This is a genomic window from Erysipelatoclostridium sp. MSK.23.31 (assembly GCF_019125875.1).
Lineage (GTDB): Bacteria > Bacillota_I > Bacilli_A > Erysipelotrichales > Coprobacillaceae > Thomasclavelia > Thomasclavelia ramosa.
Genome location: NZ_JAHOCB010000001.1, coordinates 230,685 through 284,499, shown reverse-complemented (window position 1 = coordinate 284,499; position 53,815 = coordinate 230,685). Strand labels below are relative to the sequence as shown.

General features: G+C 32.9%; 65 protein-coding genes (1 of these 65 running past the window's edge). 61 read left to right on the top strand and 4 right to left on the bottom strand.

What is annotated here, in order from left to right:
* The first annotated feature begins 110 nt into the window (after positions 1 to 110).
* From KSU54_RS01355 to KSU54_RS01125, 47 genes are all read left to right on the top strand, one after another.
* Complete coding sequence (locus KSU54_RS01355) at positions 111 to 731, top strand: flavodoxin family protein (protein ID WP_003536800.1); 621 nt, start codon at positions 111 to 113, stop codon at positions 729 to 731.
* A gap of 10 nt (positions 732 to 741) precedes the next feature.
* Positions 742 to 1,329, top strand: coding sequence for a histidine phosphatase family protein (locus KSU54_RS01350; protein ID WP_003536803.1), 588 nt, complete (start codon positions 742 to 744; stop codon positions 1,327 to 1,329).
* 212 nt (positions 1,330 to 1,541) lie between these two features.
* A complete protein-coding gene (gene rpsJ / locus KSU54_RS01345) occupies positions 1,542 to 1,850 on the top strand; it encodes a 30S ribosomal protein S10 (protein ID WP_003536806.1) in 309 nt (102 codons plus the stop codon).
* Positions 1,851 to 1,871: 21 nt separating this feature from the next.
* A complete protein-coding gene (gene rplC / locus KSU54_RS01340; protein WP_003536808.1) occupies positions 1,872 to 2,600 on the top strand; it encodes a 50S ribosomal protein L3 in 729 nt (242 codons plus the stop codon).
* 21 nt (positions 2,601 to 2,621) lie between these two features.
* Positions 2,622 to 3,245 (top strand): 50S ribosomal protein L4, encoded by a 624-nt coding sequence (gene rplD, locus KSU54_RS01335; protein WP_003536810.1) that lies wholly within the window; start codon positions 2,622 to 2,624, stop codon positions 3,243 to 3,245.
* A complete protein-coding gene (gene rplW / locus KSU54_RS01330; protein ID WP_003536811.1) occupies positions 3,245 to 3,535 on the top strand; it encodes a 50S ribosomal protein L23 in 291 nt (96 codons plus the stop codon). The genes rplD and rplW overlap by 1 nt, the downstream gene beginning before the upstream one ends.
* A 52-nt stretch (positions 3,536 to 3,587) precedes the next feature.
* Positions 3,588 to 4,421 carry a 50S ribosomal protein L2 gene (gene rplB / locus KSU54_RS01325; RefSeq protein WP_003536814.1) on the top strand — a complete coding sequence of 278 codons (834 nt, stop codon included), beginning with the start codon at positions 3,588 to 3,590 and terminating at the stop codon, positions 4,419 to 4,421.
* 18 nt (positions 4,422 to 4,439) lie between these two features.
* On the top strand, positions 4,440 to 4,718 hold the full coding sequence (rpsS, locus tag KSU54_RS01320) for a 30S ribosomal protein S19 (RefSeq protein ID WP_003536816.1): 279 nt from the start codon (positions 4,440 to 4,442) through the stop codon (positions 4,716 to 4,718).
* 19 nt (positions 4,719 to 4,737) lie between these two features.
* Positions 4,738 to 5,070 (top strand): 50S ribosomal protein L22, encoded by a 333-nt coding sequence (gene rplV / locus KSU54_RS01315; protein WP_003536817.1) that lies wholly within the window; start codon positions 4,738 to 4,740, stop codon positions 5,068 to 5,070.
* An 11-nt stretch (positions 5,071 to 5,081) separates the two neighbouring features.
* Positions 5,082 to 5,735, top strand: a complete 654-nt coding sequence (gene rpsC, locus KSU54_RS01310; RefSeq protein ID WP_003536818.1) for a 30S ribosomal protein S3 — start codon at positions 5,082 to 5,084, stop codon at positions 5,733 to 5,735.
* A gap of 2 nt (positions 5,736 to 5,737) precedes the next feature.
* Complete coding sequence (gene rplP, locus KSU54_RS01305) at positions 5,738 to 6,148, top strand: 50S ribosomal protein L16 (protein ID WP_003536819.1); 411 nt, start codon at positions 5,738 to 5,740, stop codon at positions 6,146 to 6,148.
* 2 nt (positions 6,149 to 6,150) lie between these two features.
* The gene (rpmC, locus tag KSU54_RS01300) at positions 6,151 to 6,345 is read left to right on the top strand and encodes a 50S ribosomal protein L29 (protein WP_003536820.1); all 195 of its coding nucleotides are present in this window, start codon (positions 6,151 to 6,153) and stop codon (positions 6,343 to 6,345) included.
* Positions 6,346 to 6,356: 11 nt separating this feature from the next.
* Positions 6,357 to 6,617 (top strand): 30S ribosomal protein S17, encoded by a 261-nt coding sequence (gene rpsQ / locus KSU54_RS01295; RefSeq protein ID WP_003536821.1) that lies wholly within the window; start codon positions 6,357 to 6,359, stop codon positions 6,615 to 6,617.
* Positions 6,618 to 6,651: 34 nt separating this feature from the next.
* Positions 6,652 to 7,020, top strand: a complete 369-nt coding sequence (gene rplN, locus KSU54_RS01290; protein ID WP_003536822.1) for a 50S ribosomal protein L14 — start codon at positions 6,652 to 6,654, stop codon at positions 7,018 to 7,020.
* Positions 7,021 to 7,034: 14 nt separating this feature from the next.
* A complete protein-coding gene (rplX, locus tag KSU54_RS01285; RefSeq protein WP_003536823.1) occupies positions 7,035 to 7,370 on the top strand; it encodes a 50S ribosomal protein L24 in 336 nt (111 codons plus the stop codon).
* 16 nt (positions 7,371 to 7,386) lie between these two features.
* Positions 7,387 to 7,926 (top strand): 50S ribosomal protein L5, encoded by a 540-nt coding sequence (gene rplE, locus KSU54_RS01280; protein ID WP_008793116.1) that lies wholly within the window; start codon positions 7,387 to 7,389, stop codon positions 7,924 to 7,926.
* Between the two features lie 17 nt (positions 7,927 to 7,943).
* Positions 7,944 to 8,129 (top strand): type Z 30S ribosomal protein S14, encoded by a 186-nt coding sequence (locus KSU54_RS01275; RefSeq protein WP_003536834.1) that lies wholly within the window; start codon positions 7,944 to 7,946, stop codon positions 8,127 to 8,129.
* A gap of 34 nt (positions 8,130 to 8,163) precedes the next feature.
* Positions 8,164 to 8,559, top strand: a complete 396-nt coding sequence (gene rpsH, locus KSU54_RS01270) for a 30S ribosomal protein S8 (protein WP_003536835.1) — start codon at positions 8,164 to 8,166, stop codon at positions 8,557 to 8,559.
* A gap of 30 nt (positions 8,560 to 8,589) precedes the next feature.
* Positions 8,590 to 9,135, top strand: coding sequence for a 50S ribosomal protein L6 (gene rplF, locus KSU54_RS01265; protein WP_003536836.1), 546 nt, complete (start codon positions 8,590 to 8,592; stop codon positions 9,133 to 9,135).
* Positions 9,136 to 9,156: 21 nt separating this feature from the next.
* Positions 9,157 to 9,513, top strand: a complete 357-nt coding sequence (gene rplR / locus KSU54_RS01260) for a 50S ribosomal protein L18 (RefSeq protein WP_003536837.1) — start codon at positions 9,157 to 9,159, stop codon at positions 9,511 to 9,513.
* A 12-nt stretch (positions 9,514 to 9,525) separates the two neighbouring features.
* A complete protein-coding gene (gene rpsE, locus KSU54_RS01255) occupies positions 9,526 to 10,089 on the top strand; it encodes a 30S ribosomal protein S5 (RefSeq protein ID WP_003536838.1) in 564 nt (187 codons plus the stop codon).
* A 13-nt stretch (positions 10,090 to 10,102) separates the two neighbouring features.
* The gene (gene rpmD / locus KSU54_RS01250; RefSeq protein WP_003536841.1) at positions 10,103 to 10,285 is read left to right on the top strand and encodes a 50S ribosomal protein L30; all 183 of its coding nucleotides are present in this window, start codon (positions 10,103 to 10,105) and stop codon (positions 10,283 to 10,285) included.
* Positions 10,286 to 10,299: 14 nt separating this feature from the next.
* Complete coding sequence (gene rplO, locus KSU54_RS01245; protein WP_003536843.1) at positions 10,300 to 10,740, top strand: 50S ribosomal protein L15; 441 nt, start codon at positions 10,300 to 10,302, stop codon at positions 10,738 to 10,740.
* 1 nt (position 10,741) lies between these two features.
* Positions 10,742 to 12,043, top strand: coding sequence for a preprotein translocase subunit SecY (secY, locus tag KSU54_RS01240; protein ID WP_003536845.1), 1,302 nt, complete (start codon positions 10,742 to 10,744; stop codon positions 12,041 to 12,043).
* A gap of 23 nt (positions 12,044 to 12,066) precedes the next feature.
* Complete coding sequence (locus tag KSU54_RS01235; protein WP_003536847.1) at positions 12,067 to 12,714, top strand: adenylate kinase; 648 nt, start codon at positions 12,067 to 12,069, stop codon at positions 12,712 to 12,714.
* Positions 12,714 to 13,460 (top strand): type I methionyl aminopeptidase, encoded by a 747-nt coding sequence (map, locus tag KSU54_RS01230; RefSeq protein WP_003536849.1) that lies wholly within the window; start codon positions 12,714 to 12,716, stop codon positions 13,458 to 13,460. The genes KSU54_RS01235 and map overlap by 1 nt, the downstream gene beginning before the upstream one ends.
* 20 nt (positions 13,461 to 13,480) lie before the next feature.
* On the top strand, positions 13,481 to 13,702 hold the full coding sequence (gene infA / locus KSU54_RS01225) for a translation initiation factor IF-1 (RefSeq protein ID WP_003536851.1): 222 nt from the start codon (positions 13,481 to 13,483) through the stop codon (positions 13,700 to 13,702).
* A gap of 31 nt (positions 13,703 to 13,733) precedes the next feature.
* A complete protein-coding gene (gene rpmJ / locus KSU54_RS01220) occupies positions 13,734 to 13,847 on the top strand; it encodes a 50S ribosomal protein L36 (RefSeq protein WP_008793112.1) in 114 nt (37 codons plus the stop codon).
* Between the two features lie 26 nt (positions 13,848 to 13,873).
* Entirely contained in the window at positions 13,874 to 14,239 is a 366-nt protein-coding gene (gene rpsM, locus KSU54_RS01215; protein ID WP_003536853.1) for a 30S ribosomal protein S13, read from the top strand.
* A gap of 19 nt (positions 14,240 to 14,258) precedes the next feature.
* A complete protein-coding gene (rpsK, locus tag KSU54_RS01210; RefSeq protein WP_003536855.1) occupies positions 14,259 to 14,651 on the top strand; it encodes a 30S ribosomal protein S11 in 393 nt (130 codons plus the stop codon).
* Between the two features lie 49 nt (positions 14,652 to 14,700).
* Positions 14,701 to 15,645 (top strand): DNA-directed RNA polymerase subunit alpha, encoded by a 945-nt coding sequence (locus tag KSU54_RS01205; RefSeq protein ID WP_003536857.1) that lies wholly within the window; start codon positions 14,701 to 14,703, stop codon positions 15,643 to 15,645.
* Between the two features lie 32 nt (positions 15,646 to 15,677).
* Positions 15,678 to 16,040, top strand: a complete 363-nt coding sequence (gene rplQ, locus KSU54_RS01200; RefSeq protein ID WP_003536858.1) for a 50S ribosomal protein L17 — start codon at positions 15,678 to 15,680, stop codon at positions 16,038 to 16,040.
* 99 nt (positions 16,041 to 16,139) lie between these two features.
* On the top strand, positions 16,140 to 16,970 hold the full coding sequence (locus tag KSU54_RS01195; protein WP_003536859.1) for an energy-coupling factor transporter ATPase: 831 nt from the start codon (positions 16,140 to 16,142) through the stop codon (positions 16,968 to 16,970).
* Entirely contained in the window at positions 16,946 to 17,797 is an 852-nt protein-coding gene (locus KSU54_RS01190; protein WP_117792567.1) for an energy-coupling factor transporter ATPase, read from the top strand. The genes KSU54_RS01195 and KSU54_RS01190 overlap by 25 nt, the downstream gene beginning before the upstream one ends.
* Positions 17,790 to 18,590: an energy-coupling factor transporter transmembrane component T family protein gene (locus KSU54_RS01185; protein WP_009300670.1), complete on the top strand. Its 801-nt coding sequence runs from the start codon at positions 17,790 to 17,792 to the stop codon at positions 18,588 to 18,590. The genes KSU54_RS01190 and KSU54_RS01185 overlap by 8 nt, the downstream gene beginning before the upstream one ends.
* A complete protein-coding gene (truA, locus tag KSU54_RS01180) occupies positions 18,590 to 19,327 on the top strand; it encodes a tRNA pseudouridine(38-40) synthase TruA (protein WP_008793111.1) in 738 nt (245 codons plus the stop codon). Before KSU54_RS01185 ends, truA begins: the two co-directional genes overlap by 1 nt.
* Entirely contained in the window at positions 19,314 to 20,192 is an 879-nt protein-coding gene (locus KSU54_RS01175; protein WP_003536863.1) for a histidinol-phosphatase, read from the top strand. The genes truA and KSU54_RS01175 overlap by 14 nt, the downstream gene beginning before the upstream one ends.
* 468 nt (positions 20,193 to 20,660) lie before the next feature.
* Complete coding sequence (locus tag KSU54_RS01170) at positions 20,661 to 21,860, top strand: hypothetical protein (protein WP_003536870.1); 1,200 nt, start codon at positions 20,661 to 20,663, stop codon at positions 21,858 to 21,860.
* Positions 21,853 to 22,758 carry an alpha/beta hydrolase gene (locus tag KSU54_RS01165; protein ID WP_008793109.1) on the top strand — a complete coding sequence of 302 codons (906 nt, stop codon included), beginning with the start codon at positions 21,853 to 21,855 and terminating at the stop codon, positions 22,756 to 22,758. The genes KSU54_RS01170 and KSU54_RS01165 overlap by 8 nt, the downstream gene beginning before the upstream one ends.
* A 13-nt stretch (positions 22,759 to 22,771) precedes the next feature.
* Positions 22,772 to 24,991: a diguanylate cyclase domain-containing protein gene (locus tag KSU54_RS01160; protein WP_003536873.1), complete on the top strand. Its 2,220-nt coding sequence runs from the start codon at positions 22,772 to 22,774 to the stop codon at positions 24,989 to 24,991.
* A complete protein-coding gene (locus tag KSU54_RS01155; RefSeq protein ID WP_003536874.1) occupies positions 24,981 to 26,429 on the top strand; it encodes a glycoside hydrolase family 1 protein in 1,449 nt (482 codons plus the stop codon). The genes KSU54_RS01160 and KSU54_RS01155 overlap by 11 nt, the downstream gene beginning before the upstream one ends.
* Positions 26,430 to 26,501: 72 nt before the next feature.
* Positions 26,502 to 27,332 carry a MurR/RpiR family transcriptional regulator gene (locus KSU54_RS01150; RefSeq protein ID WP_003536875.1) on the top strand — a complete coding sequence of 277 codons (831 nt, stop codon included), beginning with the start codon at positions 26,502 to 26,504 and terminating at the stop codon, positions 27,330 to 27,332.
* Positions 27,333 to 27,343: 11 nt separating this feature from the next.
* The gene (locus KSU54_RS01145; protein ID WP_003536876.1) at positions 27,344 to 28,372 is read left to right on the top strand and encodes a threonine aldolase family protein; all 1,029 of its coding nucleotides are present in this window, start codon (positions 27,344 to 27,346) and stop codon (positions 28,370 to 28,372) included.
* A 67-nt stretch (positions 28,373 to 28,439) separates the two neighbouring features.
* Entirely contained in the window at positions 28,440 to 28,715 is a 276-nt protein-coding gene (locus tag KSU54_RS01140) for an HU family DNA-binding protein (protein ID WP_003536877.1), read from the top strand.
* A gap of 12 nt (positions 28,716 to 28,727) precedes the next feature.
* A complete protein-coding gene (locus KSU54_RS01135; protein ID WP_003536878.1) occupies positions 28,728 to 29,141 on the top strand; it encodes an MgtC/SapB family protein in 414 nt (137 codons plus the stop codon).
* A 306-nt stretch (positions 29,142 to 29,447) separates the two neighbouring features.
* On the top strand, positions 29,448 to 30,281 hold the full coding sequence (locus tag KSU54_RS01130; protein WP_008793106.1) for an AraC family transcriptional regulator: 834 nt from the start codon (positions 29,448 to 29,450) through the stop codon (positions 30,279 to 30,281).
* 79 nt (positions 30,282 to 30,360) lie between these two features.
* Positions 30,361 to 33,024: a prolyl oligopeptidase family serine peptidase gene (locus KSU54_RS01125; protein WP_008793105.1), complete on the top strand. Its 2,664-nt coding sequence runs from the start codon at positions 30,361 to 30,363 to the stop codon at positions 33,022 to 33,024.
* Positions 33,025 to 33,048: 24 nt separating this feature from the next.
* Here KSU54_RS01125 and KSU54_RS01120 read toward each other — a convergent pair whose 3' ends face one another.
* A complete protein-coding gene (locus KSU54_RS01120) occupies positions 33,049 to 33,681 on the bottom strand; it encodes a DUF4230 domain-containing protein (RefSeq protein WP_003536892.1) in 633 nt (210 codons plus the stop codon).
* Between the two features lie 70 nt (positions 33,682 to 33,751).
* Positions 33,752 to 34,324, bottom strand: a complete 573-nt coding sequence (locus tag KSU54_RS01115; RefSeq protein ID WP_009300673.1) for a PduL/EutD family phosphate acyltransferase — start codon at positions 34,322 to 34,324, stop codon at positions 33,752 to 33,754.
* Positions 34,325 to 34,626: 302 nt separating this feature from the next.
* Here KSU54_RS01115 and gltB point away from each other — a divergent pair, with 302 nt between their 5' ends.
* Together gltB and KSU54_RS01105 are read left to right on the top strand one after the other, a co-directional pair.
* Entirely contained in the window at positions 34,627 to 39,138 is a 4,512-nt protein-coding gene (gene gltB, locus KSU54_RS01110) for a glutamate synthase large subunit (protein ID WP_003536894.1), read from the top strand.
* 2 nt (positions 39,139 to 39,140) lie between these two features.
* A complete protein-coding gene (locus KSU54_RS01105; RefSeq protein ID WP_003536895.1) occupies positions 39,141 to 40,622 on the top strand; it encodes a glutamate synthase subunit beta in 1,482 nt (493 codons plus the stop codon).
* Between the two features lie 55 nt (positions 40,623 to 40,677).
* Here KSU54_RS01105 and KSU54_RS01100 read toward each other — a convergent pair whose 3' ends face one another.
* A complete protein-coding gene (locus KSU54_RS01100; RefSeq protein WP_003536896.1) occupies positions 40,678 to 41,190 on the bottom strand; it encodes a ferritin in 513 nt (170 codons plus the stop codon).
* Between the two features lie 71 nt (positions 41,191 to 41,261).
* Entirely contained in the window at positions 41,262 to 41,792 is a 531-nt protein-coding gene (locus KSU54_RS01095) for a hypothetical protein (protein WP_003536897.1), read from the bottom strand.
* Between the two features lie 172 nt (positions 41,793 to 41,964).
* Between KSU54_RS01095 and cdaA the strand changes: the two genes are divergently transcribed.
* The 12 genes from cdaA to KSU54_RS01035 form a co-directional block, all read left to right on the top strand.
* A complete protein-coding gene (cdaA, locus tag KSU54_RS01090) occupies positions 41,965 to 42,792 on the top strand; it encodes a diadenylate cyclase CdaA (RefSeq protein ID WP_003536898.1) in 828 nt (275 codons plus the stop codon).
* A gap of 1 nt (position 42,793) precedes the next feature.
* On the top strand, positions 42,794 to 44,209 hold the full coding sequence (locus tag KSU54_RS01085) for a CdaR family protein (RefSeq protein WP_040434244.1): 1,416 nt from the start codon (positions 42,794 to 42,796) through the stop codon (positions 44,207 to 44,209).
* A 15-nt stretch (positions 44,210 to 44,224) separates the two neighbouring features.
* The gene (gene glmM, locus KSU54_RS01080) at positions 44,225 to 45,574 is read left to right on the top strand and encodes a phosphoglucosamine mutase (RefSeq protein WP_003536900.1); all 1,350 of its coding nucleotides are present in this window, start codon (positions 44,225 to 44,227) and stop codon (positions 45,572 to 45,574) included.
* A 74-nt stretch (positions 45,575 to 45,648) separates the two neighbouring features.
* Complete coding sequence (locus KSU54_RS01075; RefSeq protein WP_003536901.1) at positions 45,649 to 46,302, top strand: response regulator transcription factor; 654 nt, start codon at positions 45,649 to 45,651, stop codon at positions 46,300 to 46,302.
* Positions 46,302 to 47,639, top strand: a complete 1,338-nt coding sequence (locus KSU54_RS01070; protein ID WP_003536903.1) for a sensor histidine kinase — start codon at positions 46,302 to 46,304, stop codon at positions 47,637 to 47,639. Before KSU54_RS01075 ends, KSU54_RS01070 begins: the two co-directional genes overlap by 1 nt.
* Before the next feature lie 64 nt (positions 47,640 to 47,703).
* The gene (locus tag KSU54_RS01065) at positions 47,704 to 48,585 is read left to right on the top strand and encodes a LysR family transcriptional regulator (RefSeq protein WP_003536905.1); all 882 of its coding nucleotides are present in this window, start codon (positions 47,704 to 47,706) and stop codon (positions 48,583 to 48,585) included.
* Positions 48,586 to 48,675: 90 nt separating this feature from the next.
* A complete protein-coding gene (locus KSU54_RS01060; RefSeq protein WP_022007944.1) occupies positions 48,676 to 49,611 on the top strand; it encodes an NmrA family NAD(P)-binding protein in 936 nt (311 codons plus the stop codon).
* Between the two features lie 162 nt (positions 49,612 to 49,773).
* Positions 49,774 to 50,247, top strand: a complete 474-nt coding sequence (locus KSU54_RS01055; protein ID WP_003536909.1) for an LURP-one-related/scramblase family protein — start codon at positions 49,774 to 49,776, stop codon at positions 50,245 to 50,247.
* A gap of 88 nt (positions 50,248 to 50,335) precedes the next feature.
* Positions 50,336 to 51,697, top strand: coding sequence for an MATE family efflux transporter (locus tag KSU54_RS01050; RefSeq protein WP_003536912.1), 1,362 nt, complete (start codon positions 50,336 to 50,338; stop codon positions 51,695 to 51,697).
* A gap of 127 nt (positions 51,698 to 51,824) precedes the next feature.
* Positions 51,825 to 53,234, top strand: coding sequence for a 6-phospho-beta-glucosidase (locus tag KSU54_RS01045; protein WP_003536914.1), 1,410 nt, complete (start codon positions 51,825 to 51,827; stop codon positions 53,232 to 53,234).
* A 63-nt stretch (positions 53,235 to 53,297) separates the two neighbouring features.
* Positions 53,298 to 53,801, top strand: a complete 504-nt coding sequence (locus KSU54_RS01040) for an accessory gene regulator B family protein (protein WP_003536916.1) — start codon at positions 53,298 to 53,300, stop codon at positions 53,799 to 53,801.
* A protein-coding gene (locus tag KSU54_RS01035; protein ID WP_003536917.1) for a LytR/AlgR family response regulator transcription factor crosses the window boundary here: on the top strand, positions 53,798 to 53,815 show its beginning. The gene runs 648 nt beyond the window's last position; only the first 18 of its 666 coding nucleotides appear in the window; it begins with the start codon at positions 53,798 to 53,800; the stop codon falls past the right edge of the window. The genes KSU54_RS01040 and KSU54_RS01035 overlap by 4 nt, the downstream gene beginning before the upstream one ends.

Here is a 53,815-nt window from a genome sequence, read left to right as displayed (position 1 = left end):
ATAGCAAGCTGCCGGTTTTTTTTTTATTTACGGATACCTCTGCGTATCCTTTTTTCTTTGCAATTATTATAGATTGCGCTATTATATTTATTAAAGATGGAGGATGTGGTATGAAAGTATTATTAATTAATGGAAGTTTTAGAAGAAATGGCTGTACTTTTACAGCTTTGAATGAAGTTGCTAAAGCATTAAATACTAATGGTATTGATACTGAAATATTTCATATTGGAACAAAAGCTATTAGGGGTTGCATGGGATGTGGTGTTTGCCATGAGAAAGGTGAATGTATAGATAACAGTGATGCTGTTAATGAGTGTTTAAAACTATTTGAAGCTGCTGATGGAATTGTGATAGGAAGTCCTGTTCATTATGCAAGCTCTTCTGGAATGATTGCTTCCTTTATGGATCGTCTATTCTATGCTTCAAGATTCGATAAACGTTTTAAAGTTGGTGCCACTGTAGTTAGTTGTCGCCGAGGCGGTGCCAGTGCTACTTTTGATCAATTAAATAAATATTTTACAATCGCTCAAATGCCGATTGTATCTTCGCAATATTGGAATAGCGTACATGGTAATACACCCGAAGAAGTAAAACAAGATTTTGAAGGAATGCAGACAATGAAAGTATTAGGTAATAATATGGCATTCTTACTCAAAAGTATTGCTTTAGGTAAAGAAAAACATGGTTTACCTGATGCAGAACTAAAAATAGCAACTAATTTTATCAGATAGGAGTATTAGAATGACACGAATTTATTTATTACGTCATGGGCAAACTTTATTTAATCAAAAAAATCTAATCCAAGGAAGTTGTGATTCTAAATTAACAGCTAAAGGAATAGCCCAGGCTAAAGCTGTTAAGGAATATTTAGATACAATAAATTTTGCAGCTGTTTATTGTTCAACAAGTGAAAGGACATTGGATACTGCGACATATGCAACTGGTGGAAAATATCCGATCTACCCATGTAAAGAATTCAAAGAAATTGATTTTGGAGTAGTTGAAGGTGAAGATGGTAGTCAGTTATTTAAAGGAATGAAACATGATAATTTTGTATCATTACTGTTAAATGAAGGATGGACTTCTTTAGAAGGAGAAAGCGGTTTTGATTTTACGAAACGAATTTTCACAAAACTAGATGAGATAACTGCTCAATATCCTGACGAGAATATATTAATTGCGACTCACGGGGGCACGATTTTAAATACAGTAGTTAACATTGACCATAATTTTGTTAATATGGATGGTCCAGCTAATTGCTCGATCACCATTATTGATTGTCATGGTGAATATCGAGTGATTGAATATAACTTACAGGTTGCTCAGTAGATTAAAAATAGCATGATTAAATGAAGAAAAATTAATTAAAATAAATGAAAAAAAGCCTTGCAATAGGGGCTTTTTTTTGTTAAAATACTACCGTTGACGTTGCAAAGATGTGCGAGGTTGCTGAAACACCGAAAGGCGTTGTCATGAAACGGCATGTTTCAGGGAATTCGTATTGAGTAAGTCACATCCTATAAGTTGAAAGGAGAAAAATCATGGCAAATAACAAAATTAGAATTAGATTAAAATCATTTGATCACAAAATTCTAGATAACTCAGCAGAAAAAATTATTGGTGCTGCTAAGAAATCTGGAGCTCAAGTAGTAGGTCCTGTACCTCTACCAACTGAAAAAGAAATTTATACAGTATTAAGAGCGGTTCACAAGTATAAAGATTCTCGTGAACAATTTGAAATCAGAACTCACAAACGTTTAATCGACATTGTGAATCCTACACAAGAAACAGTTGACATTCTAACAAGATTAGAATTACCAAGTGGTGTAGACATCGAAATTAAATTATAAGAAAGGTAAAAGGTGTAACTCATGAAAGGAATCTTAGGTCGTAAGATTGGAATGACTCAAGTCTTCACAACTGATGGTTTATTAATCCCAGTAACTGTAGTAGAAGCTGATGCTAACGTTGTATTACAAAAGAAAACAGTTGCTACTGATGGATATGATGCAATCCAAGTTGGATTCGAAGATAAGAGAGAAAAATTAGCTAATAAAGCTGAATTAGGTATTGTGAAAAAAGCTAACACAGCTCCTAAGCGCTTCATTAAAGAATTTCGTTATGACGAAATGATGAGTTATGAAGTTGGAGATAAAATTACTGTTGATAGCTTCGTAGCAGGTGAAGTTGTAGATGTAACTGGAACTTCTAAAGGTAAAGGTTATCAAGGTGTTATTAAAAGACATGGTCAAAGAATCGGTCCTAAAGGACATGGTTCAGGAGCTCATAGAATTGTTGGTTCAATGGGACCAATCGCTCCAAACAGAATTGCTCCAGGTAAAAAATTACCAGGACAAATGGGACATGTAACAAGAACAGTACAAAACTTAGAAGTGGTAGCTGTTGATGTAGAAAATAATTTATTATTAATCAAAGGGTCAGTACCTGGACCTAAAAAAGGATTAGTAATTGTAAAATCTGGAATTAAAGCAGCTGGTAAAGTAAACGAAGCTCATGAATTAGTAGACTTTACACCAGTAGTAGAAGAAACTAAAGAAGCAGATGCAGCAACTGAAACACCAGTTGAAGCAGCTGAATAATTTAGGGAAGGAGGATTCGATATGCTTACAGTTAAAGTATATAACCAAGAAGGTTCTGAAGTAAAAGATTTAGAATTAAATGAAGCTGTATTTGGGATTGAACCAAATAAACAAGCATTATTTGATATGGTCTTATTACAAAGAGCATCATTAAGACAAGGTACTCATAAAGTAAAAAACCGTACTGAAGTTCGTGGTGGTGGTAAAAAACCATGGCGTCAAAAAGGTACTGGTAGAGCTAGACAAGGATCAATCCGTGCACCACAATGGCGTGGAGGAGGAGTTGTATTTGGTCCAACACCTAGAAGTTATAAATTTAAATTAAATCGTAAAGTTAGAAGATTAGCGCTTAAATCAGCACTATCTACTAAAATTAACGATAATGAATTCATGGCTTTAGAAGCTATTAAATTCGACGCTCCAAAAACAAAAGAAATGGTGAAAGTATTAGCAAATTTAGAAGCACCAGTTAAGACATTGATCGTTGTTGACGAAATTTGTCCAAACGTTGCTAGAAGTGCTAACAACATCCCAGGCGTTAAATTATTAGATGCAAAACATGTAAATGTTTATGATATCTTAAACAGCAACAAGTTAATCATGACTGAAGCTGCTATTAAATCTGTTGAGGAGGTACTAGGATAATGGCACACATTACAGATGTATTAAAAAAACCAGTACTTACTGAAAAAACAATGACTCTTCAAGCAAACGAAAACAAATACACGTTTGATGTAGATGTTAATGCAAATAAAGTTGAAATCAAACAAGCTGTTGAAGCAATGTTTGGTGTGAAAGTTGAAAGTGTTAATGTTATGAACGTTAAACCTAAAACTAAGAGAATGGGTAGATACGAAGGTAAAACTAATCGTAGAAGAAAAGCTATCGTTAAATTAGCTGAAGGTAACGAAATCAATTATTTCGGTGAGGAATAATTAACTAAAATATTGGAATACATAATTCCAGATAACTAGGAGGAAACTAAAGATGGCAATTAAAACTTATAAGCCAGTGACGAATGGTCGTCGTAATATGACTTCATTAACTTATGAAGAAATTACAACAAATAAACCTGAGAAATCTTTAGTTGCAAAAGTAAGCAAAAACGGTGGACGTAATAACCAAGGTGTTATTACAACACGTCATCATGGTGGAGGACATAAACGTAAATATCGTATTATTGACTTCAAACGTAATAAAGATGATATCGTTGGAACTGTAGCAACTATCGAATATGATCCAAATAGATCAGCAAACATCGCATTAATTAACTATGCAGATGGTGAAAAAAGATATATTTTAGCTCCAAAAGGATTAGAAGTTGGAAGTAAGATCGTATCTGGTGAAAACGCAGATATTAAAGTAGGAAATGCTTTACCAATGGGAAATATGCCTGAAGGTACTGTAATCCACAATATCGAAATGCAACCTGGTAAAGGTGGACAAATCGCACGTTCTGCTGGTGTGTCTGCTCAGATCTTAGGTAAAGAAGAAAGATATGTAATCGTAAGATTAGCATCTGGTGAAGTACGTAAATTATTAGCTGTATGTAGAGCTACTGTTGGGGTTGTTGGAAACGAAGACCACGGATTAGTTAACTATGGTAAAGCTGGACGTATGAGATGGAAAGGTGTTAAACCTACAGTACGTGGTTCTGTAATGAACCCTAACGATCACCCTCATGGTGGTGGTGAAGGTAGAACTTCTATCGGACGTAAAGCTCCAATGACACCTTGGGGTAAAAAAGCAATGGGTGTTAAAACTAGAAAAAATAAGAAAGCGTCTACTAAATTAATTGTACGTCGCAGAAATTCTAAATAATAAGAGGAGGAAGAAATAATGGCACGTAGTTTAAAAAAGGGACCATTTGTTGATGGACACTTAATGAAAAAAGTTGAAGCATTAAACGCTGCTGGTAAAAAAGAAGTTATCAAAACTTGGTCTAGACGTTCAACAATCTTCCCTCAATTTATTGAGCATACATTTGCAGTGTATAACGGAAGAGAACATATCCCAGTTTATGTAACTGAAGATATGGTCGGTCATAAATTAGGAGAATTCGCTCCAACAAGAACTTATCACGGTCACGGGGCTGATGATAAAAAAGCTGGAAAATAGAGAGAGGAGATTTTAAAACATGGAAGCAAGAGCACAAGCTAAAATGATTCGTGTTTCACCTCAAAAAGCTCGATTAGTCGTTGACTTAGTGAGAGGGAAGCAAGTAAAAGAAGCACTTGGTATGTTAGAATACGTAAATAAAAGTGCAACTCCTGCAATCATTAAAGTTGTAAAATCTGCTGCACAAAACGCTGTTTATAACGAAGGTGCAGAAGCAGAAAAGTTATATATTAAAGAAATCTATGTAGACGAAGGTCCTACATTAAAAAGATTCGCTGCAAGAGCTAAAGGTAGCGGAACAAGAATTTTAAAAAGAACTAGCCACATCACTTGTGTGGTAGAAGAAAGATAGGAGGTCACATTATGGGTCAAAAAGTAAGTCCAATCGGATTACGAGTTGGTGTTAACCGTAATTGGGATTCAAGATGGTATGCTAACGATCAAGATTTCGCAGGTTTATTACATGAAGATATCAAGATTCGTGAATACCTATTAAAAAAACTTAAGACTGCATCTGTAGCTAAAGTTGAAATCGAAAGATCAAAAAATCGTGTTACTATCTTTGTTCACACATCTAGACCAGGAGTTGTAATCGGTAAAGATGGTGAAGCAGTTGATGCATTAAGAAAAGAAGTTAGTAAAATGGTAAAAGATAAACAAGTGTTTATCAATATTGTGGAAATCAAAAACCCTGATGTTGTAGCACAATTAGTTGCTAATAATATTGCGGAACAATTAGAAAATCGTGCTTCTTTTAGAACAGTTCAAAAACGTGCTATCCAAAGAGCAATGAGAGCTGGAGCTAAAGGAATTAAAACAAGTGTTTCAGGACGTTTAGGTGGAGCTGATATGGCTCGTGCTGAAGGTTACTCTGAAGGGAATGTCCCTCTTCATACTTTAAGAGCTGATATTGATTATGCTACTGCAGAAGCAGATACTACTTATGGTAAATTAGGAGTTAAAGTTTGGATTTGTAAGGGAGAAATCCTTCCTGAAAAGAAGAAAGGGGATAAATAATCATGTTGATGCCTAAAAGAACAAAATACAGAAGACCTCATCGTGTTAAATATGAAGGTAAAGCTAAAGGCGGAACTGAAGTATCATTTGGTGAATATGGTTTACAAGCAACTGAAGGTGCTTGGATCACTTCTCGTCAAATCGAAGCTGCTCGTATTGCTATCAACCGTCGTTTAAACCGTGGTGGACAAGTATGGATTAGAATTTTCCCTCACTTAGCTAAAACTAAAAAACCATTAGAAGTACGTATGGGATCTGGGAAAGGTTCTCCAGAAGAATGGGTAGCAGTTGTTAAAACTGGTCGTGTTCTTTTCGAAGTTGCAGGTGTTGATGAAGAACTTGCTAGAGAAGCTTTAAGACTTGCATCTCATAAATTACCTATTAAATGTAAAATCATTGGAAAGGGTGAATAGTCATGACAGTTCAAGAAATCAAAGAATTAGATAACGCTGCTTTACTTGCTAAAGTAGAAGAATACAAAAAAGAGCTATTTGGACTTCGTTTCCAACAAGCTACAGGAAGTTTAGAAAACACAGCACGTATTAGAACGGTTCGTAAATCTATCGCTAGAATTAAAACAATTATTAGAGAAAGAGAATTGAACCAATAGGAGGAGATACAATGGAAAGAAACAATCGTAAAGTTTATACTGGTACAGTTGTATCTACTAAAATGGATAAAACTATTACAGTGCAAGTAGAAACACATGTAAAACATAAATTATATGGTAAACGTATGAAATCAACAACTAAGTTTCATGCCCATGATGAAGAAAATATCGCTAGTGTTGGCGATACAGTAAAAATCATGTCAACAAGACCATTATCTGCAACAAAACGTTTCCGTTTAGTAGAAATCGTTAAAAAAGCAGAAACTGTTTAATATATATTAAAACTCTAAAAGGAGGTAACCAAGAATGATCCAAAACGAAAGTAGACTTAAAGTCGCTGACAACACTGGAGCTAAAGAAGTATTAGTAATCCGTAATTTAGGTGGTTCTAATCGTAAATTTAGTAACATCGGTGATGTTGTTGTAGCAACAGTTAAACAGGCAGCACCAGGTGGTTCAGTAAAAAAAGGTGAAGTAGTAAGAGCGGTTATCGTAAGAAGTAGATATGGAGTCGGAAGAGAAAACGGTTCTTATATTAAATTTGATGACAACGCTTGTGTAATTATAAAAGAAGATAAATCTCCAAAAGGGACTCGTATCTTCGGACCAGTTGCAAGAGAGTTAAGAGATGCTGATTTCATGAAAATCGTATCATTAGCTCCAGAAGTATTATAGGAGGAACTTAAAACATGAAAATCCGTGTAGGTGATACTGTAGAAGTTATCGCAGGTAAAGATAAAGGAAAACAAGGTGAAGTGTTACAAGTTCTTGCAAAACAAGACAAAGTAATCGTTGAAGGAGTTAATACTGTAACTAAACATATTAAACCTTCACAAGCAGATCCTGAAGGTGGAATTGTAACAAGAGAAGCTCCTATTCATGTTTCTAATGTTGCATTCTATGATTCAAAAGCTAAAGCTCCTGTTAAACTTGGATATAAAATCGTTGAAAAAGACGGTAAGAAAACAAAAGTTCGAGTTAACAAAAAAACTGGAGCAGAAGTAGATAAAAAGAAAAAGAAATAATGGAGGAGGATAAAGAATGAACCGTTTAATGGAACGTTATCAAAACGACGTAGTAAAATCATTGGTAGAAAAATTCAATTATTCTTCTAGCATGCAAGCTCCAAAGGTTGAAAAAATCGTTTTAAATATCGGTGTTGGTGATGCAGTTTCTAACTCTAAATTATTAGATGAAGCTGTTAATGAATTAACATTAATTACTGGACAAAAACCAGTTATCACTAGAGCTAAAAAATCAATCGCTGGATTTAAATTACGTGAAGGTGCTCCAATCGGATGTAAGGTAACTTTACGTGGTGAAAGAATGTATGAATTTTTAGATAAATTAGTAAATATCTCATTGCCACGTGTAAGAGATTTTAGAGGTGTATCAAATAACTCATTTGATGGAAGAGGAAATTACACTTTAGGTATTAAAGAACAATTAATTTTCCCAGAAATCAATTTCGATAAAGTAAACAAATTAAGAGGAATGGATATCGTATTCGTAACTACAGCTAAGAGCGATGAAGAAGGTCGCGAGTTATTAGCTCAATTAGGAATGCCGTTCAAGAAATAAGGAGGACTCACAAAAATATGGCAAAAACATCAATGAAAGTGAAACAACAACGTCCTCAAAAATACAAAGTGCGTGAATACACACGTTGTGAACGTTGTGGAAGACCACATTCAGTAATTAGAAAATTCAAACTTTGTAGAATTTGCTTCCGCGAATTAGCTTACAAAGGTGAAATTCCAGGTGTAAAGAAAGCAAGCTGGTAATTAGATTTTATCCAGATGGAAGGAGGATTAGCAAATGGTTATGACAGATCCAATTGCAGATATGTTAACAAGAATCCGTAATGCAAATAGACAACATCACGAAACAGTAATGGTGCCTGCATCAAAATTAAAAGCTGATATTGCTGAAATTTTGAAAAACGAAGGATTCATTAAAGGATATAAAGTTGAGGGCGAAGGTCCAATCAAAAACATTAATATCACTTTAAAATATAGAGGAAATGATAGAGTAATCACTGATTTAAAAAGAATTTCTAAACCAGGATTACGTGTATATGCTAAAGTAAACGAAATTCCTAAAGTATTAAATGGTTTAGGTATCGTAATCTTATCAACTTCTCAAGGTTTGATGACAGATAAAGAAGCTCGCGCTAAACAAGTTGGTGGCGAAGTTCTTGCATATATTTGGTAATAAAAAATACAATTCAGGAGGTGCAAACTGATGTCTCGTGTCGGTAATAAAATTATTAATGTACCTGAAGGAGTTACAGTTGATATCGCTGCTGATAATACAGTAACTGTTACAGGAGCTAAAGGGACTTTAGTAAGACAATTTTCACCAGTAATTACAATTAACAAAGAAGATAATGTAATCACTGTTGCTAGAAGTAGTGAACAAAAAACTCATAAACAATTACATGGTACAACAAGAGCATTGCTTGCAAACATGATTGAAGGAGTTCATGAAGGATTCAAAAAACAATTAGAAATAGTTGGGATTGGATATCGTGGACAAATGAAAGGGAATACTTTAGTGTTAAACATTGGATATTCTCATCAAGTAGAGATTGAAGCTGAAGAAGGAGTTACAATTGAAACTCCTAACAATACAACAATCGTTGTATCTGGAATCTCAAAAGAACGTGTTGGTCAAGTTGCTGCTCAAATTAGAGAAGTAAGAAAACCAGAACCTTATAAAGGTAAAGGGATTAAATATAGTGATGAAAGAATCATCAGAAAAGAAGGAAAAACTGCTGGTAAGAAGTAGTTTCGAAAGGAGCAAAATAAGATGTCAAAATTACAATCTCGTAATGATGTTCGTTTAAAAAGACATGCTAGAGTTCGTGCTAAAATCAGTGGAACTCCTGAATGCCCACGTTTAAACGTGTTCCGTTCAAATGCTCATATTCATGCGCAAGTTATTGATGATGTTAACGGTGTTACTTTAGCAAGTGCATCTAGTGTTGATATGAAATTAGAAAACGGTTCTAACATCGCTGCTGCAACTGCAGTAGGTAAAGCTGTTGGAGAAGCGGCAATCGCAAAGAATATCAAAAAAGTAGTATTTGATCGTGGTGGATACGTTTATCATGGTCGTGTAAAAGCCCTAGCTGAAGCTGCTAGAGAAGCTGGATTAGAATTCTAGAAGGAGGTCAATATGGAACAACGTAAACCAAGAAACAATGGACCAAGAAACAACGGACCTAGAAGAGGTCAAAGAAACAATGGACCTAGAAGAGAAGAAAAAGAATTTGAAGAACGTGTTGTTACTATTAACCGTGTAACTAAAGTAGTAAAAGGTGGGCGTAAATTCCGCTTTGCTGCATTAGTTGTAATCGGAGATAGAAAAGGTAGAGTTGGTTTCGGTACTGGTAAAGCAAACGAAGTACCTGATGCAATCAGAAAAGCTTCTGAAAATGCAAAAAGAAATGTTATCAACGTTCCTTCAGTTCATGGAACTATTCCTCATGAAGTTACTGGTATTTATGGATCAGGTAGAGTATTTATTAAACCTGCTTCTCAAGGTACTGGAATCATCGCTGGGGGACCAGTTCGTGCTGTTGTAGAATTAGCTGGTTATAGTGATATTTTATCTAAATCTTTAGGTTCTAGAACACCTATTAACATGGTTAGAGCTACAATGGAAGGTTTAGCTTCATTAAAAACTGTAAACCAAGTTGCTGAATTAAGAGATAAAAAAGTAGAAGAAATTTTTGGATAGGAGGGCGTAAAAAATGGCAAAAACAGTTATGATTACGCTTAAAAAAAGTCCAATTGGTTGTTTACCAAAACAACGGGCTACTCTTAAAGCGTTAGGTTTAACAAAAGTAAATAAAACCGTAGAAAAAGAAAACAACGAATTCATTCAAGGAATGATCAAAGTTGTTGGACACCTAATTAAAGTAGAAGAAAAATAGGGAGGTGTAAACTAATGAAACTACACGAATTACAATACACTGAAGGTGCTCGTAAAACAAGAAAACGTGTTGGACGTGGTACAAGTTCTGGTACTGGTAAAACTGCTGGTAGAGGACAAAAAGGGCAAGGCGCTAGATCTGGTGGTGGAAAGAAACCTGGATTCGAAGGGGGACAAACTCCATTATTCATGCGTTTACCAAAACGTGGATTTACAAACTTTAATAAATTAGAATACGCTATTGTTAATTTAGATCAGTTAAATACTTTTGAAGCAGGGACTGTTGTATGTCCTAAAGCATTAAAAGAAGCTGGGTTAATCAAAAAAGAATTAGATGGTGTTAAAGTATTAGGTAATGGAACTTTAGAAAAAGCTATTACTGTAAAAGCTCATAAGTTTTCTAAATCTGCTCTTGCCGCAATCGAAGCTGCAGGTGGAAAAACCGAGGTGATCTAAGATGTTTACATTTTTGAAAAATGTTTTCAAAAAAGGTGAACTTCGTCAAAAAGTAATTTTCACTCTGGGGATTCTATTTGTTTATCGTCTGGGAGCTGCAATTACTATTCCGAGTGTCAACACTGGAGCATTAAGTTCTAGTGATGCCACTAATGGGATTTTTGGGATTATGAACTTACTAGGTGGGGGAACATTAGAGAGATTCTCTCTATTCTCGCTAGGAGTTTCACCTTACATCACTTCTTCAATCATTATTGAATTATTGTCAATGGATGTTATTCCGGCATTGAGCCAATGGCGTAAAGAAGGTAATACCGGTAAAAAGAAAAAAGACCGGGTTACAAGATATGTAACATTATTCTTAGCAGCATTACAAGGTGGCGTATTAACTTACGCTTTCGATAATGGATACAAGATTCTTGCAGATTCTAGTATCTGGACATATATCTATGTTGTCTTAATTATGATGGCAGGTAGTATGTTAGCAGTATGGTTAGGGGATCAAATTACAAATAAAGGGATTGGTAATGGGGTATCATTATTAATCTTCACTGGGATTGTTTCAAACTTACCGAGCAGTTTTATTTCAACTTTCAACAACTTAGTTGATACTTCTGGTAAAGCTGGGGATATGTGGCTTGGAATTGCCTGGTATGCATTATTTGTGGTAGTTTATCTTTCAATCGTGATCTTTGTTGTTTTCAATGAAGGTGCCGTTAGAAAAATACCAATAATTTATGCAACAAGCTCTAATACAACAATGAGAACTAAAGATCAAACTCATATGCCTATTAAAATTAATAGTTCAGGGGTTATTCCAGTTATCTTTGCTTCATCAGTATTAGCAGCACCAAGAACAGTAGTTAGTTTTATGGAAACTAGCGATGTTACTAAATGGATCAATACAATCTTTAATTATCAAGAACCAGTTGGATTCGTCTTATATATCTTGATGATTATTGGATTTACATTCTTTTATTCTAACTTACAAATTGATGCTGAAAAAATCAGTGATGATTTAAAGAAAAACGGTGGAGCAATTCCGGGAGTTAGAACTGGAGTTGATACAATGAAACACATTAAGACAATTTTAAACAGAGTAACTGTGGTAGGATCATTATCGTTATGTATCATTGCAGCAATTCCAATTATTACACCAGTTATCTGGTCACAAACAGCAAACGCATCTTTATCACTTGGTGGTACAGGTTTAATCATCGTTACTGGGGTTGCACTAGAAACTGTAAAACAAATTAAAACTCATATTACAAGAAAAGAATATCACGGTTATATTCGTCGATAGTATAAGAAAGAAGGGGCAATTATATGAACATTATTCTAATGGGGCCACCTGGAGCGGGAAAAGGTACTCAAGCAGCTAATTTAGTGAAAGAGTATGGACTTACTCACATTTCAACAGGAGACATTTTTAGAAAAGCACTTAAGGAGCAAACTAAATATGGAGTTATTGCAAAATACTTCATGCAATTTGGTCACTTAGTTCCTGATGATTATACTATTCAAATGGTTAGAGAATATCTTCAAGAAAATGAATTTCCAAATGGATTTATTCTTGATGGTTTCCCTCGTACTATTATTCAAGCTCGTGAGTTAGAAAGTATTGCTAAAGAATTTGGATTTGAAATTGATGCCGTAATCAATTTAGATATCGAATTAGATCGTTTAGTACCAAGACTTTCTGGAAGAAGAACTTGTAAAGAATGTGGTGCAAGTTACCACATCGAATATAATCCACCTAAAGTTGAAGGGGTATGTGATGTTTGTGGTGGTGAGTTGTATCAACGGCCTGATGAAAGCGAAGATGCTGTAAAAGTCAGACTGGATACTTATGAAAAACAAACAAGTCCTTTAATTGATTATTATACAATGAAAGGACAAATCACTAATATAAATGGTGATCAATCTATGGAAGACGTCTTTAAGGATATCAAAGCTAGCCTGGAGGTTAAATAATGATTGTTACTAAAGACCGTAGAGAAATTGAATTGATGGCTGAAGCTGGAAGAATTGTTGCATTAGTGCATGAAAAGCTTAAAGAAGTTATTGTCCCAGGAATTACGACAAAACAAATTGATGAGATTTGCGAAAAAGTGATTCGTGATAATAATGCAACTCCTTCATTTCTTCACTTATATGGATTTCCAAACAGTGTTTGTACTTCAATTAATGAAGTAGTCGTACATGGAATTCCTAGTGATCGAAAATTAGAAGAAGGTGACATCATTTCAGTTGATGTTGGGGCTTGTTATAAAGGATATCACGGAGATAGCGCGTGGACTTATGCAGTCGGTAAAATCAGCGATGAAGCTAAACGGCTGATGGAAGTTTGTGAAGCTTCATTATACGCTGGATTAGAACAGGTTAAACCTGGTAATCGCTTATCAGATATTTCTCACGCTGTGCAAGTATACCTTGAAGATCATGGATGTACTACACCGTTAGATTATACAGGGCATGGGATTGGTACTGAGGTACATGAAGATCCTGCTGTTCCTAATTATGGTCAAGCTGGTCGTGGTCCAAGACTTAAAGCAGGTATGACACTTGCAATCGAACCGATGGCACATCTAGGTGGATGTGAAACGGAAGTATTACAAGATGATTGGACAGTTGTAACAAAAGACCGCTCTTTAGCGGCTCATTATGAACATACGATCGTCATTACTGATGACGGGTATGAAATCTTAACAAAACTTTAATTTAAGGGAGTTGAAAACCTATGGCAAAGAAAGATGACGTTCTTGAAGTAGAAGCAACGGTACTTGAAACATTACCAAATGCAATGTTTAAAGTAGCGTTAGAAAATGGAGTAGAAATCCTTGCTCACGTTTCTGGTAAAATCCGTATGCATTACATTCGCATTTTACCGGGGGACAGGGTTACGGTAGAAATTTCTCCATACGATTTAACACGTGGGCGAATTACATTTAGACATAAATAAAACTTAAATCTTCCAAAAGGAGGTAGACAAGATGAAAGTAAGACCATCTGTAAAACCAATGTGTGATAAATGCAGAGTAATTAAAAGAAAAGGGCGCGTAATGGTTATTTGCGAAAACCCTAAACATAAACAAAGACAAGGTTAATTAGTAGTTAATTAGGAGGAAATAAAATGGCTCGTATTGCTGGAGTTGATATCCCACGTGACAAACGTGTGGTTATCTCATTAACTTATATCTATGGTATCGGTAAACCAACAGCTCAAGAAATTTTGAAAAAAGTTGGAATTAACGAGAACACTAGAGTTAAAGATTTAACTGAAGATGAAATCGGTACAATTAGAAAAGAAATAGAATCAATTAAAGTTGAAGGTGACCTTCGTCGAGAAGTAGCTTTAAACATTAAACGCTTAATGGAAATTGGAAGCTACAGAGGAATCCGTCATCGTAAAGGACTTCCTGTTCGTGGTCAAAAGACTAAAACAAATGCTCGTACTCGTAAGGGTAAGGCAAAACCAATCGCAGGAAAGAAAAAATAGATAGGAGGTTGAACTAGAAATGGCAAAAGTTAAACAAGTACGTGGTAAAAAACGTGCAAAAAAGAATATCGCAAAAGGTGTAGCACATGTTCATTCAACTTTCAATAATACTATTGTAACAATTACTGATGAACATGGTAATGTATTAACATGGTCTAGTGCTGGTGCATTAGGATTTAAAGGTTCAAGAAAATCTACTCCATTTGCTGCGCAAATGGCTTCTGAAGCTGCTGCAAAAGCATCAATGGATCACGGAGTAAAATCTGTAGAAGTATGTGTTAAAGGTCCTGGACCAGGACGTGAAGCAGCTGTTAGAGCTTTACAAGCTGCTGGATTAGAAGTAACTGCAATCAATGATGTTACTCCAATTCCACATAACGGGTGCCGTCCACCAAAACGTCCTCGTGGATAATTATTGTATGATCAAAAAAAATAATAATTCCTAGTGAGGAGGGAAATAGATGCAAAAGTTTGAAAAAGCAAATTTTAATATAGCTAATTATGATGAAACAGATAATTATGGTAAATTTGTTATTGAACCTTTAGAAAGAGGTTTCGGTACAACTTTGGGGAATTCACTTCGTCGAGTTCTTCTATCTTCTTTACCTGGATCTGCTGTATATGCAATTAAAGTTCAAGGTGCTATCCATGAATTTTCTGCAGTAGATGGTGTTGTCGAAGATGTTACATCAATTATCTTAAATCTTAAGAAATTAGTCTTTGATGTGGATAGTGATGAATCGGCTACAATGATTATTGATGTTGAGGGACCTGCTACTGTAACAGGTGCTGACATTCAATGCCCTTCAGAAGTAACAATGATTTCTAATGATATGGAAATTGCTCATGTTGCTCAAGGTGCTCACTTATACATGGAATTATATGCTAAAAAAGATCGTGGTTATGTAAGTGCTGATCAAAATAAGAAGGAAATTAATACTATTGGTATTATTCCTACTGATTCAATTTATTCACCAGTTGAAAAAGTATCTTATGCAGTTGAACCAACTCGTGTTGGGGAAAGTGCCAAATATGATCAATTAACTTTAGAAATCGAAACAAATGGAGCTTTAAAACCTTATGAAGCTATTTCATTAGCTGCTAAGATTTTAGTAGAACATTTAAATATGTTTGTAGAGTTAACTGATATGGCTGTGAATATGGAAGTTATGTCTGAAGCTCAAAGTGATACAACTAATAAAGTATTAGATATGACGATTGAAGAATTAGATTTATCAGTACGTTCATACAACTGTTTAAAAAGAGCAGGTATCCAAACTGTTCAAGATCTTGCCGCTAAATCTGAAGATGATATGATCAAAGTAAGAAACTTAGGTAAGAAATCGTTAAAAGAAGTAAAAGAAAAATTAGTTGAATTAGGGTTAGGGTTTAAACCTATCGATTAATTCGCGAGTACGAAGGAAGGAGCGCTAATCTCATGGCTAAAAATAGAAAATTAGGACGTACTTCTGATATTAGAAAATCAATGTTACGTTCTCTTGCAACAGAAGTAATTATGTACGGTAAATTAGAAACTACAGAAACTAGAGCTAAAGAAGTTCGTTCTGTTGTTGAAGAATTAATTACTTTAGGTAAACGCGGTGACTTACACGCTAGACGTCAAGCTGCTGCTGTATTACACAATGTAGTTGATGCTGAAACTGGAAAAACTGCAGTACAAAAATTATTTGATGATGTTGCACCTAAATATAGTGATGTAAATGGTGGATACACTCGTATCTTAAAGACTTACAACCGTAAAGGTGACAATGCCCCAATGGCAATCATCGCTTTAGTTTAATTGTTAAAGACCCTCGGGTCTTTTTTCTTTTACTTTGCTTGACTAAGTCAAGTAATAATAATAGAATGTTTAGGAGTAGTTAAACGGGTGGTGAAAAAGATGGATAAAATCATTGAAATAAAAGATTTATCATTTGAATATGAAGCTGGTCTAAAGACGATCAATCATATTTCTTTTGATATAAATAAAGGAGATTATGTTGCTATTTTAGGACATAATGGTAGCGGAAAAAGTACGATTGCAAAGTTACTAATTGGACTACTAGAAAAAAAGAGCGGTTCAATTATTATTAATGGATACGAACTTAATTTGGAAAATTTATATAAAGTCAGAGATAATATAGGAATTGTTTTTCAAAATCCTGATAATCAGTTCATTGGGGCAACAGTTCGTGATGATATAGCCTTTGGTTTAGAGAACACATGTGTACCACAAAGTGATATGGATAAAATCATTAATACTTATGCAGCTAAAGTAGGTATGAGTGATTTTCTTGATCATGAGCCAACTAAATTGTCTGGGGGGCAAAAGCAGCGAGTGGCAATTGCTGGTATTTTAGCAATGGCTCCAACAATCATTATTTTGGATGAAGCAACAAGCATGTTAGATCCAATGGGACGGCGTGAAATTAATAGTCTAGTTAAGGAATTAAATAAAGAAAAAGATATTACGATTATTTCTATAACTCACGATATTGAAGAAGCTAAAAATGCTGATCAGGTAATTATGTTGAGTGCTGGTGAAGTTGTTGCAAGTGGTAATCCTAAGGATATCCTAAGTGATGAAGCCAATTTGGTCAAATATGAATTAGATATCCCATTTGCTTTAAAAGTAGCTAAGGGTTTAGAAAAATTAAACATTAGGACTAGCATGTCTTTACAAGAGGAGGTATTAATTACAGAATTATGTCAATTACATTTAAAGAAGTAGAACATATTTATAGTGAAAATACCCCTTTTGCTTACCATGCTTTAAAAGGAGTAAATTTAAAAATTACTGATCAAAGCTTTACAGCGATTATTGGACAGACCGGTAGCGGAAAGAGTACTTTGATTCAACATATCAATGCTTTGTTACTACCTACAAGCGGGAGTATCAATATTGATGAATATCTAATTACAGCAACCGACAAACCAAGTAAATTAAAACCACTTCGTAAAAAAGCAGGGCTAGTTTTTCAGTTTCCTGAATATCAATTATTTGAAGAAACAATCGAAAAGGATATTATTTTTGGACCTATGAATTTTGGAGTCAGTGAAGAAGAGGCTAAAAAAATTGCTCATAACGTTCTCAAAACGGTAGGATTAGAGGAAAGCTATTTAAATAAATCGCCTTTTGATTTGTCAGGTGGTCAAAAACGCCGAGTAGCAATTGCGGGGATATTGGCAATGAATCCGGATATTTTAATTTTGGATGAACCAACTGCTGGATTAGATCCGCAAGGGACTAATGAAATGATGAGTTTATTTAAACGAATAAATGAAAGTGGTAAAACTATTATTTTAGTAACTCATGATATGAATCATGTTTTACAATATTGTGATGAAGTAGTAGTAATGAATCACGGGAAAGTTGAAAAACATGATACAGTCACTAATGTTTTTAAGGATAGTGAGTATTTAAATAGCTTGGGGATCGATTTACCAATCATTACTAATTTTATCATAAAACTAAATAATCAAGGATTTAATCTTGATTCTTCAATTAATAATATTGAACAGCTCATTGCAGCGATTGGCGGTGAATTAAATGGATAATATGACATTTGGTAAATATATTCCTGTTAATTCTTTAATCCATCAATTAGATCCCCGATTAAAAATAGGAGCTCTACTAATCTTTTTAATTGCTATTTTCTTTGATGCAGGGTTTATTGGATATGGTATCATGGGAGTATTTGTTTTGTTAGTTGCAGGATTATCAAATATTTCTATTAAACATATTTTAAAAGCAATTAAACCGATGGTTTTTATGATGCTCTTCTTAATGATTTTTAATATTTTTTTAATCAATACAGGAAGTGTATTATTCACAATTGGATCACTTAAGATTTATTCGGGGGCATTGATTCAATCAGCGTATATTTTTATTCGCTTAATTTTAATTATTACTTTGACAACTATCTTAACATCTTCAACTAAACCGCTCGATTTAACACTAGCAATTGAAAATCTATTGAATCCGTTTAAGCGTTTTGGTTTTCCTGCTCATGAATTGGCGATGATGATATCAATTGCTTTACGTTTTATTCCAGATTTATTAGATGAAGCTAAGCGTATCATGAAAGCTCAAGCAAGCCGCGGTGTTGACTTTAATGAAGGTAGTATTTCGGAAAAAATTAAAGCGATTGTTTCTCTAATTATTCCCTTATTTATCTCTGCTTTTCAACGAGCTGAGGATCTTGCCAATGCAATGGAAAGTCGTAATTATAATCCTGAAGCATCGCGTACTCGTTATAAATCATTAAACTGGCAGACCAGTGATACAATGGCCTTTGCACTTACAATAGTTGTTTCCGGTACTGTGATTATAATGAGCTTTGTTTTGTAATGGTTAGGGTTAAATGTAGTGTAAGCTATGACGGAAGTAAATTTCATGGCTTTCAAGTGCAAAATAAATTACGAACAGTACAGGGCGAGATCCAAAAGGCATTAAAAAATATATGCAAAGAAGAGATTATTATTCATGGTTCAGGAAGAACCGATGCAAAGGTTCATGGAACTAAACAAGTTTTTCATTTTGATACTACAAGAGAAATGCCTGAAGCGCAGTGGAAACGGGCAATTAATCATTTTTTACCAAATGATATATATATCTTAGATTCATACTTTGTTGATGAGAATTTTCATAGTCGTTATAGTGCAATAAAAAAAGAATATCATTATTTATTAAGTACAAATGAATATAGTCCATTTGAAACGAATTATATTTTTCAATATGGACGACCATTAGATTTAGAATTGATGAGAGAAGCAGCTAAAATATTTATTGGTGAGCATGATTTTGCATCATTTTGTAGCTATGATCAGTATGGTAATACAATTAGAGAACTATATGAGTTGTCGATTACTAATGAAAAGGGGATTATTAAATTTATTTTAGTTGGAAATGGATTTAGACGTTATATGGTTCGGCATATCGTTGGTGGACTAATTCAAGTTGGGGCAAAACGGGTTACTAAAGAACGATTACAAGAGTTATTAGATAGCAAAGGTGAACAGAAGTGTTTGTTTAAGGCTAAGCCCCAGGGACTATACTTACATGAGGTGTTTTATGATGAAAACTAATTTTCATACACATACATTCCGCTGCGGTCATGCGGTTGGCAATGAAGAAGCAATGGTTAAATCAGCAATTGAAGAAGGTATTGAAGTTTTAGGCTTTAGTGAGCATGTTCCTTTACCACGTTATCGTAAACATATCTTTAAAGGAATGCGTTATACTCTTAATCATTTTCGTTCGTTTGCGGTTGCTTGTAAAGCAATCATTACTAATGGTCCTGCAATGCGAATGCCATATAAAGATAAGCAGTTACATCTTGAAGAAGTAAAGCGGCTAAAGGAAAAATATTGTGATCAAATTACAATATATCAAGGTTTTGAAGCTGAGTATTTTGAAGAATATTTAGATTATTATCAAGGATTATTAAATTCAGGAGAAGCAGATTATTTGATTTTAGGAAATCACTTTAATAAGTACACTGTTCATACTCGTTATTATGGTAAGATGGATATTAGTGATGAAGAAATAATTAGTTATAAAAACGATTTGTTGAAAGCATTAGATACTAATTTATTTTCTTATGTAGCTCATCCTGACTTATTTATGGTTGGAAAAGTATATTTCGACGAGTTATGTGAAAATATTACCCGGGAAATATGTCAAAAAGCATTAGAAAAAGACGTTCCTTTAGAAGTTAATGCTGGTGGGATTCGCCGTGGCTATCGTAAAGTCGGGGACGAAATCCAATATCCATATCCCAATAGTCACTTTTTTGATATTGTTGGAGAGGTAGGGTGTAAAGTGATTCTTGGAATTGATGCGCATAGCCCTGATGATTTCAATCAGGATGATTTTGAAGCTTTGGAGAAGTTTGCATGGCGTCACAAATTAAATGTAATTAATATACCTGAATTTAAAAAAGGTAAATAAGGATGGAATCTAAGAGCGTTAGGTTCCATCTTTTATCACGAATAATTAATAAAGGAGCGACAATATTTTAGGGTATTATAGCTAATGATTTACAAGCATAAATAAGATATTATATGCTGTTGTTTAAGTATATAATGGTAGTATTGAAATTTTTTGTAAGAACAAAAGAAGATCAAGAAGTTTCAATCTGGATAAAGATTATTGAAGTGAATCATACTTTTTTATGGTTAATCAACTGATGGAGTGGGAGAACTAGTTACTGCAGTTAAGACAGGTGAGGATATTGATTATCAAAATTATCTTTTATTAACAATACTTGGTTTACAAGATGTATCGGTTATTATGAAAAAACATAGCTAATATTTAATAAGTACTTAATTGTAATAATTGGGTACTTATTTTTTCGTATTGGTTTAATTATTGGTACATAAGTGGTAAAATGTTACATAGGAACTAGGAGGTGAAGTCATGGCACGTGAGTGTATACACAAATATTTAGAAGAGCATAAGAGTAATTATCAAGGTAAGTACCGCTGTCATAGTTGTGTTCAAACAAAAAAATTTGAACATAAGTTCCATTATTATATTCGTGATACGCAATTTAGAGAAATCAATGTCTTTGTAACTTTAGATTATGCGGGACCAGAAGTGAAGACAGTATTTTCAGTTGATCTTCATGAACAGGAAGAGGAATATATTACTAAGGATGCTTTAAAGCAAATAATTTATTTCAATAAATATCGAACAATTTTACATTGTCATGTTTTTCAACATTATATAAATAGTAAAAATACAGAGAATATGTTAGAACCATTAGATTATCGTAATATTTTAGATTATTTAGAATATCATCGTGGAACTAATCAAGAGACAATTGATGAGTTTTATGATTTCTTTATGCCTTATTTAAAAAGGTTGATACGAAATGGTAATTATAAACGATTTATGGATTCATTGAATCTTTTATTAGATAAAATTATTTATGAGTATGAATGGGATGGTACGACGGCTAAATATTTAGATACCCAATATCAATATCATTTATATTATTTTAGAATCATTATTAGGATGGTTTTTGATGACTTGGATATTTTCTATGATCAAGTTAAGGAACCATTATTAGAAGCAATTTGGCGTTTATGTAATTCACAGCGTTTTGCTTTTGCAATCATGACAGATTTTGGTAATTTGGTTTTATCCCATTATCGGGTTACTAAAGCAATCTTTAATTATGTTGATGCTCGTTTTCAAAAGGAGGGTGACAGTAACATCGTCATTCCATATTTAAAAGCAATTTTTGAAAGTGATGCTGATGGTTATCGTAATGCTGCTATGGATGTTATTCGTTTTGTGATGAATGATATGCTGACTTTTGCAAATCATGATTTACAATTAGCTATCGGAAATTCAATCGTACAAAACGAAGGATATGATTTATTGATTAATTTATTTTCAAAAGATTATAATACATTTGTTTTTGTTTGCTTCCCGATTTCTACTTTCCCACCAGAGTATCGTGAACCAATTCGTGAAGAGTTAGAAAAAGCCATTCGTTTCTATGCAGGAAGAATGGAACATGACGAGTACCGTCTAAGCTCTTTTGAACAAGTTAGTAACATCAATCGATTATTAATGGAAAATTATAAGGAGTATGGTAAAAATGGATAAAAAAGGAAAAAAAGTAGTTACCTCATTAGCAGTTTTAGCTGGGTTAGCATCCGGGGCTGGAGCTTTAAATGCCTTTGCTAATAAAACCGTTAAAGCAATGTTATACCGCCATCATAAAGAAGATGATAAACCAAGTATTTTAGAAACAAAATATGATGCGCAAAGCATTTATATAAAAAATCACCAAGGTATTAGATTAAGAGGTGTCCTTATTGAAGCAGTTGATGCGAAAAAAACTTTAGTAATCTTGCATCCATTTGCTCTGGAGGCTAAAGATATGACTTTATATGTACCGTTTTTTAAAGAACGATACCCTGATTGGAATATCTTATTAGTTGATGCTTGTGCCCATGGTCAAAGTGATGGATATATCCGTGGACTAGGTATTAAAGATGTAAAAGATCTTGTTTGCTGGAACGAATATTTGTTAAAAACATACGGAAAAGAGCATGAAATAATTTTATATGGTAAAGAAGCTGGTGCTAATACTATTTTAAAAGCAGCTAGTAAACATTTATTAAAAAATGTTAAAGCTATTATTAGTGATGGAGCCTATACAAGTGTGTATGATATTTTAGGCTATCGAATGATTAAGGATTATAAAGTACCAAAATTTCCAACAATGCGTTTAATTAAGCGTAAGATTAAACAGGAAATTAAAGTTAATATTAAAGAAGATTATGCTGAAATGGTCAAACATAATGATATTCCAACATTATATATCCACATGAAAGAAGATGATTTTGTACCATTAAGTATGGTCTATCCATTATATAATGCGAACCGTGGTAGCAAAGTATTATTTGTTTTAAAAGATGAACGTTATTTATATGAATTAGAAGAAACCGATGAATTTAGAAAGACATTAGCGAATTTCATTACTAAGTATGTAAATTAGGCTGGTGGTATTTGTGGACAATAAATTAAAAATTGGCTTGCTGGTAGATGATAGCGATAATATCTTTACTACTGAAATTTGGCGGGGAGCGAGTTATGCAGCCGGAAAATTGGATGTTAATTTAGTTGTATTTTTTGGTGGATTTGTAGGAAGCTCAAACATCTACGGGAATTCAAGGTATGAGTTTCAAAAAAATACAACTTATAAATTTTCCAAGACAAAAGATTTAGATTTATTAATTATAAGTGTCTCAAGTATCGTTCATGGGAATAATCGTTTAAAAGAATTATTCGTAAAAGAATTTGAAGGTGTGCCAATTGTTACTTTAAACCATAAATTTGGAAATAATTCACTAGTAACATTTGATAATGCTAAAGGGATAGAGGATGCAGTAACTAGTTTAATTCAAGAACAGCAATGTCGTAAAATTGGGATGATTGCTGGTCCTTATGAAAATAAAGGGTCGGATGAGCGATTAGCTGCATATAAAAAAACATTAAAAAGTCACGGAATCGTCATTGACGAAAAAAGAATTATTCATACAGCAACATTTGAACGTGGTTATCCTGAATATGCCAAGAAATTATTGGATTTGAATCCTGATTTGGATGCTATTGTTTGTGCAAGTGATAATCTTGCCTTTGATGCGTATCAAGTTTTAAAAGAACGAGGGATTCGAATTGGTGAAGATGTTCAAGTAGTTGGTTTTGATGATGTTCAAGAAGCATCAAAAGTAAACCCGCCTCTAGCAACTATCCGTGCCGAAGCAGCACAGTTAGGATTTTATGCTGTCATGGATGGGGTTTTATCATTGCGAGGAGAAATTCCAGCTGAATTCACAACACTTGTCGATGTAGATTTTATTAAACGAGATTCGGCTGCTAAAGTGGGTTATTTAGAAGAACGATTATATCGTCAAATAGTTAATTATACAAAGAGCGACAAAGATAAAATCGTTAATATTTTAATGGAGTATATTTTTAATAATAACCACAGTATTTTTATTATTGAAGCCCGCAAACGCGTAATTGATTTAGTTACTTTTCTAGTTGAACTTCATAATGATGACTTATTCGAAGAAAAAACATATACAAAATTTTCAAATTTAATTCAAGAATTAATAGATTTAGATAGTGTTGAGTTTATTGATTTAAAAAGAATTTTAAAAGTTATTGATGTGGTTAGTCAGCGTCTTAGTGATTATCGTAATAATCTATCAATTATTCATTTCAATCAAAAAATCCTACAAATTATTGGCATGCATTATAATACTATTTTAAGTGAAAGAACAAGGATTTCTTGTGAAGAGAAACGGCTGGTTAATATTTTATCAAGAGGAATGCTCAGTGTTCGAAACGAGTATGATAACTACAATACTATTTTTGAATGTTTAAAGCAGCTGAATATTGGTAATGCAAGATTATATTTGTATGAAAAACCAATTACTAGTTATATGACACAATTTACAGTTTTACCCAATGAGGTTATTTTGAAAGGAAGTATAATTAATGGTAAGATTATTATTCCTGATGATAAAATTCTGGTTAAAACCGATCGAATATTTTCAGAAAAGAGATTGTTTAGTAATTGTAATGAATATGTTGTTAACTCAGTTTATTCTGGAACAACACAGTATGGAATATTTGTTTGTGATTTGAAATATCGTGATTTTGTAGATTTAGATTTTGTTTCTAGTCAATTAGGAACAGTTGTAAATACGATCAATTTAGTTGAGAAGTTAGATAATTTATCAAAACATGATGAGCTGACGGGGCTATGGAATCGCCGAGGTTTTATTGATAAAGTACAAGGATATATGAATATTAATAAAGGTGCATTGATTTTTGTGGATCTTGATGGTTTAAAAATTATCAATGATACTTATGGTCATGAAGGTGGTGATGAAGCAATTATCACGGGAGCTAAGATTCTTAAAGATGCTTTTGATGAATTTGGTGTAATTGGGCGTATTGGTGGTGATGAATTTGCAGTATTTTTACCAAATCAAAGTGATTTTGCTCTTTCAGAAATTGATCAATTAATAAATGATAAAACAATCTATCATAACACTTTAATAAAACGTAATTTTAAAGTAGAATTATCTTATGGAATTAGTCTTTTTGATCAATATCAAGATTTAACAGTTCGTGAACTCTTAGATAAAGCAGATCGGGAGATGTATTGCCATAAGCGTAATAAAAAAGGAAATAGGAGGAAAAAAGATGTATTTTAAAGACAGTAAAGGCTTTCCAAGTGACTTTCTTTGGGGCAGTGCGTCGGCAGCCTATCAAGTAGAAGGAGCTTGGGATAGTGATGGTAAGGGAGTTTCCAACTGGGATAAATTTGTACGTATCCCTGGGAAAACTTTCAAAGGAACAACAGGTGATAAAGCTGTAGACCATTATAATCGTTATAAAGAAGATGTTGCTTTAATGGCAGAAATGGGTCTAAAAACTTATCGTTTTTCAATTGCCTGGACAAGAATTTATCCAAATGGAAACGGTGAGGTTAATGAAGCTGGTTTACAATTCTATGATAATTTAATTAATGAATGTTTAAAATATGGAATTGAGCCAATGGTTACGGTATATCACTGGGATATGCCTCAAGCTTTAGAGGAGCAATATCATGGTTGGGAAAATCGTCAAATTGTTGATGATTATGTAAACTATGCAACTACTTTATTTAAACGATATGGTGATCGTGTTAAATACTGGATCACCATGAATGAACAGAATATCTTTACTAGCTTTGGCTGGTTAGAAGGAATGCATCCCCCAGGAAAAGTAGATGATATGAAAATGTTCTATCAAGTTAATCATCATGCAAATATGGCACATGCTAAAAGTGTAATTGCATTAAAAGAATTATGGCCAGAAGCGAAAGTTGGAGCAAGTTTTGCTTATAGTCCATCTTATGCAATTGACAATAAACCAGAAAATGCAATGGCTAAAGCAGATTATGATGATTTGAAGAATTATTATTGGATGGATGTTTATGCTTATGGGCGTTATCCTCGCGCTGCTCTTGCTTATTTAGAGGCTAATGGTGTTGCCCCTGTTTTTGAAGAAGGTGACAATGCTATCATGAAAGAAGCTGCACAATTAGTTGATTTCATGGGAGTTAACTACTATCAAACAACTACAGTTGAATTTAATGATATCGATGGTGTTGGAACAAGTCATGAAATGAATACGACTGGTAAAAAAGGTACTGCTAAAGTTCAAGGTGTACCAGGACTTTATAAAAATCCTCAAAATGCTAATCTTCCAACAACTGATTGGGATTGGACAATTGATCCAATGGGAATTAGAATGTGTTGTCGTGAAATTACATCACGCTATGATTTACCAATTGTTATTAGTGAAAATGGTTTAGGAGCTTTTGATAAGTTAGAAGATGGGGAAGTACATGACCCATATCGAATTGCTTATTTAAAAGCACATATTGAGGAATTGAAGAAGGCTTGTGATGATGGATGCCGTGTTCTTGCTTATTGTACATGGTCATATACAGATTTATTAAGCTGGTTAAATGGATATCAAAAGCGTTATGGTTTTGTTTACGTTGATCGTGAAGAAGATGAAAATAGCGGTACTTTAAATCGTTATAAGAAAGATTCATACTATTGGTATAAAAAAGTAATTGAAACTAATGGTGAAGAATTATAAGGAAACAGGGTTAATCCTGTTTTTCTTTTTCAATAAATTGTGTATAATGAGTGAGAGAGAAGAGGGATGAACATGAGACGTAAAGAAAATACTGAAGTTGATATCTTGTATAATTTATTGACATATATTAATGCTTCATACAGCCAAGATATGTATTATACGATCTGTTATCAAGTATTAAATAATATTGAAAAGATTCCAGATATCTCAATCAATGAGTTAGCGGACTTATGTTATACTTCGCCTGCAACCATTTCCCGTTTTTGCAAAGCTTTAAAATGTGATAATTTTGCTGAATTTAAAAAGGAAGTACAAGTAGGATTAAAACAGGCAAGTCATGAGATTAAACTCCATCCTGATGATTTAGTAGAGATTCATCAAAATCCTGTACACTGTGTTGATATGGTCTATGATCTAACAATTAATTCATTAATTGAGAGTAAGAAACATATTAATATTCATGAGATTGATCGCCTATGTGATATTATTTATGATGCGAAAAAGTTACATTTTTTTGGTTTCCAATTTAATAAGATTTTAGCCTCAGATATTCAATTTAAATTAGTTAAGCTAGGTAAATTTTCATACGCCTTTGCTGATCGTGGTGACGATAGTCAAAGAATTGAACTTTTAGATGAGGATAGTGTGGCTATTGTACTTTCAGTTCGAGCGCGATTATCACCGGTTGGGGATTTAATCAAATCAATTAAAAATCGTGAAGCTAAAGTAATTTTAGTTACTTTAAATGCTGAAAGTGAAGTAATTGAATTAGCTGATAAAACTTTTGTTGTTCATGGTAAAGAAAGTGATTTTACAGAGTCATCAATTTCTGGAACGACAGTGATGAAAACGTTTTTTGATGTATTGTATGTAAGATATGGATTATTATATCCAAGAAGATAAGGGGGCAGGTTATGTATAGTTTTACTAATGATTATAGTGAAGGTGCTCATCCAAAAATAATGAAAGCCTTAATTGAAACAAATGATGAGCAATGTGCTGGTTATGGATTAGATAAATATTGTCTAGAGGCTACAAGATTGTTAAAAAGACAACTTCAAAATGATAATGTTGATATACACTATTTAGTTGGTGGAACACAAACTAATGCGGTATTTATTTCATCAGTATTGCGTCCATATCAGGCAGTGATTGCAGCAGATAGCGGGCATATTAACGTTCATGAAACCGGAGCAATTGAAGCTACGGGACATAAAGTTTTAACTAGACCTCACCAAGATGGTAAATTAACAGTAGCGATGATTGAAAGTATTATCGAAGAGCATTCGGATGAACATATGGTGCAACCAAAAATGGTATATATTTCACAATCAACAGAATATGGTTCTGTTTATAGTCTTGATGAATTAAAGGATATAGCTACTTTATGTAAGAAAAAAGAATTGTATTTATTTGTTGATGGAGCTCGATTAGGTAGTGCTTTGGCGCTACCCGATACACCTACATTTAAAGATTTAGCGGATTACAGCGATGCTTTCTATATTGGAGGAACAAAAATGGGAGCATTATTCGGTGAATGTCTAGTAATTGTTAATGATAGTCTGAAAGCGGATTTTAGATATAATATGAAACAAAAGGGGGCGATGATGGCTAAAGGTCGACTTTTAGGAGTCCAATTTAAAGAACTTTTTAGTAATGATCTATATTTAGAAATTGGAAAATATGAAAATAAGATGGCTGATATTTTACGAGCTGGTCTAAAAGATTTTGAAATGATGGTACCTTCACAAACTAATCAAGTATTTCCGATAATGGATGATGAGTTGATTGCTAAATTACAACAAGATTTTAGCTTTAATATCATGGATCGCATTGATGATCACCGCCATTGTATCCGTCTTGTTACTTCTTGGGCAACCCCTAAAGAAGCTGTTAATTCGTTCGTTAGTAAATTAAGCGAACTACTACATAATAACTTGTAATAAATATTAATAAGTAATATAATATTCGTAGGATTATTCCTATACTATATAGAATGGAGAAATTAAAATGAACAAAACTGAATTAGTAGAAGCAATTGCTTCAAGTACAGAAATGACAAAAACTGATGTTGATAAAGTAGTAACTGCATTTGTAGACGTAGTTACTGAAGCTCTGGTAAAAGGAGATAAAGTATCTCTTAAAGGATTTGGTAACTTTGAAGTACGTGAAAGAGGAGAAAGAACTGGACGTAACCCAAGAACTGGTGAAACAATGACAATTGCTGCAAGCAAAGCTCCTGCATTCAAATCTAGTAGTGCATTAAAAAATGCCGTAAATAAATAATATAATATAAAAATGACCTTCGGGTCATTTTTAATTGGGTATGAACGTCAAAATCATCTTAAAGTAGCAGGGGTAAGAACTCATTTGATTGTCTGTTTAGCGGCTGCTATGATAATGATTGTTTCTAAATACGGTTTTAATGATATTTTAAGCCACGAAGGAATAGCACCTGACCCATCACGGAGTGCAGCACAAATTATTTCTGGAGTAAGTTTTTTAGGAGCTGGTATAATTTTTGTGCATAAACGAGAAATAACCGGTTTTACAGCAGCAGAAATTTGGGCAGCTGCGGCAGTAGAAATGGCAATTGTGGCGGGAATGTATGTGATTGGAATCTTAGCCACTATTTTAATTTTGTTAGTTCAAATTATTTTTCACAAACAATATCGTTGGATTCCCACAGTATGGGAGAGCTGGTTAATTTAGGGTAAAGGATAAATCTGATGTAATTTCCAAAATTCAAAAAATTATGCATGAGTATCATATTGAGATAATGAATTTTAAAGTTAGTCATAATCAAAGTACCATAATACTAGAATTATTAGTCAAGTTGCCGACCAGTTTCCCCCTAGAAGATATGTTGACTTTATTTGATAAAAATAATGATATTATTTCAATCGAGATAAAATAAAAAGCCTATTATAATTTAGGCTTTTTCTATAATGAAAATATATAATAATAAAGTTAAATATGTGATATTATTAAATGGTAATATTGGAGGAAGGTACTAATATGTATAAATATGAAAAGGTTGAACATGATAATGAGCTGCCGACTAAATTACATGATTTTTATATCGAAGATAATATTGGAGAACCAATTGAAAAGCATTGGCATCGAAGTATTGAAATTCTGATACCATTATATGGTTCATTTATTTTATGGATAAATGGTAATAAAGTTAAAATAACAGCTGGAAATATTTATATTATTAATTCTCAAGATATTCATGCAATTCAGGCTATCGAGGGTGAGCGTATATATAAGGGCTACGCCCTACAAATAAAATATGATTATTTGAGGGAATCGTATCATGATATAGATAAAATTTATTTTCAACAGCCTAATCAACAAATCAATAAATTACTTATGGCTAAAATAATTGATATTATTAATTTTTATGAAAGTGATGATCCGTATAATAACATTCGAGTTAAAAGTCATATTCAGATGCTTGTTTTCTTATTATTAGATAATCTTAGTAAAAAAAGAATCGGGTATCTAGAGGTTAAAGATAGTAAATATAAAGATCGAATTACAAAGATTATTAAGTATTTAGAAAATAATTATCAAGAAGATCTCTCAGTTAAAATGATTGCTGATGAATTCGGATTATCAGAAGGATATCTATCTAAGTTATTTAAAGAAAGCTTAGGGGCAACAGTGAAAGAATATTTGAGTCGTGTTCGATTATGGCATGCGGAAGAACAATTAGTGGAAACAGACTATCCGGTTATTGATATTGCTATTGGCAATGGCTTTCCTAACGTGAAATCATTCAATCAAGCTTTTAAAAGAAAAAATGTGATAACTCCCGCAAAGTATCGTGAAAAGATGAGAAAATGACATTCATTAGATAATAAAACGCCATTAATGTAAGCGCTTAAAATTATATAATATATATATTGAAAAAGGAGGAGAAAGGATGTTTAAGAAAATTTTAAGTTGCTTAATGAGTGCTATGATGGTACTGGGTTTAACAATACTGCCAACCCATGCCCTAGAGGGAACAGCAACAGGAACTCAAAAAGCTTTTGTCGTAGGTGATGATTGGGGTGCTGGTGTCACTAAATCCATTATCACTTTTGACAAAAAAATCAAAGCAGATTCTATCAGTAAAACAGATTTTTTAGTTAAAGAAACTGCCACAAACAAAGTAAGTGATAGAACAATTTTAGATGCTTATGCTTCTGATGCTCAGGGAAATAAAGTAACTACTGATTCAAATATTGTTACAGTAGAAATGTATATTTCTCCAAGTGAAGGTAATCCAATTTCTTGGAATAATCTAACTTGGAAAAATGCATGGGCTGACCCATATCAGTTAGAAGTTACTTTGGCAGCTGGTGAAACTCTAGTTTCTGAAAATGAAACAATTACAACAATTGATGTAGATCCAACTATTAACGTAGCTGAAGATGGTAAAATTTGTCCTCAATTAGATGGTTTTAAAATGAGTGAATTTACCAATGATGGTACTACTGTTTCATATGCTTTATATACACCAGAAAATGATAGCCATAAAAATGCTTTAGTTATTTGGAATCATGGTGTTGGTGAAACTGGAACAGATGTTCAAATCGATTTATTAGGAAATGAAGTTACGGCTTTGGCTGGTGATGAATTCCAAAATACAATGGATGGAGCATATGTTTTAGTGCCACAAAGAAGATCATATGATAGTACATCTAATGCTGAAGCTATTTATCAGTTGATTTTAAAAACACTTAGAGAAAATCCTGATATTGATCAAGATAGAATTATTATAGGTGGATGTTCTGCAGGTGGAGCAATGACAATGACCATGATTATTGCGCATCCAGAATTATATGCGGCAGCATATCCAATTTGTCCTGCTACTCAAAGTGCGAATGTGTCTGATGAAACAATTGAATCACTTAAAGATTTACCAATTTGGTTTACTCATGCAAAAAATGATTCAACTGTTGCCATCGCTACTACAACAGAACCTCTTGTAGAAAGATTACGGGCAGCAGGTGCTGAAGTACATACATCAATTTTTGATGATGTGCATGATACAACTGGAAGATTCTCTAATGAAGATGGAACACCATATCAATATGATGGACATTGGTCATGGACTTATTTTGATAATAATGAATGTTATGATGAAAATGGTGTTAACTTATGGCAATGGATGTCAGTACAAACTAAAGCTGATAAAGTAATTGCAAGTGGTTCTCAAAAGGCCTATATTATTGGTGATGATTGGGGGCCTGCAGTAACAAAAACAGTAATTAGTTTAGATAAAGCAATTGATGCTGATTCTGTAGTTGCTGAAAACTTTAAAGTTGTTGAAGAAAAAGAAGCAACAATTAATTGGGGAACTGGTGAAATTGGTATTGCAACTGCAGATCGTAATGTAACTGCAGCTTATACTTCTGATGCCCAAGGAAATAAAGTAACCGGTTCATCTAAATATATTACAATTGAAATGTATGTTTCTCCAAGTGAAGGATCACCATTTATTTATAATTTAAAAACAGGATTTAACTCATGGTGTACACCTTATAAATTAAATGTAAGTTTAGCAAAAGGTGCTACAATGAGTTCAGGTGATGAAGTAGTAACCGATTTAAATATTAAAGCAGATATTGACGTTGCAGGAGATGGAAAGATTTGTCCACAAGGTGAAGTTTTTGAAATGAAGGCTTATACTGCTAAAGATGGTACAACGTATTCATATGCTGATTATACACCAGCCAAAGATGATAAGAAAAATGCTCTTGTTATCTGGTTACATGGTGCAGGTGAAGGTGGAACGGATCCATACATTGATATTTTAGGAAATGAAGTAACATCTTTAGTATCTAAAGAATTCCAAAGCTTATTTGAAGGTGCCTATGTACTAGCACCACAAAGTCCAACTATGTGGATGGATGATGGAACGGGTGCTTATCAAAATGGTGATAAAGGTTCAATGTATGCTGAGAGTTTATTTGAAATGATTGATGCGTATGTAAAAGCTAATGACGATATTGACCCAAATCGTGTTATTATTGGAGGATGTTCTAATGGTGGGTATATGACTATGGAAATGGTTTTAAAACATCCAACATATTTTGCAGCGGCTTTCCCAATCTGCGAAGCATTCCAAGATCAATATATTACAGATGATCAAATTAATGCAATCAAGGATATGCCAATTTGGTTCACATATGCTAAAAATGATGGTACAGTTGATCCGACTTTATGTGTAGAACCAACAGTAGCAAGATTATTAGCTGCTGGAGCTAATAATATTCATGTATCAGTATTTGATGATGTGCATGATACAACTGGAAGATTCTTTAATGAAGATGGTACACCATATCAATATAATGGTCACTGGTCATGGATCTATTTTGATAATAATGAATGTTATGATGAAAATGGTGTAAATGCGTGGCAATGGTTAGCTAAACAAATTAAAACTGCTGCTCCAGTAGAAACCCCAGATCAACCAACAACTCCAGATCAACCAGCGAATTCAGTGAAAACTGGTGATGATGTTAATTTTGCAGGATTAGGAGCTATTATGATGCTAACTCTTGCAGGAATTTATGTATCTCGACGTAAATATAATTAAATTAAAAGAGCTAGATTTGAATTTCTAGCTCTCTTTTTTTGTTTCTAAAAATTTAACTTTGATCTCATAGTTGCCATCAATTCCCGGAATTGCATTTAAATATTTTTTAATTGTACTTTGTGTTTTAGTTGCTGCTTCGCTTAATAAACCATTTTCGATTGCTTCTTCAGCTACTGCTTCTTTTTGTTTTTTAGCAAAGGTAGTATAATCATTGACAGAAATTGGGTTGAATACATTTTTTGTTTCATCATATACTTCAATACTACTCTCGTCAATTTCATTACTTAAAATTTCAATTTCTGGTATTGAAACGGTAATTATATTATTATTAATAGCTACTTCAATTTTATCCATTTTGACACCAGCTTTAAGTTTACCGTCATATGTAATTAAAAAACTTTTTTGAGTTAAAGGAATATCCCAGCCATTAAATGTTAAATTATTAGAAAATTTACCAACTTTAGTATAATTATAGGACATTGTTGCCAATTCTTCGATTTCTTGGAGCTGTTGACTCAGACCAGTTGACGATATCTTTGGTTCACTGCTGCTTGCAAATCGAGTTCCCGCGTAAAAAATCAGTAATGCAACTAGTAGGATTGCAATGATTCCACCAATAGCTTTTTTTGTTTTTCCTAATGTGTCTAATATTTTCATTTTTATCACCTAGGGATATTATAACATAATTCGACAATTATTGAGAAAATAAAAAAGCCCAAAGGCTTTATTATTTAATGATTGTTCCGTATACTTCACGACCACATCCAGCCGCATTTGATTCATCTGTGTCAATATGCATAGCTGTAGCATAATTTTCACTAACACGACAAACAACATCACCGAAAATTAATGAACGTCCTTCAGTTTCGATTTCAACTTTAACGATTTGTTTATCAGTAACTCCAAATTCAACCGCATCAGCAGGAGTCATATGGATATGTCTTTTAGCAGCGATAACGCCACAAGAAATTTCAACTTCACCAGCTGGTCCTACTAGTTTACATCCTGCAGTTCCTTCGATATCTCCAGATTCTCTGATAGCAGCCTGTAATCCCAAAGCACGAGCATCAGTTAATGATAACTCAACTTGAGTAGCTTTACGAGTTGGTCCTAAAACAGACATTTTTTGTTCACCCTTAGCTCCAACTACAGTAACTTTTTCTTCACATGCAAATTGTCCAGGTTGAGAAAGATTTTTCTTATTAGTTAATTGATACCCTTTTCCAAATAATGTTTCTAAGTCAGCGTCAGATAAATGAATGTGTCTTGCTGAAGTTTCAACGATAATTTTTTTAGTCATAGTCATTCTCCTTTTTCCTTATTCTATATTACTCCTTTTATCGCTATTTTCAAGGAAATAGCGATAAAATAGAAAAAATTTTAAATTTTTTTAAAAAGATTTTAGATAGAAATTTATTAAAATAGTAAAAATAAATTATTATAAATGCTAAAAAATAATCATTTTAGTACTAAAATGGCTGTTTTACGGGGTTAAACTAGGAATTATTTTTGTTTTTTTAGGATTTTTCTAAAAAATTCACATATCTTTACACATTTATCGAAATAGTGTATTATGGGGCTACATAAAAAGGGGGAACCTATATGAACGAGAAAAAAAATCTAGGATTATACGATAAATCATTTGAACATGACAACTGTGGGATTGGTGCAGTTGTAAACATTAAGGGAGTTAAAACGCATATTACGGTAAGTAATGCATTAAAAATTGTTGAACAATTAGAGCATCGTGCTGGTAAGGATGCTGCAGGTGAGACGGGTGATGGTGTCGGAATTTTAACGCAAGTACCATATAGTTATTTTAAAAAGACAATTAAAGAATTTCCATTACCGTTAGAAGGTAAATTTGGTGTTGGAATGTTATTTATGCCAAGAGATGAACATTTACGTAATCGAGTTAAAAAAATGCTTGAAACAATCGTAATTAAGGAAGGAATGGAATTTTTAGGATGGCGTGAAGTACCTACTGTTCCTAAAGTATTAGGGCAAAAAGCACTTGATGCGATGCCTTCAATTTGGCAATGTTTCATAAAAAAACCTCATGGAATCAATAAAGGGATCGAGTTTGATCGAATCCTTTATCAAACTCGTAGAATTTTTGAACAAAGCAATTTTGACGATACCTATGTATGTTCTTTTTCATCACGAACAATTGTTTATAAAGGAATGTTCTTGGTTGGACAATTGCGCTCATTTTTTAAAGATCTTCAAGATGATGAATATAAGAGTGCGATTGCGTTAGTCCATTCACGTTTTTCAACTAATACAATGCCTTCTTGGCAACGGGCTCATCCTAATCGTTTTATTGTTCATAATGGGGAAATTAACACAATTAAAGGCAATGCTAATAATATGTTATGTCGCGAAGAAATCATGACAACTAATTTGCTGGATACTAATAAAGTGTACCCAGTCGTTGATATTAACGGTTCAGATTCAGCAATGCTGGACAATACATTAGAATTTCTAGTTATGTCTGGAATGGAATTACCAAGAGCAGTAATGATGTGTATTCCAGAACCTTATGATAATGATAAAAGTATGTCACAGTCAAAGAAAGATTTTTATGAATACAATTCAACTCTAATGGAACCTTGGGATGGTCCAGCTTCAATTTTATTCAGTGATGGAGAAGTTATGGGAGCGGTACTTGATCGAAATGGACTTCGCCCATCTCGTTATTATATTACTCGTGATGATTATTTGATTTTATCATCTGAAGTTGGAGCTTTAGATATTCCTGCTGAAGATATTGTTATTAAAGATCGGTTACGCCCAGGAAAAATGTTATTAGTTGATACAAAAGCTGGTAAGTTAATTGCGGATGATGATTTAAAAGAAAGTTATGCCCATAAACAGCCTTATGGTGAATGGCTTGAAAGTAATTTGATTAAATTAAAAGATATGCGCATTCCTAATGCTCGAGTTGAACGTTATCAAGGGGAACAGCTAACTAAGTTACAGAAAATTTATGGTTATAGTTATGAGGATGTAAATACGTATATAAAAAAATTAGCATTGAATGGTAGTGAAGAAGTAGTTGCAATGGGAAATGATTCACCATTAGCGGTATTATCAATGCAGCATCCCCCATTATTTAATTATTTTAAACAATTATTTGCTCAAGTGACTAACCCTCCAATCGATGCTATTAGGGAAGAAATTATTACTTCAACAGCTTTATGTATTGGAACAGAAGGAAATATTTTAGCTGATAATGAGAAGAACTGTCGCTTGTTGAAAATCGATCATCCAATTTTAAGTAATACTGATTTATTGAAAATCAAGAATATTAAGAAAGATGGTTTTAAAGTAGCAGTATTATCAATGCTTTATTATAAAAATACTTCACTTGAAAAAGCCTTAGATAAATTATTTGTAGAAGCAGATAAGGCTTATCACGAAGGAGCTAATATTTTAATTTTATCGGATCGAGGAGTTGATGAAAATCATGTTCCAATCCCTTCTTTATTAGCAGTTGCAGCAATGAATGAACACTTAGTAAATACTAAAAAAAGAATGTCTGTAGCCTTGATTTTAGAATCTGGAGAGCCACGTGAAGTGCATCATTATGCGACTTTGATTGGATACGGGGCTAGTGCTGTTAATGGATATTTAGCACAAGATACAATTTTTGAACTTGTTGATGAAGGCTTACTAGATAAAGATTACTATGCTGCAATCGAAGATTATAATGACGGTATTTTGCATGGAATTGTTAAAATTGCATCAAAAATGGGAATTTCAACAATTCAATCATATCGGGGTTCACAGAACTTCGAAGCAATCGGTTTAGCTAAAGACTTTGTTGCTAAGTATTTCCCTAAAACAGTAACCAGAATAGAAGGGAAGACAATCAAGGATATTGAAAATGATGTTGATTATCGTCATAGTAAAGTTTATGATCCATTAGGATTAGACGTCGATATTACACTTGATAGTCGTGGTGATCATAAAGAACGTAGTGGAAAAGAAGAACATCTATACAATCCTGCAACAATTCACAAATTACAACTAGCGACACGCAATGGCGATTATAAATTATTTAAAGAATATTCAGCAATGATTGATGAAGAGGGTAAAAATCTAAATCTTCGAGGATTATTACAATTCAAAAAGGGAAAATCAATTCCGCTTGATGAAGTTGAAAGTGTTGATAAAATTGTACAAAGATTTAAAACAGGAGCAATGTCATATGGCTCAATTTCAAAAGAAGCTCATGAAACGATGGCAATTGCTATGAATCGTTTGAAAGGAAAATCTAATAGCGGTGAAGGTGGTGAGGATCCAGAGCGTTTTATTCTTGATGAAAATGGTGATAGTAGATGCTCAGCAATCAAGCAGGTTGCTTCAGGAAGATTTGGAGTGACTTCTCAGTATTTATGTTCAGCAAAAGAAATTCAAATTAAGATGGCTCAAGGAGCTAAACCTGGTGAAGGTGGTCAGTTACCAGCTGGAAAAGTCTATCCATGGGTAGCTAAAACAAGACATAGTACGCCGGGAGTAGGATTGATTTCTCCACCTCCACATCATGATATATATTCAATTGAGGATTTGGCACAATTAATTTATGATTTAAAAAACGCTAATAAGGATGCTAGAATCTCAGTTAAATTAGTCTCAGAAGCTGGTGTCGGTACTGTCGCAGCTGGAGTTGCTAAAGCTGGGGCTGGAGTAATCTTAATTTCTGGATATGATGGTGGAACTGGAGCAGCACCTAGAAACTCTGTATATAATGCAGGATTACCATGGGAATTAGGGTTAGCAGAAGCTCATCAAACACTTATCATGAATGATCTGCGTGGCCGTGTTGTATTGGAGACTGATGGTAAATTAATGACAGGTCGTGATTTAGCAATCGCAACTTTATTAGGGGCTGAGGAATACGGCTTTGCAACTGCACCGCTTGTAACAATGGGATGTGTAATGATGCGAGTATGTAATCTAGATACTTGTCCAGTTGGAGTAGCAACACAAAATCCAATCTTGCGGAAAAGATTTACAGGTAAGCCAGAATATGTTGAAAACTTTATGCGATTTGTAGCTCAAGAATTACGCGAATATATGGCGGAACTAGGGTTTAAAACAATCGACGAAATGGTTGGGCGCAGTGATTTATTAGAAGTTCGTCCAGGTGTTGAAAATGTAGATTTATCTAGAGTGATTAATAATCCATATATTAAAGCTAAAGAAATACGTCATAATCCTAAAAATAATTATGATTTTAAATTAGAAGAAGTAAAAGATACAACAATTTTGTTAAAAGAGTTTAAAAACGCTTTAGAAAACCACCAATCACATGAAATCAATGTTGATATAACGAATATCGATCGAACATTAGGAACATTATTTGGATCAGAAATTACTAAACGCTATCAAGATACATTAGATGATGATACATTCAAAGTAAATTGTTATGGTTCTGGTGGCCAAAGTTTTGGTGCTTTTATTCCTAATGGTTTAACATTGACATTGCATGGTGATAGTAATGATTATTTTGGAAAAGGATTATCAGGAGGAAAATTAGTAGTTGTTCCACCTGAAAATTCAAACTTTAAAGCAGCTGAAAATATTATTATTGGAAATGTTGCTTTGTATGGAGCTACTTCAGGTGAGGCATATATTAATGGGATTGCTGGTGAACGTTTTGCAGTTAGAAATTCAGGAGCTAAAGCTGTTGTAGAAGGTGTCGGAGACCATGGATTAGAATATATGACAGGTGGTTTAGTTGTTGTTCTTGGAGAAACTGGAAGAAATTTTGCAGCCGGTATGTCTGGTGGAATCGCATATGTATACGATCCTAATAATCGTTTGTATTCACGAATTAATAAAGAATTAGTCTCTTATTCATCTGTGACAAGTAAATATGATGAAGAAGAATTAAGGGCCGTTATTCAAAAGCATTATAATCACACTAATTCAGAAGTAGCTAAAGATATTTTAGATAATTTTGGTGAACAAGTATCAATGTTTAAGAAGGTTGTTCCTCACGATTATAAGCATATGATTGAATTAATAAAGTATTATGAAAAGCAAGGTCTAACAAATGAACAAGCTAAAGTTGAAGCATTCAATGAAGCTAGGAAGGGGGTATAACCATGGGTAAACCAACAGGATTTTTAGAAATTGAGCGTCAAGTTAGTAAGGCTGTTGAGCCGAAAAAGAGAATTCAAAATTTTAATGAATTTCATAAGCATTTGAGTAAAGATGATCAAGCCTGCCAAGGAGCCCGCTGTATGGATTGTGGTGTACCGTTTTGTCAATCTGGTCGGGAATTAGAAGGCGCTGTATCTGGCTGTCCATTAAATAATCTGATCCCAGAATGGAACGATCTTATTTATCATAATAACTATAAGCAGGCATTGGCAAGATTATTAAAAACTAATAATTTTCCTGAGTTTACTGCTCGGGTATGTCCTGCCTTGTGTGAAGCAGCATGTACTTGTGGTTTAAATGGCGAACCTGTAACCGTTAAGGAAAATGAATATGGGATTATTGAAGATGCTTATGCAAAAGGTTTGATTAAACCATGTCCACCAACTCATCGTATTGATAAGAAAATTGCAATCGTGGGTTCTGGACCAGCTGGGTTAACTGCAGCCGATCAATTAAATAAACGTGGATACCAAGTTACTGTCTATGAACGGGACGACCGTATAGGTGGATTATTAATGTATGGAATTCCTAATATGAAATTAGAAAAAGAAGTTATTGATTGTCGTGTTGGAATTATGAAGGCTGAAGGTGTTGTTTTTAAAACTAATTGTGGAATTGAAGATGAAAAGCAAGCTAAAGAATTATTAGATAACTATGATCGAGTAATCCTAGCTTGTGGTTCACGGAAGCCCCGTGATATTGATGTACCGGGACGTCAAGGCAGGGGAATTTTAATGGCAGTTGATTACTTGACAGCAATAACAAAATCTTTACTTAATAGTAATTTAAAAGATAAAAATTTTGCTCCAACTAAAGATAAACATGTACTAGTTATTGGTGGTGGTGATACCGGTAATGATTGTGTTGGTAGTGCAATTCGTTTGGGGTGTAAAAGTGTAACGCAGTTAGAAATGATGCCGGAACTTCCTGCTATTAGAAGTGACAATAATCCATGGCCAGAATGGCCGAGAATCAAAAAAACAGATTATGGTCAAGAAGAAAGTATTGCTGTTTTCAATCAAGATCCTCGTATTTATCAAACAACGGTAAAAGAATTTATTCTAGATAAAAATGGTCAGGTAAAAGAAGCAGTAATTGTTTCATTAGAGCCAAAAGAAAATAAAGAAACTAAGCGAGTAGAGATGGTACCTGTTGCTGGCAGTGAACAAACTATTCCTGCAGATTTAGTTTTAATATCTGCTGGATTTATTGGAACTGAAGATCATGTAGCTAGAGCATTTAATGTTACATTGAATCCTCGCGGAAATGTAAAAAGCAATCAGGATTATCAAACAAATATAAAAAAATTATTTGTTGCAGGTGATATGCGTCGAGGACAATCTTTAGTGGTTTGGGCAATTAAAGAAGGTCGCGAAGTTGCTCGAGCAGTTGATTTTGATTTGATGGGTTATAGTAATTTATAAAAAAGATCATAGCGAATAAGCAGTTGTTTATCCGTTATGACCTTTTTATTTTTTGTTATAAAACTAATGATGGAGCATTGTAAACACGGGCAGCTAGTTCACTATCAAGTAAGTATAATGAACGAGAATCAGAACCAAATAGATTAAATTTAGTAATTAAATCATTAGCATTAGTTTCTTCTTCACCTTGTTCTTTAACAAACCAATCTAAGAATTGCATTGTACGAAAATCTTTAAGAGAATAGGCAGCATCATAGAGATTATGAATTAAACTAGTAACATATTCTTCATGTTCTAAGCCATAAATTAGAGGATCATTTAATTTAGTATACTCTTTATCAGGTTTATCGATTGCTTCAAGGGTTACTTTAGCATTGTTATTTTGAAGATATTGAACAAATAATATTGCATGGTCTCTTTCTTCTTGTGCTTGGATATTATACCAGTTGGCAAACCCATCTAATCCGTTATCTTTATAGTAATTAGCAAAGTCTAAATAAAGATATGCGGAATAAAATTCTTTGTTAACTTGATCATTTAATAATTCTACAACTTTTTTATCTAACATTTTAATTACCTCCTGTATATAGTATAGACCTATTTTATTTAATTGTTAATAGATTTAACAATTATGTAACATTAGACAATATCATTGTTATTGCTTTGTTCACTACTATTGGGAATACTAGTAGGATTATTAGTTTTACTGTCTAAATTTTTGGTAGCATTTATACAGATAAAGGAGATCAAGATTGTAAGTAAGCAGCTACTTAAGCCGTAGATCCATTTCTTATCATTGTTAATAAAAACCTGATGTTGAGATAGTTTAGACATAATTAAATAAATGATAGCTAGACTAGCAATTAATGCACAAATAATAATACTACAAGTTGCTAAAATTGAAATTCGGTATTTACTGTTTTGATTATTGGCTGTTGTTGGAAAGATACTGCTATCACTGTTTCCAAAAGGATTTGTACTATTATTAGTTGATGAATCATTGTTTCCAAAAGGATTATCACCATCGAGATTATTACTGTTCGTAGATAGTGATGTAACCGCTGAACTATTTGAATTAAGGTTATAATCCAAGATAACTGTACTAATACCGCTAATCAAAGCAGTAATGATCATTATCATGCAAATTAGATTATTTTTCTTTTTTAACATAACTTTCACCTCACAGCAATAGTGTAAGAAAAGATAGTATAGTTAAAATGTTTACAATATGTGAATATATGGCAGGTTTGTAAATCTTTATGTCATTATTTTGTCGGATTAAAGAATCTTAATTATTTGACAAAGGGTTTTTAATTTAAAATGGATAATGGTATAATAGTTCATGAAAGTGGGTGATTTGATGCCGTTAATTTCTGCATTTACATTTAATATAAGTTCAATCCTTAATGTAGGTAGAACTATTATAGATTTAATTCTTGTGTGGTATGTAATTTATTTATTGATTTCTATGATGAAGCAAAATATGCGTACAATGCAATTATTTAAGGGAGTTTTATTGATCCTAATTTTAAAAATGTTTACAAGTTTATTAAGACTAAGTGCAATGGATTATTTAGTTGATACAATTCTTACTTGGGGTGTGGTTGCAATTATTATTGTATTTCAGCCAGAGATTCGAGGTTTGTTGGAAAAAATCGGACGAACTAAATTAGAATTAAAGCATGATAATCTTAGCGATGATGAAAAAGAACGATTAATGGATGAGCTGGTTGGAGCAATTACTAAATTATCTGAGGATCAAACTGGGGCATTAATAACCTTTGAACGAAGACAGTCGTTAATAGATTATATTAATACCGGAACAAAGATTAATGCTGATATTAAAGCAGAGTTATTTACGACGATTTTTTGGGAAGGAACTCCTCTTCATGATGGAGCAACGATCATTAAAGGGGATCGGGTTGTCTGTGCGGCCGCCTTTTATCCACCCACCAATCAGGAATTAAGTCCACTATATGGAGCTAGACATCGTGCAGCCTTAGGTATTAGCGAGATAACTGATTCGCTTACAGTTGTAGTATCTGAAGAAACAGGAACGATTTCTTTTGCCACAGATGGTAAACTTCGAAAAATTCCTCGAAAAGAGTTGCGAGCAAGTTTGGTTAATGAACTAGATTGGTTCAATACTCAAGAAAAGGATGGTGAGTAAGATGTCAAAAAAAGAAAATCCTAAAAATCCAATAAAAAAAGATTCAACTACTGATTTCTTTTTAAACTTCATTACTCGTCAGAAATCAGAACAGAAAGATGAAGAAAAAACAACTACTTCTAAAGTAGTTGATGATACTGTAAAAGTGAGAGATAAAGCATTTGAATTATTCTATCACATGATCAATTCTTTAAATATATTTTTAGATCGTATGTTGCAATCAAATCTTTCAATGAAAGTTTTATCGTTTGTTATGGCTGTCGTTTTACTCTTTACAATTACCGGTGGAATTGATAATATCTTTTCAACCCCTAATGGCGGGGATTATCTGTATGATGTGAAAATTGATACTGAAGGGTTACAAAGTGACTACGATGTAGTAGGATTACCGGAAACAGTAAATGTTGCTTTAGTCGGACCTTCTTTAGATATTTACTCAACAAAGATATCTAAGAAATATAAAGTAGTTGCTGATTTCTCTACTCTTGGGGAAGGTGAACATACAATTGAATTGCAGGGAAAAGATTTTCCTAGTGATTTGCAGGTAATGATCGTACCACAGACTGTTACTGTTAAAATCACACAAAAGGTTACAAAGACTTTTGAGCTGGGATACAAATTTAGTAATGAAGATAGCATGGATTCTAAATATTCAGTATCAGTTGAATCAATGGAACACCATGAAGTTGAAGTTCGAGGTTCACAAGACAATATTGATAAAATTAATTCTGTTAAAGCAGTGATTGATTTAAAAGGAAAAAATAATGATTTTGAACAAAATGCTAAGATATACGCATATGATCGTAGTGGTAAAAAGGTTGATGTGGAAATTATTCCAAATACGGTCAAGGTAGATTGTATGGTTTCTTCTTATAGTAAAGAAGTTTCCATTGTCCCTCAATATACAGGGCAATTAGCTAGTGGATATGGTTTTGAGAGTATTAAACTTAAACAGGAAAAAGTAACTATATATGGTAAAGAAGAATTGTTGAATAGTATTAATAGTGTTGGGGTTGTAATTGATTTATCGGGATTAAGTGGCGATAAAAGTTATTCTAAATTGCCGCTTACTGGTATAGAGAATATTAATAAGTTAGATTTTAATACTGTTGATGCATCTGTGCGAGTATCACCATCAACAAAACGAATAATAACTGATATTCCAATCAACATTGTTAATAATAATGGTGGATATCAAGTTAATTTTACTGAAGGACAGGACAAAGCTTCAGTCGAAGTAGATGGTGTGGCAGCAATCTTAGATGCACTGACGATCAATGATTTCAATATTTCAATTGATTTGGCAAACTTGAAGGCGGGGACGAATACTGTTAAAGTAGATTTAAAAATAGATAAAGGATATTTAACGGGGAAATTAGTTTCTCCAGAAAGAATTACGATTACCTTAAGAAAATAGGAGGAAAAATTAACGATGGGTAAGTATTTTGGAACAGATGGATTTAGAGGGGAAGCAAATGTTGACTTAACAGTTGAACATGCTTATAAAGTAGGGCGCTATCTTGGATGGTACTACTCTCAAAATGGTAAAGCAAAAGTTGTGATTGGGAAAGACACAAGAAGAAGTTCATATATGTTTGAATATGCACTAGTTTCAGGGTTAACAGCTAGTGGTGCTGATGTTTATTTATTACACGTAACAACAACACCTTCAGTATCATATGTTGTAACAAGTGAAGAGTTTGATTGTGGAATCATGATTTCTGCTTCTCATAATCCTTATTATGATAACGGAATCAAAATCTTAGATGGTAATGGTCATAAAATGGATGCTGGAGTAGAAAATTTAATCGAGCAGTACATTGATGGTTTAATTGATGAATTACCATATGCAACCAAAGATGAAATTGGGTGTGCTTTAGATTATTCAATCGGTCGTAATCGTTATATTGGATATCTGATGTCGATTCCCACTAGGGCATTTAGAAATTATCGTGTAGGTTTAGACTGTGCCAACGGTGCTAGTAGTGCGATTGCTAAAAGTGTTTTTGATGCTCTAGGAGCTAAGACTTATGTAATTAACAGTGATCCTGATGGGTTAAATATCAATACTAATTGTGGTTCAACCCATATTGAAGTCTTACAACAGTACGTAAAGGAAAACGCACTAGATATTGGTTTTGCTTATGATGGAGATGCTGATCGCTGTATTTGCGTTGATGAATTTGGACGAGTTGTAGATGGGGATCTAATTTTATACGTTTGTGGTAAATATTTAAAAGATCACGGAGAACTTGCTAATGATACTGTTGTTACAACAATCATGTCAAATCTTGGTTTATATAAAGCATTTGATAAAGAAGGTATTAAATATGAAAAAACCGCTGTTGGCGATAAGTATGTAAATGAAAATATGGTTAAAAATGGTCATGTTTTAGGTGGTGAACAATCTGGACATATTATTTTCTCTAAACATGCCACTACAGGTGATGGGATTTTAACATCTTTAAAAGTAATGGAAGCTGTTATTGAAAGTAAACGAACTATCGCGCAATTAATTGAACCTGTTACTATTTATCCTCAATTAATGAAAAACGTTCCTGTAAGAGATAAAAAAGAAGCACAGGAAGATCCTGATGTAAGAGCGGTTATTGCTGAAGTTGAAACTGATTTAGGTGAGAATGGTCGTGTTTTAGTTCGTGAAAGTGGAACTGAACCGGTTGTTAGAGTAATGGTTGAAGCAGATACTGATGAAAAATGTCTTATTAATGTAAATAAAATTGTTGATAAGATGAAGGAAAAAGGATTTGTAATCAAAAGATAAAATAACATAATGTCACACAATATTGCCATATAATATGGCAATATTTCATATATATTAAAAGTGAGGTGAAATACATGCAATTTAGAATAAATATTATTGATGATGAAAAAAATTTAAATGATTTAGTAAGAACCTATTTAGAAAAAGAAGGATATATTGTTTATTCTTTCTATACATATGATGAAGCTTTAATGCATAAGGATGATGATGTTCATTTATGGTTGATTGATATTATGTTGGATCGTGCTAGTGGATTTGAATTATTTAATGAGATTAAGGCTAGTCGCCCTAAAATGCCAATTATTTTTATGTCTGCACGAGATCAGGAATTTGATCGGATTATTGGATTAGAAAAAGGTTCTGATGATTATATAACCAAACCTTTTAATATTAAAGAAGTGATTTTAAGAATTAATAATTTAATTAAACGTTCATATGATGATCCATCAAAAATTAAGATGGATGGATATGATATTGATTTAGAAAAACGGCGCGTATTTAATGGTGGAGAAGAAGTAATTCTAACAACGAAAGAATATGATTTATTAGTTTATTTTATTACTAATAAAGGCTTAGCTATCTCTCGGGAACAGGTTTTGAATAAAGTATGGGACGAAAACTATTATGGTAGCGACCGGGTAGTTGATGATACTTTAAGACGTTTAAGAAAAAAAATGCCAGAGATTAATGTACGCACGATCTATGGTTTTGGCTATCGTTTAGACTAATGTTAAATAAGTTTTCTTTGCAGCGACAGTTAAGCAGATTTTCTTTACAAAAGCAGTTAATTATTATCTTTTCATTATTAGCGATGCTTGTTATATTGATTTTAGTACCGTTGATCAATAAAAATCTTAATGCTCTAATAGATGAAGAGATGTTTAAAACGCTAGATACTTCACAGAGCGCATATATTGATTTTGATTATTCACCAATCGCTAAATCAAGTGATAAACAAATTTATCATATGACTTATGATAAAAATACTAACTATTTATTTCCACCATCTAATCTAACTCGTGATAAAGTTTTAGCGTTATATCCAGTATTTGCTGATAAACTTAATGAGATGCTAAAAGGAAATAAAGATAAGATCCAGGCTAAAGGGACACTTGATGGCGATACTCTTTATTTTCAAATAACTAAAAAAGATAGTGATTCTTATATCATTTCATTAGTATACAGTGATTACTCTGCTAGTTTGATTTCATCAATTAGGCAACAAATAATAAATATTTTATATGTATCATTTGCTGTTATTGGCGCAATTATTTTTATTTGGGTTAGTGGCTTAATTAAACCATTAAAATTAATTAGAAATTATATAGAAGACATACGTAAAGATAAACAAAGTGAATTAAAGATTGATCGTGGCGATGAAATTGGTTTTGTTTCAGATGAACTTGTTGCGATGAAAGAAGAAATAGATAAACAAAGCAAGATCAAAGAAGAAATGATTCATAATATTTCCCATGATTTAAAGACACCGATTGCTTTAATTAAATCATATTCACAAAGCGTTAAAGACGATATTTATCCATATGGTGATAAAAATTCATCAATGGATATAATTATTGAAAATGCAGAACGTTTAGACGGTAAAGTTAAAAGTTTATTATATTTGAATAGATTAGATTTTATTAGTGGTGAAAATTCTGATAGTGAAGTTGATATGCATGAATTAATTGAACATATTGTTATCCAATTACAAGGAATGCATCCTGAAATTGAAATTGAAACAGATTTAGCTTTCGTTTCATTTAAAGGTGATGAAGAATGTTGGCGCATTTGTGTGGAAAATATAGTTGATAATGCTTACCGATATGTCGATAAAAAAATAAAAATTATTTTAAAAAATGATTATTTAGAAATATATAATGATGGTGAGCCAATCGATAATGATAACATTGAGGCTCTATTCCAACCGTATGAAAAAGGAACAAAAGGTCAATTTGGGTTAGGTCTATCAATCGTACATAAGACATGTACTATGTATGGATATAATGTAACGGCGGTTAATCAGGAAACTGGAGTAAGCTTTATTATTGAAAAGAAATATAATTAACAATCCAAGGCTATGCCTTGGATTTTATTTACGTTATAATAAGTGATAATAAGTGGGTGATTAAATGTTAGACAAAAAAATTGAGTTCTTTATAGCGACTGTTGAAACAGGTTCTTTTTCTGGTGCTGCAAGAAAGTTAATGCTGTCACAATCGGCAGTTAGTCAACAAATAAATTTATTAGAAGAAGAGTTAGCTGTTAAATTATTTGATCGCTCTAATTATCGCCCTAGATTAACTAGAGCCGGTGAGTTCTATTTTAAAAAATGTCAGGAACTTGTTGCTATTTATGAAAAAATGAATCATGAGGTTAAATTGATTGATTCCTATAGTATTCGTATTGGGATAACTGGCCCATTTGAAAATCATCATATTCCTTTTTTAGTTAAATTATTTAAAGAAAAGTACCCACAGATAGAAATAACAATTATAAAAGGTAGTTTTCAAAGTTGTAAAGAATGGTTAAATAATAATCAGATTGATGTTGCTTTTGCTATTGAAAATGATTTTATTAATGAACCTAAAATTACCTATGAAGTTTTACTGCAGCATCAAATATGTGCAATTTGCAGTTATGAGCATCCATGGGCTAAGTTAACTAAGATAGCAGCGCAGAATCTTATCAATCAACCGCTAATTTGTCTATCAAGAAAGTTTGGGGAAGGCTTTTATCATGATTTTGTAGAAGCTTTTAATAAAGATAAGATTGAGCCAAATATTATAAAGGAAGTAGATACTCTTGATGAGTTGATTTTATCAGTTAAGCTTAATGAAGGAATTGGTCTAACTTCACGTGAAGTTGTTAATGAGGAAGAAGTAGCGATTTTAGATATTATTAATTCGCATCATCATGCAAACTATGTTATTGGTTATGCTAGGGATATAAATAATCAATTTATTTTTGATTTTGTTGCGCTGGCGAAAAGATATTTTAATAAAACTCTATAAGTAATTCTTATAAAGTTTATAAGATTATAGCTACTATTTTTTATAATTATCTAGCTCTATAATATTAATATATAGATGGAGGAAGATAAGATGTCAAAAGTAATAGTAACAGGTGTAGATGGTAATTTTGGAGGCTATGTAGCGAGAAATATTACTCAGTTAAAAGAAAAAGAAGATTTGATTTTTACTTGTCCATTTGAAGAAGGACTAAAGGAATTTAAAGATACTGGCATTGATTGTCGAGTAGCAAATTTTAATCATCCAGATGAACAGTTAGTTGAAGCCTTCAAAGGTGGCGATACAATTTTAATAATTTCAGCACCATTTGTTGGAGCAAAGCGTCAAGCAGCACATAAAAATGCAATTGATGCGGCAATTAAAGCAGGGGTAAAAAAAGTTGTTTATACATCATTAGTAAATGCTCGTGATGTAGAAAATCCTAGTATTGAAAAAATCGATCATGCATGGACTGAAGAATATATCGAAAGTACTGAATTAGATTATATTTTCCTTAGAAATTCACAATATGCTGAAGCAATGATAACTAGTTATTTAACATCTAATGGTAACTTATTGAGTTGTCAAGGAGATGGAAAGATGGCATATATCTCACGTTTGGATTGTGCGATGGCAGCGATGTATGCACTAACAAAAGATGATATGCATAAGCAAGTTTTAAATATTAATGGTCCTGAATTATTGACTTTACATGAATTTGCGGCAATTGGAAATAGAGAAACAGGAATGGATGTAAAAGTTGTCGATGTTAGTGAAGAGGAGGTATATGCTGGATTTGATGCTATTGGGGTACCACGTACTACTGATGGAACATTTAAAGATGGCTCACCAGCTCCTTATTCAAGTGATGGAATGGTAACTTTTGCAAGAGCAATCCGAATTGGTAAAATGGATAATTTTACTGATGATTTTGAAAAATTAACTGGTGTAAAACCACGTACAGTGGCTTATATGTTTGCCAATAACAGTGAATATGGTGTTGGGGCAAGAAATTCTACAGATGACTAATTATTAGCTTATTAATTGGTAGTGATATTATTGAGAAATCAATAATATTACTATCAATTTTTATTTGATAGAATATGTCAAATAAAATACCAAGATTATTTAAGAATTTATTTAAAGAAATAGAATTATTTTATGCTATGATAAAATTATGGAGGCGGAAAAATGAAATTATTATTTAAACAGCGCTTTTTTTCATGGCTAGATAGTTATGATATTTATGATGAAATGGGGAATACAGTATACACTGTAAAAGGTGAATTAAGCTGGGGACATAAATTACAGATATATAATGCTGATGGTTTACCTGTTGGTACAATCAAAGAAGAAGTTTTCACTTTTTTACCTAAATTTGCGATGTACCTTAATGATGAATATATTGGTCAAATAAAAAAAGAACTAACATTATTTAAACCATCATTCATTTTAGATTATAATGATTGGAAAATTTCTGGTAATTTTTGGGAATGGGATTATGAAATCATTGATTCTCGTGGTATTGTTATTGGAGATATTAATAAGGAATTATTTAATTTTACGGATACTTATTCTCTAACCATTAGTGATCCACGAAATGCAATCTATGTTTTAATGATTGCTTTAGCTATTGATGCGCAAAAATGTTCAAATAACAGTTAATAAGACACGAGAGTGTCTTGTTTCATCTTATGAAAAATAATTACTAAATTAATGAAGAGGTTTATAATAATAACCGAAGGTGGTAAAAATGGGGAAAGATGAAAACAATTTTGCGCGTGGCAGTATTCCACGACATATTATAAATTTAGCTGGTCCAATGATAGTGGCACAGTTGATCAATGTTTTATATAATGTTATTGATCGTATTTATATTGGAAGAATTCCAGATGTTGCGACATTAGCTATGGGAGGACTAGGGCTATGTTTGCCACTGATTTCTATTATTATTGCTTTTGCTAATCTATTTGGTATGGGCGGTGCTCCACTTTGTTCAATTGCTCGAGGACGTGGTGATATTGAAGAGGCTGAAGAAATAATGGGTAATTCTTTCATGCTATTAATTATTTTTGGGATTGTTTTAACAGTTATTGGTTTGATCTTTAAAGAAGATTTGCTGTGGCTCTTTGGTGCCAGTGAACATACAATCGGTTACGCTAATGATTACATGACTATCTATTTATTAGGGACAGTTTTTGTACTGATTGGTTTAGGTATGAATAGTTTTATTAATAGTCAGGGATTTGCTAAAATCGGAATGATGACTGTTTTGCTGGGAGCAATAGTTAATATTATTTTAGATCCAATTTTTATTTTTGGACTAGATTTAGGGGTTAAAGGAGCTGCTTTTGCAACAGTTATTTCACAATTTATTTCTGCATTATGGACATTACGTTTTCTTACAGGGAAAAAAACAATATTAAAGATAAAAAAACAGTATTTGAGTTTAAAAGTAAAATATGTCACAAAGATTATTTCCCTAGGAATGGCAGGGTTTATGATGGCAATCACTAATTCGATTGTAACAATCGTATGTAATGCGACATTGCAACAATATGGAGGAGATCTTTATATTGCAATTATGACGATCATTAATTCAATTAGAGAAGTTGCTTCTTTGCCGGGGCAAGGAATGGCAAATGCTTGTCAACCAGTATTAGGATTTAACTATGGTGCTAAAGAGTATGCACGGGTTCTTCAAGGAATTAAATTTGTAACTTTAACGGCACTATCAATGATGCTGATAGTTTGGCTGGCAATAACGGTATTTCCTGAATTATTTATTAAGATATTTAGTCATAATCAAGAAATCATTACCCATGGCGTGAGTGCTTTACGTTTGTATTTCTTTGGCTTTTTCATGATGTCATTTCAGATGACAGGACAAGCAGCAGCAGTTGGATTAGGAAAGTCAAAACAAGCTGTTTTCTTTTCAATTTTTAGAAAAGTAATTATTGTTGCCCCGCTAACAGTGATCTTGCCAATCTATATTGGCATTGATGGAGTTTTTATTGCAGAAGCAATTAGTAATTTTATTGGTGGTGGTGCCTGTTATATTACTATGTGGTTTACAATTGCGAAAAAATTAAAATCGGGTATTATTAGTGAATAATAGTAAAAGGATTATAAGTGTTATAAATCGCTAATCAATAATATTAGCGATTTTCTTTTTAAATTATGAAAAAATAAATATTGTCAAATAAATGATGATAAAATCATGGTAATTTGGAGGTACTAAAATGAAATTAAAAGAAAATTTTTTATGGGGTGGCGCTACAGCTGCGAATCAATATGAGGGTGGCTATAATGAAGGTGGTCGTGGATTAAGTATTAATGATGTTGAAAAGGGTGCTAAACATGGAGTACCTCGTGAAATTCATGAGTATATTCATGAAAATACATATTATCCATCACATGTAGCTACAGATTTTTATCATCATTATCAAGAAGATATTAAACTATTTGCCCAAATGGGTTTCAAATGTTTTAGAATGTCGATTTCATGGTCAAGAATTTTCCCACGTGGTGATGAAGAACAACCTAATGAAGAAGGTTTGGCTTTTTATGATAAAGTATTTGATGAGTTATTGAAATATGGAATTGAGCCAGTTGTAACCCTATCACATTATGAAACACCATTGACTTTAGTTAATGAATATGGTTCATGGAGAAGTCGTAAATTAGTTGATTTCTTTGAGCATTATTGTAAGACCGTATTTTCTAGATATAAGGATAAGGTTAAATACTGGATGACTTTTAATGAAATTAATGGCTGTTTAGAGGTGGCTCGTCCTTGGCATCAAGCGGGAATCGTTTATCGTGATGATGAAGATCATTATCAAACAATTCTCCAAGCTAGTCATCATATGTTTGTAGCAAGCGCTAAAGCAGTGATTGCAGGGCATGAAATTAATCCAAATTTTAAGATTGGCTGTATGTTAATTTATCCAACAACATATGCAGCAACTTGTAACCCGGAAGATCAGATTATGATGAGAAATAAGATGCTAAATACTTTCTATTATGGTGATGTTCATGTTCGAGGACGTTATACAAATACATGTACTTCATTATTGCATAAACATGGTGTTGAAATAAAAATGGAGCCTGGAGATGAAGAACTTTTAGCGAAAGGTAAAGTTGATTATATTGGTTTTAGTTATTATTTTTCAGCTGTTGAGGGTAATGATGCTGAAGAAATTGAAGGAAATGTTGTTAAAGGTGGACGTAATCCGTATTTAAAGATGACAGATTGGGGTTGGCAAATTGATCCATTAGGATTAAGAACAGCTTTAAATGAGTTATATGATCGTTATCAATTACCCTTGTTTATTGTAGAAAATGGAATGGGAGCAGTAGATACAGTTGAAGTCGATGGTTCAATTAATGATGCTTACCGTATTGATTATATTAAAGAACATATCAAAGCATTTAAAGATGCAGTTGAGATTGATGAAGTTGATTTAATGGGATATACCCCTTGGGGATGTATTGACTTAGTGGCAGCAAGTACCGGTGAGATGAGAAAACGTTATGGTTTTATCTATGTTGATAAGGATGATGAGGGTAACGGAACCCTTGCACGTAAACCAAAGAAATCATTCTATTGGTATCAAAATGTTATAAAAACAAACGGTGAGGAGCTGTAATGACTTAGGTCGTTACAGTTTTTTGTAGAATGTGTTAAAATATTCTACAAAGGGGAGAGTTTTATGGAAAATTATTGTCGCAAAATGGCCTGGCTCTTATATAATAGAGGGCTAGTCGATAAAGAAAATGTTGAAGATCTGCGCTTTTTGCTCGAACTTATTTTGACACAGGTTATAACGATCATATCAGTCTATATAATTGGTCTATTATTTATGGATGCACTGAGTATCTTGATTATTTGTGCCTGTTTTGTAGCCGGGCGAAAATATCTAGATGGTTATCATGCCGATACTTTTAGAAATTGTTATTTACTGACGATGTTAAACTTTATTTTTTGTATTTTTATGAGTAGGATAGTAGCATATGTTGAAATATTTTATTTTATAGGAATAGGAATATCATTATATTTATTATTTAAATATAGATATAAAAAAATAATTATTTTTAATTTATTCTATATATTGATAATAGTATTATTTAATACAGGTATAGTTTATCAAATCAATATGGTTAATTATTTTGTAATAGTATTGATGAGAGTGATAAGAGGGGAGGAATTAAAATGATCTCTATTGGGATA

What these genes read in the sequence shown, in the direction of transcription:
- KSU54_RS01355 (WP_003536800.1), top strand. Translation starts at nt 111, where the DNA reads ATGAAAGTATTATTAATTAATGGAAGTTTTAGAAGAAATGGCTGTACT.
- KSU54_RS01350 (WP_003536803.1), top strand. Translation starts at nt 742, where the DNA reads ATGACACGAATTTATTTATTACGTCATGGGCAAACTTTATTTAATCAA.
- rpsJ (WP_003536806.1), top strand. Translation starts at nt 1,542, where the DNA reads ATGGCAAATAACAAAATTAGAATTAGATTAAAATCATTTGATCACAAA.
- rplC (WP_003536808.1), top strand. Translation starts at nt 1,872, where the DNA reads ATGAAAGGAATCTTAGGTCGTAAGATTGGAATGACTCAAGTCTTCACA.
- rplD (WP_003536810.1), top strand. Translation starts at nt 2,622, where the DNA reads ATGCTTACAGTTAAAGTATATAACCAAGAAGGTTCTGAAGTAAAAGAT.
- rplW (WP_003536811.1), top strand. Translation starts at nt 3,245, where the DNA reads ATGGCACACATTACAGATGTATTAAAAAAACCAGTACTTACTGAAAAA.
- rplB (WP_003536814.1), top strand. Translation starts at nt 3,588, where the DNA reads ATGGCAATTAAAACTTATAAGCCAGTGACGAATGGTCGTCGTAATATG.
- rpsS (WP_003536816.1), top strand. Translation starts at nt 4,440, where the DNA reads ATGGCACGTAGTTTAAAAAAGGGACCATTTGTTGATGGACACTTAATG.
- rplV (WP_003536817.1), top strand. Translation starts at nt 4,738, where the DNA reads ATGGAAGCAAGAGCACAAGCTAAAATGATTCGTGTTTCACCTCAAAAA.
- rpsC (WP_003536818.1), top strand. Translation starts at nt 5,082, where the DNA reads ATGGGTCAAAAAGTAAGTCCAATCGGATTACGAGTTGGTGTTAACCGT.
- rplP (WP_003536819.1), top strand. Translation starts at nt 5,738, where the DNA reads ATGTTGATGCCTAAAAGAACAAAATACAGAAGACCTCATCGTGTTAAA.
- rpmC (WP_003536820.1), top strand. Translation starts at nt 6,151, where the DNA reads ATGACAGTTCAAGAAATCAAAGAATTAGATAACGCTGCTTTACTTGCT.
- rpsQ (WP_003536821.1), top strand. Translation starts at nt 6,357, where the DNA reads ATGGAAAGAAACAATCGTAAAGTTTATACTGGTACAGTTGTATCTACT.
- rplN (WP_003536822.1), top strand. Translation starts at nt 6,652, where the DNA reads ATGATCCAAAACGAAAGTAGACTTAAAGTCGCTGACAACACTGGAGCT.
- rplX (WP_003536823.1), top strand. Translation starts at nt 7,035, where the DNA reads ATGAAAATCCGTGTAGGTGATACTGTAGAAGTTATCGCAGGTAAAGAT.
- rplE (WP_008793116.1), top strand. Translation starts at nt 7,387, where the DNA reads ATGAACCGTTTAATGGAACGTTATCAAAACGACGTAGTAAAATCATTG.
- KSU54_RS01275 (WP_003536834.1), top strand. Translation starts at nt 7,944, where the DNA reads ATGGCAAAAACATCAATGAAAGTGAAACAACAACGTCCTCAAAAATAC.
- rpsH (WP_003536835.1), top strand. Translation starts at nt 8,164, where the DNA reads ATGGTTATGACAGATCCAATTGCAGATATGTTAACAAGAATCCGTAAT.
- rplF (WP_003536836.1), top strand. Translation starts at nt 8,590, where the DNA reads ATGTCTCGTGTCGGTAATAAAATTATTAATGTACCTGAAGGAGTTACA.
- rplR (WP_003536837.1), top strand. Translation starts at nt 9,157, where the DNA reads ATGTCAAAATTACAATCTCGTAATGATGTTCGTTTAAAAAGACATGCT.
- rpsE (WP_003536838.1), top strand. Translation starts at nt 9,526, where the DNA reads ATGGAACAACGTAAACCAAGAAACAATGGACCAAGAAACAACGGACCT.
- rpmD (WP_003536841.1), top strand. Translation starts at nt 10,103, where the DNA reads ATGGCAAAAACAGTTATGATTACGCTTAAAAAAAGTCCAATTGGTTGT.
- rplO (WP_003536843.1), top strand. Translation starts at nt 10,300, where the DNA reads ATGAAACTACACGAATTACAATACACTGAAGGTGCTCGTAAAACAAGA.
- secY (WP_003536845.1), top strand. Translation starts at nt 10,742, where the DNA reads ATGTTTACATTTTTGAAAAATGTTTTCAAAAAAGGTGAACTTCGTCAA.
- KSU54_RS01235 (WP_003536847.1), top strand. Translation starts at nt 12,067, where the DNA reads ATGAACATTATTCTAATGGGGCCACCTGGAGCGGGAAAAGGTACTCAA.
- map (WP_003536849.1), top strand. Translation starts at nt 12,714, where the DNA reads ATGATTGTTACTAAAGACCGTAGAGAAATTGAATTGATGGCTGAAGCT.
- infA (WP_003536851.1), top strand. Translation starts at nt 13,481, where the DNA reads ATGGCAAAGAAAGATGACGTTCTTGAAGTAGAAGCAACGGTACTTGAA.
- rpmJ (WP_008793112.1), top strand. Translation starts at nt 13,734, where the DNA reads ATGAAAGTAAGACCATCTGTAAAACCAATGTGTGATAAATGCAGAGTA.
- rpsM (WP_003536853.1), top strand. Translation starts at nt 13,874, where the DNA reads ATGGCTCGTATTGCTGGAGTTGATATCCCACGTGACAAACGTGTGGTT.
- rpsK (WP_003536855.1), top strand. Translation starts at nt 14,259, where the DNA reads ATGGCAAAAGTTAAACAAGTACGTGGTAAAAAACGTGCAAAAAAGAAT.
- KSU54_RS01205 (WP_003536857.1), top strand. Translation starts at nt 14,701, where the DNA reads ATGCAAAAGTTTGAAAAAGCAAATTTTAATATAGCTAATTATGATGAA.
- rplQ (WP_003536858.1), top strand. Translation starts at nt 15,678, where the DNA reads ATGGCTAAAAATAGAAAATTAGGACGTACTTCTGATATTAGAAAATCA.
- KSU54_RS01195 (WP_003536859.1), top strand. Translation starts at nt 16,140, where the DNA reads ATGGATAAAATCATTGAAATAAAAGATTTATCATTTGAATATGAAGCT.
- KSU54_RS01190 (WP_117792567.1), top strand. Translation starts at nt 16,946, where the DNA reads ATGTCAATTACATTTAAAGAAGTAGAACATATTTATAGTGAAAATACC.
- KSU54_RS01185 (WP_009300670.1), top strand. Translation starts at nt 17,790, where the DNA reads ATGGATAATATGACATTTGGTAAATATATTCCTGTTAATTCTTTAATC.
- truA (WP_008793111.1), top strand. Translation starts at nt 18,590, where the DNA reads ATGGTTAGGGTTAAATGTAGTGTAAGCTATGACGGAAGTAAATTTCAT.
- KSU54_RS01175 (WP_003536863.1), top strand. Translation starts at nt 19,314, where the DNA reads ATGATGAAAACTAATTTTCATACACATACATTCCGCTGCGGTCATGCG.
- KSU54_RS01170 (WP_003536870.1), top strand. Translation starts at nt 20,661, where the DNA reads ATGGCACGTGAGTGTATACACAAATATTTAGAAGAGCATAAGAGTAAT.
- KSU54_RS01165 (WP_008793109.1), top strand. Translation starts at nt 21,853, where the DNA reads ATGGATAAAAAAGGAAAAAAAGTAGTTACCTCATTAGCAGTTTTAGCT.
- KSU54_RS01155 (WP_003536874.1), top strand. Translation starts at nt 24,981, where the DNA reads ATGTATTTTAAAGACAGTAAAGGCTTTCCAAGTGACTTTCTTTGGGGC.
- KSU54_RS01150 (WP_003536875.1), top strand. Translation starts at nt 26,502, where the DNA reads ATGAGACGTAAAGAAAATACTGAAGTTGATATCTTGTATAATTTATTG.
- KSU54_RS01145 (WP_003536876.1), top strand. Translation starts at nt 27,344, where the DNA reads ATGTATAGTTTTACTAATGATTATAGTGAAGGTGCTCATCCAAAAATA.
- KSU54_RS01140 (WP_003536877.1), top strand. Translation starts at nt 28,440, where the DNA reads ATGAACAAAACTGAATTAGTAGAAGCAATTGCTTCAAGTACAGAAATG.
- KSU54_RS01135 (WP_003536878.1), top strand. Translation starts at nt 28,728, where the DNA reads ATGACCTTCGGGTCATTTTTAATTGGGTATGAACGTCAAAATCATCTT.
- KSU54_RS01130 (WP_008793106.1), top strand. Translation starts at nt 29,448, where the DNA reads ATGTATAAATATGAAAAGGTTGAACATGATAATGAGCTGCCGACTAAA.
- KSU54_RS01125 (WP_008793105.1), top strand. Translation starts at nt 30,361, where the DNA reads ATGTTTAAGAAAATTTTAAGTTGCTTAATGAGTGCTATGATGGTACTG.
- KSU54_RS01120 (WP_003536892.1), bottom strand. Translation starts at nt 33,681, where the DNA reads ATGAAAATATTAGACACATTAGGAAAAACAAAAAAAGCTATTGGTGGA.
- KSU54_RS01115 (WP_009300673.1), bottom strand. Translation starts at nt 34,324, where the DNA reads ATGACTAAAAAAATTATCGTTGAAACTTCAGCAAGACACATTCATTTA.
- gltB (WP_003536894.1), top strand. Translation starts at nt 34,627, where the DNA reads ATGAACGAGAAAAAAAATCTAGGATTATACGATAAATCATTTGAACAT.
- KSU54_RS01105 (WP_003536895.1), top strand. Translation starts at nt 39,141, where the DNA reads ATGGGTAAACCAACAGGATTTTTAGAAATTGAGCGTCAAGTTAGTAAG.
- KSU54_RS01100 (WP_003536896.1), bottom strand. Translation starts at nt 41,190, where the DNA reads ATGTTAGATAAAAAAGTTGTAGAATTATTAAATGATCAAGTTAACAAA.
- KSU54_RS01095 (WP_003536897.1), bottom strand. Translation starts at nt 41,792, where the DNA reads ATGTTAAAAAAGAAAAATAATCTAATTTGCATGATAATGATCATTACT.
- cdaA (WP_003536898.1), top strand. Translation starts at nt 41,965, where the DNA reads ATGAAAGTGGGTGATTTGATGCCGTTAATTTCTGCATTTACATTTAAT.
- KSU54_RS01085 (WP_040434244.1), top strand. Translation starts at nt 42,794, where the DNA reads ATGTCAAAAAAAGAAAATCCTAAAAATCCAATAAAAAAAGATTCAACT.
- glmM (WP_003536900.1), top strand. Translation starts at nt 44,225, where the DNA reads ATGGGTAAGTATTTTGGAACAGATGGATTTAGAGGGGAAGCAAATGTT.
- KSU54_RS01075 (WP_003536901.1), top strand. Translation starts at nt 45,649, where the DNA reads ATGCAATTTAGAATAAATATTATTGATGATGAAAAAAATTTAAATGAT.
- KSU54_RS01070 (WP_003536903.1), top strand. Translation starts at nt 46,302, where the DNA reads ATGTTAAATAAGTTTTCTTTGCAGCGACAGTTAAGCAGATTTTCTTTA.
- KSU54_RS01065 (WP_003536905.1), top strand. Translation starts at nt 47,704, where the DNA reads ATGTTAGACAAAAAAATTGAGTTCTTTATAGCGACTGTTGAAACAGGT.
- KSU54_RS01060 (WP_022007944.1), top strand. Translation starts at nt 48,676, where the DNA reads ATGTCAAAAGTAATAGTAACAGGTGTAGATGGTAATTTTGGAGGCTAT.
- KSU54_RS01055 (WP_003536909.1), top strand. Translation starts at nt 49,774, where the DNA reads ATGAAATTATTATTTAAACAGCGCTTTTTTTCATGGCTAGATAGTTAT.
- KSU54_RS01050 (WP_003536912.1), top strand. Translation starts at nt 50,336, where the DNA reads ATGGGGAAAGATGAAAACAATTTTGCGCGTGGCAGTATTCCACGACAT.
- KSU54_RS01045 (WP_003536914.1), top strand. Translation starts at nt 51,825, where the DNA reads ATGAAATTAAAAGAAAATTTTTTATGGGGTGGCGCTACAGCTGCGAAT.
- KSU54_RS01040 (WP_003536916.1), top strand. Translation starts at nt 53,298, where the DNA reads ATGGAAAATTATTGTCGCAAAATGGCCTGGCTCTTATATAATAGAGGG.